We start from the raw sequence: 54,803 nt of genomic DNA, 5'->3' as shown, positions 1-54,803 counted from the left end.
CCTGCCGGTCGCGCAGGACGAGTACGCGAAGGAGGCGGAGCGGCTCGGCGTACGAGCGGTGTGGGTGCTCGTCGACGCCGACCGGTCCGGCATGGAGGCGATCGCGGAGCTGGTGGAGGCGGGGAAGCTGCGCCCCGCGATCGCCGGCACCTTCCCGCTGGCCGAGGCCGCCGAGGCACACAGGCTCGGCGACACCGGCCGGACCACGGGGAAGCTGGTTCTGACGGTGGACTGACCGGGATCAGAACGTCAGCACGGGCTTGATCGCCTTGCCCGCGCCCATGTCCCGCACCGCCTGGTCGATGTCCGCGAACGGATAGGTGCTGATCAGGCGGTCCAGCGGGAGCCGCCCCGCCTTCACCAGGTCGACCAGGGCCGGGATGAAGGACTGCGTCTCGGCGTCGCCGAGGGTGAGGCCGACGATCCGCTTGCCGCCGAGCAGCCCGTTCACGTCGAGGGCGACCTCGCTGCCGAACGGCGGGGCGCCGACGACGACCAGGGTGCCGCGGGCACCGAGCGCGTCGACGCCCTGCCGCAGCACGGTGACGTTGCCGGTGGTCTCCACGACGCCGTCCGCGCCCTGTCCTCCGGTGATCGCGGCGAGGGTCTCCACGAGGTCCGCCTCACCCGCGTTGATGGTGTGGGTGGCGCCCAACTCCCTTGCCAGGGAGAGGCGTTCGCTGACGCGGTCGACGGCGATGATCGTGGTGGCGGGTGTGAGGGCGGCGGCCATGACGGCGGACAGGCCGACCGCCCCGGCGCCGAGGACCACGATCGTGCTGCCCGTGACGGGCTTCAGCACGTTCCACACGGCGCCGACACCGGTCTGTACGCCGCAGCCCAGCGGGGCGATGGACTCCAGTGGCACGTCGGGGTCGACCTTGACGAGGCTGCGCTCGTCGACCAGGGCCCTCTCGGCGAAGGAGGACTGGCCGAAGAAGTGGCCGCCCAGCGCCTCGCCGTCCCGGCTGATGGTGCTGCTGCCGTCGGCCCGGCGGCCGCCGATGAGGTTCAGCGGCAGCCAGGTGGCGCAGTACGCCGGGTGGCCGCCGTTGCAGTTGCCGCACTCGCCGCAGGACGTGAACGACAGCACGACGTGGTCGCCGGGCTCGACGCCGGTGACGGCCGAGCCGACGGCCTCGACGACACCGGCGCCTTCATGGCCGAGGACGCCGGGCAGCGGGAAGGGCAGTCCGCCGCTCGCCACACCGAGGTCCGTGTGACACAGACCGGTGGCGACCATACGGACGACGGCCTCGTGCGGCCCTGGCTCGTCCAGCTGGACGTCGGCGAGGGTGAACGGTGCTCCGCCGGACTCGACGACGGCGGCGCGGGTGGTGATGGGCATCGCGGTAACTCCCTTTGATTTCAGGCGCGTTCAGTCGAGCGAGACGACGACGGACTTGGTCCTGGTGTAGGAGGCGAGGGCCTCGGGGCCGTACTCCCGCCCGAATCCGGAGTCCTTGACGCCGCCGAAGGGGACCGCGGGGTCGAGCATCGCCCAGTCGTTGACCCAGACGATGCCCGCCTGGAGCTTGTCGGCGATGCGGTGGGCGCGGGCGAGGTTGGACGTCTGGATGCCCGAAGCCAGGCCGTACGGCGTGGAGTTGGCGAGCCGGATCGCCTCCTCCTCGGAGTCGAAGGGCTGCACGGTGAGGACCGGGCCGAAGATCTCCTCCTGGATCACCCGGGAGTCGTTCGGCAGGTCGGCGATGACCGTGGGCCTGTAGTAGAAGCCGCCGTCCAGATCGAGGCGTTCGCCGCCGCAGACGATGCGGGCGCCCTCCTTGCGGGCCAGTTCGACGTACTCCTCGACCTTCTTGAGGTGCTTCTCCCCCGCCATCGGCCCGATGACGGTCTCCGGCTGCCGCGGGTCGCCGAGCGGGACGCCGGGCACGGCCTGTTCCAGGATGCCCAGCAGGGTGGCGTAGACCGAGCGGGCCACCAGCAGCCGCGGGCCGCCCATGCAGAACTGGCCGGAGTTGAAGACGAAGCCCTTGATGATCGCGCCGACGGCCTTCTCCAGCTCGGCGTCCTCGAAGACGATGTGGGCCGCGTTGCCGCCCAGCTCCATGGTGACCGGCTTGAGGGCCTCACCGGCGACGCTCGCGGCGTGCCGGCCGACCGCGGTGGAGCCGGTGAAGGCGATCTTGTCGACACCGCTGTGCCGCAGCAGCGCCTCGCCCGCGACCGGGCCCGCGCCGGTCACGACGTTGACCACACCGTCGGGGACACCCGCCCGCTGGAACAGCTTGGCCATGTAGAGGGCACTGAGCGGGGTCTCGTCGGCCGGCTTGTGCACGACCGTGTTGCCCGCCGCCAGCGCCGGGGCGATCTTCGAGCCGGCCAGGATCAGCGGGAAGTTGAAGGGGGTGATCGCGGCGACCACACCGAGCGGCTCGCGCCGGGTGTAGGCGAGCGCGTTCATGGGGGTGTCGCGGTTGGCCCCGTGCAGGGTGTGGGCGAGAGCGGCGAAGTGCTCGTAGTCGTTGGCCGCGTTCGTCACGTCGACGGCGTGCGCCAGTGTGATCGGCTTGCCGACGTCGAGACTCTCCAGGCGGGCGATCTCCTCGGCGTTCTCGCGGATCAGCTCCGCGACTCGGTGCAGGATGCGACCGCGCTCCCGACCGCTCAGACCGGACCAGGAACCCTCGTCGAAGGCCTCCCGTGCGGCGCGCACGGCCGCGTCCACGTCGGCGGCGCCCGCCTCCGCGACGGTGGTGACGACAGCGCCCCGGGACGGGTCGACCACCTCGGTGCGCGCTCCGTCGGCGGCCTCGCGCCACTGTCCCCCGATGAACAGCCGCCCGGGTTCGATCTCGAAGGTGGTCATCACCGCTCCTCAGCTCCATTGCCAAGATTTCAACAAACAGGTTTCCTGTTGGTCCGCAGTCTCATTACAGACAGGATTCCTGTCAATGCTCTAGGCTGAACTCATGCTCGACACCCAGGCGACCAAGGCAGCCCCGTCGCTGCTCTACATGGTCAAACAAGTGGAACTCGTCGTCCGTTCCCACCTGGACGAGCTGGTCAAGCCGTCCGGGATCACGGCGCTGCAGTACACCGCCCTGACGGTCCTGGAGCGGCACGACGGACTGTCGGCCGCACAGCTGGCCCGTGACTCGTTCGTCACCGCCCAGTCCATCGCCGATCTCGTACGGTCACTGGAGAACCGCGGACTGGTGCGCCGGGAGCGGAATCCGCGCAACCGCCGGGAGCTGCTGATCCTGCTGACCGACGCCGGCCGCGAGTTGCTCGCCCGGCACGAGGAGCCCGTGCGGGAACTGGAGGAGCGGATGGTCCGCGATCTCACCGCGCACCAGACCGAGCAGTTCCGTCAGTCACTCACCAGGGCCTGGCACGCCTTGTCGTAAGGCTCCGTCTCAATTCACAGACATATGTCAATCGAACATGCTCAAATTCACTCCATCGAGGGTAACTTGCAGTGCGGGGCAAGGATTTGCGCTCACTCGGGACCCAGGGACACGGCTGCGCTCGTGCGCTCGCTGCACGACGTCACCCCGGCCCCCGGTGACCTGCGAACCCGCCGCTTGAGGAGCTGGTTGGAGGCGATGTCGTCGTGCAGCAGGAACCTGCACCGCTGAGCCGGCATCTGCGTATCCACCAGGACCGCGGACACACGGTGCTGGAGTTCCGCGGCGAGATCGACATCGCGGCGGCGCTGGAGATCGTCCCGTACCTGGACCGGGTGACCGGGCGCGACGGCGCGCGGATCGTGATCGACCTCGGACAGGTCGAGTTCTTCGACTGCTCCGGGCTGCGCCTGCTGTACCGCGCCCGCACCCGCGTCCTCGACCACGACGGCCAGTTACACCTGGTCTGCGCCCATCCCCTCACCCTGCGCATCATGCGGGTTACCGGCCTGCACCGGCTGCTGCCCGCGCACCCGACGCTGGACGCGGCCCTGGGACAGTCCGAGGCCACGTCCGGCTCGCTGTGAAGGCGTCTACTTGAGGATCTTGGTGACCTGACCGGCGCCCACGGTCCGCCCGCCCTCACGGATGGCGAACTTCAGCCCCTCCTCCATGGCGATGGGCTGGATCAGCTGCACGAGCATCGTCGTGTTGTCGCCCGGCATGACCATCTCGGTGCCCTTGGGCAAGGTCACCACACCGGTGACGTCCGTGGTGCGGAAGTAGAACTGCGGGCGGTAGTTGTCGAAGAACGGTGTGTGCCGACCGCCCTCGTCCTTGGACAGGACGTACGCACGTGCCTCGAACTCCTTGTGCGGGGTGACCGTGCCCGGCTGGATCACGACCTGTCCGCGCTCTACGTCCTCCCGTTTGATGCCGCGCAGCAGCAGCCCCACGTTCTCCCCCGCCCGGCCCTCGTCGAGAAGCTTGCGGAACATCTCGATGCCGGTGACGGTGGTCCTCGTCTTCTCCTCGTGGATGCCGATGATCTCGACCTCCTTGTTGACGTGCAGAACCCCGCGCTCGATCCGGCCGGTGACGACCGTGCCGCGCCCGGTGATCGTGAAGACGTCCTCGATCGGCATCAGGAACGGCTTGTCCACGTCGCGCTGCGGCTCGGGGACCGCCGTGTCGACCGCGTCCAGCAGCTCGAGCACCGACCGGGCCCACCGCTCGTCGCCCTCCAGCGCCTTGAGCGCGGACACCTGGATCACAGGCACGTCGTCGCCGGGGAACTCGTACTCGGTGAGCAGCTCGCGCACCTCCAGCTCGACGAGCTCGAGAATCTCCTCGTCGTCCACCATGTCCGTCTTGTTGAGGGCCACGACGATGTACGGCACGCCGACCTGCCGGGCGAGCAGGACGTGCTCCTTGGTCTGCGGCATCGGCCCGTCGGTGGCCGCGACGACCAGGATCGCGCCGTCCATCTGGGCCGCGCCGGTGATCATGTTCTTGATGTAGTCGGCGTGGCCGGGGCAGTCGACGTGCGCGTAGTGCCGGTGCTCGGTCTGGTACTCGACATGGGCGATCGAGATGGTGATGCCGCGCTGCCGCTCCTCGGGCGCCTTGTCGATCTGGTCGAAGGGCGTGAACGGGTTCAGGTCGGGATACCTGTCGTGCAGCACCTTCGTGATGGCCGCGGTGAGCGTGGTCTTGCCGTGGTCGATGTGCCCGATGGTGCCGATGTTCACATGCGGCTTGGTCCGCTCGAACTTCGCCTTCGCCACTGGGGCCTCCAGGTCACCTGAGTGATGCCGGGCGTCACCCGGCTACCCCTCCATGTCTATTCGCTCGGCGGCGCGTCGAACAGGGCACTGACGGACTCGCCGTTGTGAATGCGCCGCACGGCCTCGGCGAGCGCGGGGGCGATGGACAGGATCCGCAGCTTCTCCGTGCGCTCCTCCTCGGGCACCGGCACGGTGTTGGTGCAGACGATCTCCAGGACGTCGGGCTGCTCGCCGATCCGCTTGAGCGCGCCCGCCGCGAACAGACCGTGCGTGCAGGCGACCCGGATCGAGCGCGGCTTCAACTCCCGCAGCCGGTCCAGGAGTTCCAGGACGGTGCTGCCCTTGGCGATCTCGTCGTCCAGCACGATGACGTCCCGGTCGGTGACCTCGCCGATGACGGAGTTGATGCTGACCCGGTCGTCCGCGAACCGCTGCTTGGCCCCGGCCGCCACCTGCGCGCCGATCAGCCGGGCGAACGCGGCCGCCTCCTTGACGTTGCCCAGGTCCGGGGAGACGACGGTGGTGCGGGAGAGGTCGTACCGGTGGAAGTGCGCGGCCAGTTCGCGCAGCGCGTGCAGATGGTCGACCGGGACCGAGAAGAACCCGTGCACCTGGGGCGAGTGCAGCGTCATGGCGAGGACACGGCTCGCGCCGGCCGACACCAGCAGGTCGGCGACGAGCCGCCCGCCCAGCGAGATACGGGGCTCGTCCTTCTTGTCGGAGCGGGCGTAGGAGTAGTGCGGCATGACGACGGTGATCCGGCGGGCCGAGGCCCCGCGGGCGGCGTCGCACATCAGCAGCAGCTCGACGAGGTTCTCCTGGACCGGCTTGACCAGCGGCTGGATGAGGAAGACGTCCCGCTCCCGGCAGTTGGCCTGGAGCTGCACCTCCAGACAGTCGTTGGCGAACCGGCTGACCCGGGTGGGGCTCAGGGGCACCCCCAGGTGTGCGCAGACCTCCGCCGCCAGCTCGGGGTGGGCACTACCGCTGAACACGGCGATGTCTCGCACGATCCACTCCTAGCATGATCATTCCAGGCTGCCGGAGCCATGCTACTGACCGGGAAATTCGGTTGCGGCCCCGCACCCGGCTCAGGCCATGATGGCGACGTCCGTGTTCCCTCACGTCAGGACCACCCGCATGCGCCGACTCCTCGGAATCCACCAGCCCTTCCACAGGCCCACGGTTCTCGAGGACGCGACCCCGTATGCACACCCTGAACATCGGAATTCTGGCCCACGTCGACGCCGGTAAGACCAGCCTCACCGAGCGGCTGCTGTTCGACCACGGCACGATCGACCGGCTCGGCAGCGTCGACACCGGTGACACCCGAACGGACGACGGCGCCATCGAGCGGCAGCGCGGTATCACCATCCGCTCCGCGGTCGCCGCGTTCACCGTCGGCGACACACAGATCAACCTCATCGACACCCCCGGGCACTCGGACTTCATCGCCGAGGTCGAGCGCGCCCTGGAGGTCCTGGACGGGGCGGTCCTGGTGCTGTCCGCCGTGGAGGGCGTCCAGGCGCAGACCCGCGTCCTGATGCGCACCCTGCGCCGGCTGCGGCTGCCCACGCTCGTCTTCGTCAACAAGGTCGACCGGGCGGGGGCTCGCGCGGAGGGCCTGATCGAGGACATCCGCCGCCGGCTGACACCGAACGTGGCGCCGCTCAGCTCGGTCCAGGAGATCGGCACGCCGGACGCCCGCGTCACACCCCTGCGGTACGGCGACGAACTGGCCGAATCCCTCGCGGACATCGACCCGGACCTCCTCGCGGCCGTCGTGGACGGCCCCACGCCCACACCGGACGACCTGCACAAGGCCCTCGCCGCCCACACGGCCGACGGCTCCTTCCACCCCGTCCTCTTCGGCTCCGCCCTCGGCGGCCAGGGTGTGTCCGACCTGGTCGAGAGCGTGGTCCGACTGATCCCGCCCGCCCCGACGACCGGGGTCACCGCCCCTCGCGGCACGGTGTTCGCCGTCCGGCCGGGACCCGGCGGCGAGCGCACGGCGTATCTCCGGCTACACGACGGTGAGGTGACGGAGCGTCAACGGCTGACGTTCCGGCGCCGAGACGCCGACGGCCGGACCCGTGAGGTGTCCGGCAGGGTGACGCACCTCGACGTGACCGGCGGCGGCAGCGGCCCGCTCACCGCCGGGAACATCGCGGCGCTCACGGGTCTCGCGGGCATCCGCGTCGGCGACCGTCTCGGCGAACTCACCGACCGCGCCCCGCAGTTCGCACCCCCGACCCTGCAGACCGAGGTCAGCGCCCGGCGCCCCGAACAGGCCGCCCGACTGCGCTCCGCGCTCCTCACCCTCGCCGACCAGGACCCGCTCATCCACGCCCGCCCGACGGACGCCGGCACCACCGCGCTCCTGCTGTACGGCGAGGTCCAGATGGAGGTCCTCGCCGCGACCCTCGCCCAGGACTTCGGTGTCGAGGCCGACTTCGCACCCGGGCGGGTCCGCTTCCTGGAGCGGCCGCGCGGGGTCGGCGAGGCCGGCGAGGAGCGGCCGTGGCACGACGGCACCCGCTACTGGGCGACGATCGGGCTTCGGGTGGAGCCGGGACCGCGTGGTTCCGGCGGGGTGTTCACGTACGAGACGGAACTGGGCGCACTCCCCCGGGCGTTCCACTCGGCCATCGAGGAGACGGTCCACACGAGCATGCGGACCGGGCTTCTCGGGGCAGCCGTGACGGACTACCGGGTGACCCTCGTCCGGTCCGGCTTCGTCGCGCCGCTGAGCACGGCCGCGGACTTCCGCGGACTCACCCCGTACGTGTTGCGCCAGGCCCTGGAGCGGGCGCGGACCCGGCTGTACGAGCCGTACCACGCCTTCGAGACGGAGGTCCCGCTGGACGCGCTCGCCCCGGTCACCGCCCATCTCGCCGCGCTCGGCGCCGAGTTCACCGGCACGACGGGCGGCAGCAGGACATGGGTGATCACAGGTGAGATCGCGACCCGGCGGATACGCGAGGCCGAGCTGCGGCTGCCGGGGCTGACGCACGGGGAGGGGGTGTGGTGGTCGCGCCCCTCCGGTGACCGCGAACTGCGGTCCCAGTAGGGCGCGTTGTCACCATGAGGCCTTCCCTGTCACCACGACACGGGCAGATGCAGCGGGCTGCGTGTCATCTGCCCCGCCCGCCATTCGATCGTCTCCGGAGTGAACTCGGCCCGTAGCCTCGGGAAACGCGCGGCCAGCTGGTGCAGGGCGAGTTCGAGTTCCAGACGGGCGAGCCAGGCGCCGAGGCAGTGGTGGGGGCCGGCGCCGAAGGTGATGCTCGGCGAGGTCAGGGGTGCGGAGAGATCGGGCGGGCCCGGCGGGAAGACGTCGGGGTCGCGGCTCGCGGTGTTGGTCTGGAGGGCGACCACACCGCCCGCGGGGATCAGCACCCCGCCGACCTCGACGTCCTCGACCGCGCGCCGGATCAGGCCCGGCAGCACCTTTCCCTCGCTGAGCGGGACGGTGCGCAGCAGCTGTTCGGCCGCGACCGCCGCGGACTCCTCGTCTCGGGCGAGCAGCGGCCAGCCGTCCCGTCCGTCGGTGAGGAGGTAGACGACGGCGTTGCCGAGCGAGGTCATGGTGGTCTCGTGTCCGGCCACGACCAGCCCGCAGACCAGGGTGATCAGCCGCCGTTCCTCGATGCCCAGCTCGTCGCCGGCCGCCACGAGACCGCTCACCAGGTCGTCGCCCGGTTCCTTGCGCCGCTCGGCGATGAGCCCGGCGGCGAACATGCCGAACTCCGTCATCGCCTCGACGACTTCACCCACCTGGTGCGCGCCGCCGGACAGGGCGTGGTCGGCCCAGTGCCGGATCCGCTCACCGTCCACGTGGTCCAGGCCCATCAGCCGGCAGATCACCGACACGGGCAGCGGCCGGGTGAATCCCTCGATGATGTCGGCCGGTTGTGGCTGTGCGGCGAACTCGTCGAGGAGCGAGGCGACCACCGAGCCCACCCAGGGCCGCCAGCGGGCGATGGCCCGCGGGGTGAACGCCCGCTGGACGGTGCCGCGGAGCAGCTGGTGGGCGGGGCCGTCCTGGTTGATCAGGCCGTTGGGGTCGTCCAGGAGGTTGGGGACGACGAGCAGGGGCGGGGCGTCCGGGGCGTGCAGGGAGCTCCGGTCGAACCGCGGGTCCATGAGCACCTGACGCACCTCGGCGTACCGGGTCACGAGCCACACGGGGGTGCCGGTCGCGAGGGTGCCGAGACGGGGTGGCCCGTGCTCGGGGAGGCTGATGCGGTGCATGGGGCAGAGCGGCCGGGTTGTGCTGTCTGGACTCATTCGGGTCTCCAGAAGCGCCGGTTCGGAAGGCTTCCCACGCTAGTGCGCCGTCCGTGCCTCCGTCAGCGGTGGCAATCGGCCAACGCTTCGGTCTGACAAGGGCTTTGGAGGGAATTCGAACAGTAGGAAGGAGGGCCGTCGCATGACGACTCCCATCAGGCGCATGTCCAAGCGCATGCCCGGCTGGGCGAAGTTGGTGAGCGCCGTCGTACTGGTGCTCGTCGTGTTCTTCGCCGGCATCCGGCTGAGCGTGCTCCCGGGCCTCAAGGACCTGTTCGGCACCGAGACGCATGACCGTTCGGGCCCCGCACTGCTGGAGTCCATCCAGGACCTCAGCCGCTACGACGCCGCCTCCGGCAACTTCCAGGTGGTCGTGGACCTGGAGAAGGACGCCAAGTACCTGCCCGACGCGATCCGCGGCACCCGCACCCTGTACGTCGGGGCGGGCACCGTCGACGCGTATGTCGACCTCGGCAAGGTGGCCAAGGACGACGTGACGGTCAACGAGGACCGCACGACGGCCACGCTGCACCTGCCGCACGCGCAGCTGGGCAAGCCCGCCCTGGACACCGACCGCTCCTACGCGGTGTCCAAGCAACGGGGTCTCCTGGACCGGCTGGGCGACCTGTTCTCGGACAACCCGAACGGCGAACAGGCCGTGCAGAAGCTGGCGACGAAGCACATCGGTGACGCGGCGAAGGACAGCGGGCTGACCAAACGCGCCGAGAGCAACACCACCGACATGCTCGAAGGCCTGCTGACCTCCCTCGGCTTCAAGGAGGTGCGTGTGTCGTTCGGGACCTGATCGTCTCCTTCGCGACCTGATCAGGAGGTCAGGACCCCCGGCAGGGCCAGGGCGCCGAGCAGCCCGGCGCCGACCAGCAACCAGGCCACGTAGTCCCCGATGTGCCCGGACTGCAGGCGCCGCAGCGACAGCGCCCAGCCCGGTGCGGCGAGCAGTTTCGGGCGGGTGACCGCCACGGCGGCGAGGCCCACGGCCAGCGCCGTCGAGACGAGTCCGAGCAGCACCCCGACCGGCGTCCAGTGCACGGAGGCGACGACGACACCCCCGGACCCGGCTTCGTTCACGGCGTGGGCCACCACGTCGGCGAAGCCGGGTGCCGCCCCGACGGCGAGCGCCCCGGCGAGCAGCACCGCCGGGACCGCCGTCATCGTGTCCGGTACCCGGCGCAGTCGCCGCCCGGTCTCGGGCCGCTCCCCGGTACCGGTCGTCTCGTACGCGCCGTCCTCGTCCGGTTTCGGGCCGAGTCCGAGGAACACGCGCGCGGCGACCCGCAGCACCGCGCCGGCCGTCACCGCGCTCGTGACGACGTACAGCACGGTCAGCGGCCCTCCCGCGGCCTCCTCGGTGACGGCCTTTCCGAGGGCCGTGCCGAAGGGCGGCAGCCCGGCGAGACCGAGCGCACCGATGGTGAACAGCACGGCGACGCCCCGCAGTCGGCGTGCCTTTCCGTGCAGCGCGTGCTCGTCGACGCTGCCGCAGCGGTCGAGGAGGATGCCGGCGCAGGCGAACAGGGCCGCCTTCACTCCGGCGTGGCCCAGCAGATACAGGGCGACCCCGTCGTCGGCCTCGGGTTTGAGGACGCCGATGCCGATGAGGAACAGCCCGGTGTGGGCGACGGTCGAGTAGGCGAGCAGCCGTTTGATGTGCCGTTGGTACCAGCACATGACCGCGCCGATCGCCGCCGTCAGCACGCCGAGCACGACGAGCAGCCGTGTCAGGTCGGCGGCCGGGACGCCGCCGGGTCCGGAGAAGACGGTGTTGTACGCCCGCCAGACGCCGTACGTGCCGAGTTCGACCATGACGCCCGACAGCAGCATGCACACGGGGGTCGGGGCGACGGCGTGTGCGTCCGGCAGCCAGAAGTGGAACGGTACGGCGGCGGCCTTCACCAGGAGCCCGGTCAGGACCAGGACGAAGGCGGCGAGGACGAGCGCGTCGGGCGGTCCGTGCGCGTCGAGTCCCCGGCCGATCTGTGTCATCGTCAACTGGCCGGTGCGCGCGTACAGCAGGGCGATGCCCATGAGCATGGCGTACGCGCCGAGGGAGGTGACGACGGCGAAGGTCAGGGCGCCCTGCACCGCCTTGGCCTCCTCGACGCGGGTGCCGGTCAGGGCGTACGCGACGACGCTCATCAGCTCGAACCACACGAACGCGTTGAACAGGTCGCCCGCGATCGCGAACCCGCACATGCCGCCCTGGAAGAGCAGCATCAGCCCGGGGAAGGAGCCGGCGTGGCGGCGCGGCGGTTCGTCGAAGTAGTGCCAGGAGTAGATCAGGGCCGCGAGTGTCAGCAGCGAGGCGAGGGCGGCCATGCCGAGTCCCGGGCCGTCCCCGATCAGGACGATGCCGACGCTCTCGCCGTTCACGGGGACCCAGCCGCCGGCCCACTCGACCATGGGCGGCGAGGAGTTGAGGAGCAGCACGACCGCCAGCCCGGCCGTGCCGGCGGAGACGACGCAGCCCGTGGACTCCGCGACGACCCGGGGCAGCCGGCGGCCCCCGGCGACCAGCAGGGCGGCCCCGAGCAGCGGAACGGCGACGAGGAGGGGCAGCAGGTCGTTCATCAGCCGCGCAGCTCCGAGAGTTCGTCGGGGTCGATCGTGCCGTGCCGTTTGGAGACCTGCACGACGAGCGCGAGGAGCAGGGCGGTGACGGTGGCGCCGACCACGACGTCGGTGAGGGCCAGCGCCTGGACGACGGGGTCGACGACGGGCCGGGAGCCGGGCTTCAGATCGGAGAAGACGGGTGCGGTGGCGTCGTCGCGGTAGCCGACGGCCAGCAGCAGGACGTAGGTGGCGGACTGGCACACGGACAGACAGCCGACGGCGTGGATCAGATTGCGACTGGTGGCGAGGCCGTAGCAGCCCACCAGGAAGATCCATACCGCGACCAGGTACGGAAGGACGTCCATCATTTCCCCTCCCCCTCCTCGATCTCGACGGCCTGGTCCAGGAAGCGCGCCAGGAGCACCACGACCGCGCAGGCGACCTCCATGCCGATGGCCGCGTTGAGCAGCGGGACGAAGCCTGCGGAGGACAGGGTGTTGAACGTGTCGTACGGCAGCAGGGTGTTGGCGAGGAACGCGCCCGCGCCGATCAGGCCCGCGATGCCGGTGACGAGGTAGGCGGAGACGGCGAGGGCGTCGCCGACCTCGTACAGACCGACCGGGCGGATGCGTTCCAGGGCGCGGTAGTCGGCGCCCAGGTAGAGCAGGTGCAGGGAGGTCGCGGCGACGACCCCGCCCTGGAAGCCGCCGCCGGGGCTGAGCTGGCCGTGGGCGATGACGTAGAGGCCGGTGAGCAGGGCGACGGGCAGGACGACGAGGGCGTACCGGCGCACGGGCAGGGCCACGGGCTCGGGTTCGGGGCGGCCGCGGTGTTCGTCGCGGGTCTGCCGCAGCAGGACGACACAGCCGAGGACGGCCGCGAACAGGATGCTCATCTCGCCGAGGGTGTCGAAGGCCCGCTGGTCGAAGTTGACGGAGGAGATCGTGTTGGCGGTGTGCCGGGCGAGCGAGACCTGTACGGCCCGGTCGCCGTAGGGGTGCCGGTCGCCGCCGAAGGCGGGCAGTTCGAAACAGGCGGCACCGAGCAGCGCGGCGAGCCCCGCGGTGCCGACGGCCACGAGCCCGAGCCGGGTGCGCCGGTTCACTCCTGGCGTCCCTTCCGCCGCGCGCGCCGCCTGACCTTGTGCACGGCGAGCAGAAGCAGCAGCGGGGTCAGCGCGGAGCCCGCCGCGAGTTGCGAGAGCCCGACGTCGGGTGCCTGGAGCACCGTGAACAGCACGGCCAGCACCACGCCGAGGACGGACAGGACGAGGGCCTGGCGCACGGGGTCGCGGACCGCGACCGCCGTGGTGGCGGTGGCGGCGACGAGCAGCAGGCCACAGGCCAGCACGGCATCGATGACGGCGTCAGCCACGGCGCACCCCGCGGAATCCGCCGGACAGCGCGCGGGAGGCCACGACGTTGCCGCCGATCAGCAGCGCGCCGGTGGCCAGGAGCTTCGCCATGGCGCGGCTCGGCCCTTCGGCCACGCAGAGCGCCAGGACGACCGCGGCGCCGAAGCTGGCCACCGCCCAGGTGAGGCCCCAGGCGCGCGGCGGGTCCTCGGCCAGTTCGTCGGCGAGCAGCCGGGCGAAGACGAGGGTGCCGACCGGGCCGAGCAGGGCGAGGACCAGGGCGAGATCGACGTAGGACGGACGGTCGTAGCCCTGCGCGAGCAGCAGGAGGGCCGGGCAGGCCAGGGCGGTGGACAGGTTCTGGGCCACGACCCGGCGGCGCAGCGGGCCGGTGGCGACGCCCCACACGGTCGCCCCGACGCCCGCGCCGAGGGCGACGATCGCGACGAAAGTCCAGCCGTTCACCGGGCGGTCACCACCCGCCGCGCGGCGGTCGCCGCGAGCGCCCCCACGGCCGCGGCGGCCGTGCCGACCACGAACTCCAGGGTGTCCACCGCGCTGATGAGGACCAGCCACAGCACGGTGAGCGCGACCCACCAGGCCAGGACCTCGGCCGCGGTGAGCAGTGTCGTACGCCGGTCCATGCGCCACCTCCTCGGGCCCTGCCTCCACCGAAATGACCCCTGGTGCGGCTTTCACGCCATCCAAACACCGTGGCGGGGGCGGGCGGTGGCGGCGCGCGCGGGTCCGGTCCCGGAGTGCCCCGCCCGCACGAAGGGAAACTGCGGGTGCTCCCGACCCGCCGGGGGCGCGGCCGCATTGTCGGCTCGATCGCGGGTAATCGCCTTACGACGCAGGGAAGTTGAAGACTGGAGGACCGCATGGCCCGTACAGCCTTACGATCGCGTTCCGCGTTCCGCCTGCGCACCGGCAAGACCGGGACCGCCAAGACCGGCACGGCCAAGACGGAGACCGCCAAGACCGGGACCGGCCCGAAGAAGAAGGCCCCGAAGGACCCGAAGAAGAAGGCCCCGAAAGAGAGGACCGCGCCGAAGGAGAAGCGCAGCCTCCTCGCCCTTGTCCGCCGCTTCGTGGCGATGGTGGCCGCGTTCGCGTTCATGGTGGCGTTCGCCGTCGTGCTGGCCCGGCTCACCCTGGAGCCCTCGCCCGCGTCGGAGTCGCTCACCCACACCAATCTGCACCCGGGCCGTTCCCTGCGGGCCTATCTCGATCAGCCGGAACTGCGGGACGCCGCCAAGCAGATCGGCGGCAACCTGTTGCTCGGCATCCCCTTCGGCGTCCTGGTCCCCGTGCTCGCCCCACGCACCCGTGGCGTCCTGCGCGTGCTCCTGCTGACGGCTGTCGTGATGCTGCTGGTGGAGTTCGCCCAGGGCGCCATGATCACCGGGCGGGCCTTCGACATCGACGACGTCATCCTCAACACCACCGGAGCGCTGATCGGCTACGTCCTGCTGGGGCGGCGGCTGAGCCGGGCGGTGCACCGCTGAGGTCAGCGGACGGACAACTGCACGATGGCCGCCGTACCCACCACCACGATCAGTCCGCGCAGGACCGCCGGGTGGAGACGGCGGCCCGCCGCCGCTCCGGCCTGTCCGCCCACGGCGGAGCCGACCGCGAGCAGGGCGACGGCCGTCCAGTCGAAGTCGGCGACGACGAGGAAGAAGAGCGCGGCGACGGTGTTGACGACGGCGACGAGGACGTTCTTGACGGCGTTGAGGCGCTGCAGGCCGTCATCGAGGCGCAGCCCCATCAGGGAGACGTAGATGATCCCCTGGGCCGCGGAGAAGTAGCCGCCGTAGACGCTGGCCAGCGTCAGTCCGACGATCAGCGGCGGGCCGCCGTCGGCGGGCGCCGTGCGGCCCTCGCGGGTACGGCGGTCGCGCAGGCGCCGGCCGATCAGCGGCTGGAGGACGACCAGCACCAGCGCGAGGCCCACCAGGACCGGCACGATCCGCTCGAACGCCGAGGCCGGCAGGGCGAGCAGCAGCGTGGCACCCGTCAGGCCGCCCACCAGGGCACCGGCGCTCCACTTGAGGATGCGTCGGCGCTGGCCCGCCAGTTCCCGCCGGTACCCGATGGCCGCGCTGATCGAACCGGGGATCAGGCCGAGCGCGTTGGAGACCACGGCCGTGACCGGCGACAGGCCGACCGCGAGCAGCACCGGAAAGCTGATCAACGTCCCGGACCCGACGGCCGCGTTGACGGCACCGGCACCGAGGCCCGCGGCGAGGACGGCGAGCAGCTCTCCGAGATCTTCCATGAGGGGAGCTTAGAAACCGAACGCTTCGGCGAATACCGAATTGTCCCGCACACTCCCGACGGGTCCTGGGTCCTAGTGCCGGGTCCAGGTGAACTTGTCTCCGCCCACCCAGCGCACCACGTCCGGGTCGTCGAGGTCGTGGACCGTGATGCCCCACGCGGCGGCGGCCTCCAGGACATCGGTGACGGCTTTCGCCTCACCGACCACCTCTCCGTCGATCTCCACGATCCGGAACGGCGGTGTACCGGGCTGCACCCCGAGCACCAGGATTCGCGGATTCGAGATGTACGGGCTCGCGATTTCGGTCATGCAATAGAGCGTAGAGCGCATTGCGCAAGAGGGACATGAGAGGGCAAAGGCATCACTGCGTCCGCCGTGCGAGCCCCGTACGGCTGGGGAACCCTGGAGGAGGAGGTGGCGATGGACCCCGTCGAGGCACTGGACCGGATCGCCTTCCTGCTGGAGCGGTCCCTGGCGCCGACGTACCGCGTACGCGCCTTCCGTACGGCTGCCCGGGTGCTGGCGGCACTGCCCGAGGCGGAGGTGCGCGAGCGGGCGGAGGCCGGGACGCTGGAGTCGCTCAAGGGGGTCGGGCCGAAGACGGCGAACGTGGCGCGTGAGGCACTGGCCGGAGAGGTGCCGGGCTATCTGGAGAAGCTGGAGGGTGAGGCACCTGCCGGGCCGGCCGTGCGGGGCGGGCAGCGGCTGCGGGCGCTGCTGCGGGGCGACTGCCATCTGCACTCCGACTGGTCGGACGGCGGCAGCCCCATCGAGGAGATGGGCCGGACGGCGGCGGAGCTCGGGCACGAGTGGGCGGTACTGACCGACCACTCCCCGCGACTGACCGTGGCCCGCGGCCTGTCCCCCGAGCGGCTGCGCGAGCAGCTGGACGTGGTGGCGGAACTGAACACCACCTGGGCGCCCTTCCGGCTGCTCACCGGCATCGAGTGCGACGTCCTCGACGACGGTTCGCTCGACCAGGAAGAGGAGCTTCTGCAACGGCTCGACGTCGTGGTCGTCTCCGTGCACTCCAAGCTGCGCATGGACGCCCGCTCGATGACCCGCCGCATGGTGGCCGCCGTACGCAGTCCGCACGCGGACGTCCTCGGTCACTGCACCGGACGGCTGGTCACCGGCAAAGGCCGGCCGGAGTCGGAGTTCGACGCCGACGAGGTGTTCACCGCGTGCGCCGAGTCGGGCACCGCCGTGGAGATCAACAGCCGGCCCGAGCGGCTCGACCCGCCCCGGCGGCTGCTGCGGCGGGCCGTGGCGGCGGGCGCGCTGTTCTCCGTCGACACCGACGCGCACGCGCCCGGCCAGCTCGACTGGCAGATCCTCGGCTGCGCCCGGGCCGGGGAGTGCGGGGTGCCCGACGAGCGGGTGGTCACCGCCTGGTCCCTTGAGGAGCTGTTGGCCTGGACCCGGGAACGCCGGCTGCCCGCCGGAGTGAGCGGCCCCTGACGTGGTACTCGTGCGCCGCGGTGTGCTGTGCGGTGCGAGGAGGACGGGCTATGGAACGCGCGGCGGTGTTCGACGTCGACGGAACCCTGGTCGACACCAACCATCTCCATGTGGCGACCTGGTGGGAGGCGTTCCGCCAAGCGGGTCACGACGTGCCCATGCACGCCATCCACCGGGCGGTGGGCCTCGGTTCCGAGGACCTCGTCGCCCGTCTGATCGGCGAGAACCGGGCCGAGCGGGAGGCGGACTCACTGAGCTCCGCCCACAAGGCCCTCTACGGCCAGTACTTCGACCGGCTGCCCGCGCTGCGCGACGCGGGGCGGCTGCTGCGGCGCCTCGAGCACGAGGGCTGGGCGGTGGTGCTGGCGACCTCGGCGGGCGGTGCGGAACTGTCCGCGCTGCGCCGCGCCATCGGCGCCGACGACGCCATCACCGCCACCGCGAGCGCCGACGACGTCACCGAGGGAAAGCCCGCGCCGGAGCCCGTCGAACACGCCCTGGAACTGGCGGGCGTGCCGCCCGAACGTGCGCTGTTCATCGGCGACACCGTGTGGGACATGAAGGCGGGCAGCCGGGCCGGGGTGTGCTGCGTGGGCGTACTGTGCGGCGGCATCCCGCGCGCGGACCTGGTGGAGGCGGGCGCGGAGGCGATCTACGACGACCCCGCCCAGCTGCTCGCGTCCCTCGCGGACAGTCCCTTCGCCCGGCTGCCGTCCGAGCGGTGACACAGATCACGCCATAACGCGACAGGCCGGGGAACACCTAATGGTGGTTGCCCGTTGAACCACACGTGGGTGCGGATGGGACAGTGTCCCCGGGCCTCACCTTTTGCCCACAGGGACGATCGTTCGGCTGAAGCCCTGTGGAGCCTTTCGCCGAGTGGCGACCGCCATCCGCGCCCACATCAGGACCGCCCCGACCGTGATCCCCCGTCCGGTCGGGGCTCTCTCTTGTCCTGGCCCTTCCTCGGCAGGTTCCGCTTGACTTCGAGAGCACTCCAATTCGTAGCGTTCCCGGCATGAGCACTGCACAGCACAAGATCGGATCGGGCTTCGACGCCCGCAGCACCGCCGACGACGTTCTCGCCGGCCTCGACCTCACCGGCAAGCTCGCGGTCGTCACCGGCGGCTACTCGGGACTCGGCCTGGAGACCACGCGTGCGCTCACCAAGGCGGGCGCCCGGGTCGTCGTACCGGCCCGCCGTCCCGCGGTCGCCCGGGAAGCCGTGGCGGGCATCGACGGCGTCGAGGTGGACGAGCTGGACCTCGGCGACCTGGACAGCGTGCGCGCCTTCGCCGAGCGGTTCCTCGCCTCGGACCGCCGTATCGACTTCATGATCGACAACGCCGGGATCATGGCCTGCCCGGAGACCCGGGTCGGCCCCGGCTGGGAGGCGCAGTTCGCCACCAACCACCTCGGTCACTTCGCGCTCGTCAACCGGCTGTGGCCGGCGGTCGCCCCCGGCGCCCGGGTCGTCTCCGTCTCGTCCCGAGCCCACCACTTCTCGGGCATGCGCTGGGACGACGTCCAGTGGACGCGGGACTACGACAAGTGGCAGGCCTACGGACAGGCCAAGACCGCGAACGTCCTGTTCGCCGTCCACCTGGACCGGCTCGGCCGTGAATCCGGTGTCCGCGCCTTCTCGCTGCACCCCGGCGGCATCTTCACCCCGCTGCAACGGCACATCCCCAAGGCCGAGATGGTCGAGCGCGGCTGGATCGACGAGGACGGCGCGTTCCTCAACCCCGAGGGCTTCAAGACCCCGGAGCAGGGCGCGGCCACCCAGGTGTGGGCGGCGACCTCACCTCAGCTCGACGGCCTCGGCGGCGTCTACCTGGAGGACTGCGACATCGCCGAGCCCGCTGTCGACGGCGACCAGAGCAGCGGGGTCAAGGCCTGGGCGATCGACGCGGAGCAGGCCGCCCGGCTGTGGGAGCTGTCGGCGGAGCTGACCGGCGTGAACGCGTTCCGCGCCTGACCCGAGCGCTACCCGACCCGGCAGTAGACGCCCTGGCGGCGAGAGCCGCCAGACCGCCCACGATCCCGTGGGCGGTCTCCGGGTCGAAGACCTCGCCGTCTCGCGCCCGCAGGTCCACCCACGAGACGGCGACATCACGGAGCCACGAAGAAGTCGATCACGGTGCTCACCGTCAGTCGTTCCCCTCCCCCGCTGCCGTGGGGTCGACGGCCTCGCCGACGGTGTACGTCTCCTTGACCTTCACGTCGGAGACCCCGCGGCCCTCCGGGAAGACCCGTCGCCAGTCGCCGATGACGTGCAACTCGTCGGTGCCCATGGCGCGGACGACCATGAGGCCCTCCTCGTGGGCCTTGTAGGCCTTCATCCAGAGGTTGGCGAAGGCCTGGGAGCGGATGAGGTGCATCCAGTCGGGGCGGTAGAGCTCCCGGTTGTAGTTCGACTCGCCCATGGTGGAGACGAACTTGGAGTACATCGCCTTCACGTACTCCAGCGTCACGTCGTCGTCCTCGGCGATCGCCCGGTCCCGGGCGTCCTTCAGCGCGACGCGGAACTTCTCCAGGAGGCTCTCGGTCGCGCCCGAGGTGAACGACTCGTGGATCTCCGGCGGTTCGCACAGCCCGTACTTCGGACCCGACAGGCGCAGCAGCAGGCGCAGGGTCGGTTCGGTGACCCAGAGCGGTCCTGGCTCGTCGCGGTTGCCGATCGGGTTGGGCAGGTGGGCGTCGTGGTCCCACTCGGAGGGGGTGATCAGATGGACGCCGGCACGCCGACGGTCGTGGTCGAAGCCGGTGGAGTGTTCCAACTGGCCGATCGGCAGATGGGTCTTGAGCGCCGACAGGTAGGCGCCGTTGATGTCGAGGGCGGTCACCTCGTGGGCGCCGGAGGGGAGTTCGGTCCGAGCCCACTTGGGTCGGGCCTCCCAGATCCGGTCCGCGCCGCGGGCGGACTGCTTGCGCAGGATCTCCGGGATCCAGGGGTGCGCCACGACGTCGTAGCGCCCGCCTTTGCGGGTCTCGTCCAGCAGCGCCATGGCGTCCGGGATGGCCCGCTTCACCAGGGCCGCGGTCGCCGCCTCCAGATCGCCGCTGTGCTTCTCCAGGGCGGCGGCCACCGCGGCACCGATCGGGTCGGGGTCCTGCGAGGCGGTCTGCATACGGCGTCCGACGGGGACGACACGGACCGGCTCGGCGGCGCGGTCGCTCCGCGCGGGGGCCGGCTTGCGGTCCTCGGCCGAGGCAGGCTCCTCGCGCCGGGGCGGAGCGACCGGGGACGCCACCGGATCCGGCTCCACGGGCGCCGGCGTACCGCAGTCGGCGGGGTCCAGATGCTGGGGGAAGCCCGCGACCTGGTGCCGGGCGGGCATACCGCACAGGACGCAGGGCCGCGGAGCCGACAGGGCCTCGACCTCGTCCGGCTCACCCGTCTCGCCGGTCCCGTCCGGGGCCTGGTCGCCGTCGTCGGCGTCGGTCCCCGGCTCTACGACGTGCTCGGCGCCCGGCGTCCCGGCCGCCTCCTCCGTCCGCGCCGCCAGTTTGGCCTGCGCCCCCTCCAGGAAGTACGCGTACTTCTCACGCACGGCCCCGCTCGGGTCCCGCCCCGCTTCCCAGCCACCGACGGTGGAGGGACTGACGCCGAGCGCCTGGGCCACCTGGGAACGGGAGAGGTTGAGGCTCTCCCGCAGCTCGCGCCGCACATCGGCCGGTGGCAGCGGCACCTCCTGGCGGGCGCCCGCCAGGAGTGCGTCGATCGCCTCGAAGTCCGTCATCCGGTCACCGCCGTCGGTCCCGCGGTCCGGCGCCGCCGCACGGGCAGCGTCTCGCAGGCCCGGGTCGGTCCGGCGAGCAGATCGAGCACGTCGATGCCGAAGTGCGCGGCGAGCGCGTCGCAGTCGGCCAGGCTCCAGGCGGCGCTGCCGGACTGCCGGCGGCTCACCTGCGCCTGGCTCACCCCGAGCGCGACGGCGACCTCCGCCTGCGACTCACCCGTCGCGTGCATCAGCGCGGCGACCGAAGACCTCACACGTTCTCCCAAGGACAGTCCCACCCCGCCAACCCTACCTGGCCTCATGCGTCAACCGTATGAACCATGCTGGATGCGCAAGACAGAGTTGCATCCTCGCCGCCCGGGTACTCGGTCCGCCCCACCATGGGGCATGCCCGAGAGGAGCCGAACGTGAGCAGGATCGTTGTCACGGGCGCCACCGGAAACGTCGGCACGAGTGTGGTGCGTCTGCTGTCGGAGGATCCGGAGGTCGGCTCCGTGCTGGGGCTGGCGCGCCGGATCCCTGACTGGTCGCCGCCGAAGACGGACTGGTCGGCGGTGGACCTGTCGTCGCAACAGGCGGATCTGGAGAAGGAGTTCGCGGGCGCGGACGCGGTGGTGCATCTGGCCTGGGCGTTCCAGCCGACGCACGATCCGGCGGCGACCTGGCGGACGAACGTGCTGGGCTCCATCCGGGTCTTCGAGGCGGTGGCCGCCGCCGGGGTGCCTGCGCTGGTGCACGCGTCGTCGGTCGGCGCGTACTCGCCGGGGCCGAAGGACGAGGCCGTGGACGAGTCGTGGCCCACGCACGGCTGGCCGGATGCCGCGTACTGCCGGGAGAAGGCGTATCTGGAGCGGGCCCTGGACACCTTCGAGCGTGATCACGCCGAGGTGCGGGTGGTGCGGATGCGGCCGGCGTTCCTGTTCAAGCGGGAGTCGGCGAGCGAGCAGCGCCGTATCTTCGGCGGCCGCTTCCTGCCGGGCCCGCTGGCCCGTCCGGAGCTCCTGCCGTTCCTGCCCGACATCCCCGGGCTGCGGGTCCAGGCCCTGCACACGGACGACGCGGCCAAGGCGTACCGCCTCGCGGTCCACTCCGATCTGCGCGGCGCCTTCAACCTGGCGGCCGAGCCGCCGGTCGACGCCGAGCTGCTCGGCGAGATGCTCGGCGTCGACCGGCGGGTCCGGCTGCCCCGCACCGCGGCCCGCTCGGCGCTCGCCGCCGCCTGGGGACTCCATCTCCTCCCGGCCTCCCCGCACCTCTTCGACGCGGTCCTGCGCCTCCCGCTGATGGACTGCACCCGCGCCCGTACGGAACTGCGCTGGAACCCCGAGCACACGGCGAACGAGGTGCTGGAGGAGTTCCTCAAGGGTTTCCAGCAGGGCGCGGGAGCGAGCACGGATCCGCTGCGGGGGCGGAAGGTGGGCTGACGCCGACGCCTGTGCCGTCCCAAGGACGGCACAGGCGTGTGTGCGGGCGGTGGAGGAGGCGGCGCACGGCCGGGGTCAGTCGGAGGGCTCCTCCGGTACCGGGTGCTCGGAGTGGACGCCGGCCTGGCGCGGTGCGCCCTGGCGGCCGGTGCCCGCCTCGTCGGTGTCGGGGACTTCGGCGTCGGGTTCTTCCGTGTCGGCCGCCTCGGGATCCGCGTCCCAGGGGTCCTCGCCCTCACCTGCCTGCTGGTCCGGCATGTCCCGCGGTACGGGTTCGTCGCCGGGGCCTTTGCCGTGGTGGTCGGCCATGGCGCCCTCCCTTCGCGTGGTCCGGGCGACTCGCGAGTACCTCCGCCCTCACCGGCGAAACCTCAGTGCGGAGTCCGCTCCTCCAGCGCGGTGCGCCAGGCCGGGTGGGGTCCCTCGGGCGCGGGCTCGGGGCGGCGGCCGCCGCGGGCGAAGAAGTCGGCCAGCGGCAGGATCGCGGCGCCGACGGTGACCGCGTCGGGGCCGAGCCGGCCGAGGTCGATGGTGACCTTCTCGGCCGGGTGGCGCAGGGCGTAGGAGGAGGCGTGGCGGCGTACGGCGGGCAGGAAGCGGGTGCCCAGCTGGAGGCCGGCCCAGCCGCCGATGAGGATGCGCTCGGGCTGGAAGAGGTTGATGAGGTCGGAGAGGCCGGCGCCCAGGTACTCGGCGGTCTCCTCCAGCACGGCCAGCGCCACCGGGTCGGGCGCACCGCCCTCGGCCGGGTACGCGGCGGCCAGCATCGCGGTCAGCGCGGTCTCCTCGTCGGCGCCCTCGGACGGCCGTCCGCCCTCCTCGCGCCAGCGGTCGAGCAGCGACTCGGCGCCCGCGTACGCCTCCAGGCAGCCCAGCGCACCGCACCGGCAGCGGCGCCCCCTGACCCGTACCGTCAGATGACCCCATTCGACCGCCCGCCCGTTCTCCACCTCGGGCGTGACGAGACACGCGCCGACGCCGGACCCGAAGAGGACGACGACCGCGTTGTGCGCACCGCGCCCACCGCCGAACCACATCTCGGCCTGGCCCAGCGTCTTGGCGCCGTTGTCGATGAAGTACCGGACGGTCTCGGGCAGTCGGGAGGTGGAGCGGAGCAGTTCCTCCAGCGGGACCGCGTCCCAGCCGATCGTCTGCCCGTGGACGACGGCGCCCCGGTCCGGGGAGTGCTCGACGATGCCGGGGACGCCGATGCCGACGCCGAGGAGGCGGTCGGGGGCGATGCCGGCGGTGTCGAGCACCTCGGCGACGCCGTCACGGATGTGGCCGACGATGACCTCGACGTCGTAGCCCTGGCGCGTCAACGGGCGTTCGGCGCGGGCGAGTTCGGTGAGGGTCAGGTCGAACAGCTCGATGCGCACCCGGGTCTCGCCGACGTCGACACCGATCATGTGGCCGCTGCCGGGCGCCACCCGCAGCAGGGTGCGGGGGCGGCCGCCGTCGGAGTCGACGCTGCCGGCCTCCTCCAGCAGGCCGTCGGCGACCAGGTCGGCGACGACGTTGCTCACCGAGCCGGAGCTCAGGCCCGTGGCCGGGCCGAGCTCGAAGCGGCTGAGAGGGCCGTCGAAGTAGAGCCTTTGCAGCACGGCCGTGCGGTTGGCCCGCCTCAGATCGCGTACCGTGCGCCCGTTCCGCCCCGCCATGTTTGTCCCCCTTCGAACCCTGTCCGACCTGCAACATACCTCTGCGGGAGCACTTTCCACGACCCCTTAATTCACGATGTGAACTATGAGAGCTCCGCGATCTCGGTCAATGCGGCGAGCAGTTCCGGTGCAACCGCTTCCTGTCGCCAGCGCCGATCCCCCTCGTCCATCTCCCTCGGAACCGTCTCGGCGAGCATGATCAGGTAGAGATAGGCACGGTAGAGGGCGTAACGGAGACGGGCCGCCACATCGAACCCGGCGCGGCCGCCTTCCTCCCGGTAGCCGGCCAGGAACGCCTCGTCGGTCCTGATGTCGCCGAGCAGCGCGAGCGAGACGAAGTCGGCGAGGGGGTCGCCCCAGAACATGCGCTCGCCGTCGATGAGCCCGCCGATCCGGGCGCCCCCGTCCGGGCGCTCCACCAGGATGTTGCCGGTCCACAGGTCGAAGTGGACGAGGCGCGGGACGGTCACCTCGTCCAGCGCGCCGTACGCGGGACGGAGCGCGTCCGTCACCTCGTCGACGGGGCGGGGCAGTTCGGCACCGTAGCGGCGGGCGTCTTCGAGGACCGCGTCGAGCATCCCCGTGAACGCGGTCCGCCAGTCGGGGGCGAGCGGGCCGAGGGCGCCCGACGGGTAGCCGAAGGCGGGGCCGGTCACACGGTGGAGGCGGGCCACCTGGCGGCCCAACTCCGTACGCAGGACTTTCTGTTCGGCGCCGGTGAGCTGCCCGTCCCAGGGATCGCCGGGGACGGCCGTCATCAGCAGATCCTCCCGCCCGAGGATCACGACCCGGGGCGCCGGCACGTCCACCTCGGCGGCCCCGCGGTAGAACTCGGCCTCCGCCACGAGGAGTCGACGCTCGTGGCTCAGTCCGGGGACGGTCTCGGCGGGCGGCACCTTCAGCACATAGCGGCTGCCGTCGGCGAGGACGAGTTCCTCGACCGTGTTGTAGGTGCCGCCGGTCAGCGGGCGCAGCTGGGCGAGGTGCCCGGGTGGCAGACCCGCCTCCTCCAGGATGCGCCGAGCCCGTGCCCAGGAGTCCACCACCGTGCGCCCACCTCTCCCCTTCGCGACGCTTCGGTCAGCCCGCCGTGTACACGTCCTCGACGTAGCGCCCGTCCGCGATCAGCCCGTCGAGCCATTCCCCGGCTGCCGCCGCGTCGGCGTCCGCCGTGTGCTTCCGGTACAGCGTACGGAACGCCTCCCGGACACCCGGCGCCATCCGTGAACCGTCGCCGCAGACGTACATCCGGGCTCCCACGGCGAGCAGGGCCCAGACCTCCTCGGCCTCGGCGGCGATGCGGTGCTGCACGAAGCTCACCTCGCCCTGCGGGGCGGCGCTGAAGGCGGGGCGCAGGGAGACGGCTCCGGCGGCCTCGACCGCGCGCAGTTCCTCGGCGTGCAGGAAGTCGGCGTCGGGGGCGTCGCAGCCGAAGTAGCAGAGGGCGGGGGTGAGTTGGGCGCCCGAGGCGAGCGCTGTCGTACGGTCGGCGATCGCACCGCGGAACGGGGCGAGCCCGGTGCCCGCGGCGATCATGACGACGGGGGCGGAGTCGTCGACACGGAAGGCTTCGCGGCAGGGCTGGACGCGGGCGTACACGGTGTCGCCGGGTTCGCCGGTGGCGAGGTACCCGGACCCGGTGCCCCGGTACCGGCCCCTGCCCGAGCGGGCGGGGGCCGCCGGCAGGGAGACCATCAGGTCCGCGTGCCGGGCGTCGGCGGCGGGCGAGAAGGAGACGGAGTAGTGGCGCGGGCGCAGCGGGGTGTGGATCTCCAGGAGCTGCGGCCGGTCCAGGGTGCCGCGCAGGGCGGGGTCGTCCTCGATCACCTCGACGAGGGTGCGCGGGTCGTCGGCCGCCGCCGTCGGCAGGGCGGCGCGCTCGGGCGGGCAGGGGTTGGCGGCGGCGAGCGCGGCCAGTTGGCCGGAGCTCGGGCGCTCCTGCAACCCGACGTGGTGCGTGAGGAGTTGACGTACCGTCACAGGCCGGTCCACGGCGATGCCGTCGCGGCGGGGGCGCGCGGCCCGGATGTCCAGGACGGTGTCCGGGTCGGCGCGGAGGGCCGCGGCGGCGCGGTCGACGAGGGCCGGGGCGTCGGCCGGCAGGACGGTGAGGTGGTCGGCCGTTGCGTCGCCCTTGCGCACCGGGGCTGGGAGGTGCTGTGGACTGGACGCGCCCCGAGACGGTGGTGTGGCGCAACCGTGCGCTGATGCTCTTCGACCGGGTCTCCGTGCCGGTCGCGGTGTGCGATGTGTACGGCGCGGTCCAGCTCGCCAATCCGGCGATGGCCACGGAGTGCGGTACGACGCCGGGGCGGCTGCGCGGCCGGGATGTGCTGGAGTTGTTCCGGCCGCAGGAGGCGATGCAGGTGGAGCGGATCGCCGAGGCGCTGCGGCTGCGCCACCGGTCGCGTTATCAGGTGTCGGTGTGCTGGCGGGCGCCCGGCGGTGTGGAGCGGTTCGGGGAGCTGACGGCGGACCCGGTGAGCGACAGCGTGCACGAGACACCCACGCTGCTGGTGATGCTGCGGATGCTGGGTGAGCGTGAGCGGCCCGCGGTGGACCCGGTGCGGGTGACGCCGGTGGAGGCCCGGATCCTGGCGCTGCTCGCGGGCGGCGCCACCACGGCCAGGGCGGCCCGGGAGACCGGGCTCACCTCGGACGGCGTCACCTATCACCTGCGGCGACTGTCCGCGCGCTGGGGCGCGGACAACCGTACGGAACTGGTCGCCCGCGCCTATGCGCTGGGGGTGCTGACGCCCGGGGTGTGGCCGCCGATGCCCGCGTAGGCCGTGCCCGCGCCCACCGGGGCTCCGAAGCGGGCGAGGGTGTGCCAGACCTTCTTCAGGCCCTGGAGTTCGTACCGTCCCGTGCGGGCGGCGTCCCCGATGATCCGCGGGTCGATCCGCCCGTCCTCGGCGATCCGGGCGCCCAGCTCGGCGTACTCCTCACCGCGGTAGTCCGCGTGCCGGCGCAGCCGCTCCACGGTGATCCGGTACCCGGGATGCCACTCGACGGGGCAGGGCAGCAGCCGCGCCGCCGCCTCGACGGGTGTGCCGCGGTAGCACGCGTCCAGGACGAGCGCGGCCACGTCCGTGGTGAGGGAGACGCCCCCGTGGACCTGTGCCTCGATGTAGTCGTTGAGGGCGTCCTGTTCGTCCGCCTCCGCCAGTGCGACCAGCGACATGCCGGCGGCGACGCCGAAGTGGGCCGGCTCGGCGGCGCTGTCGGGATAGCAGAAGGTGGCCCGGGACAGGGCCGCACCGGTCAGCCGGAAGTGCGAGGAACCGAAGCGCGGGGCGGCGCCGACCACCTGGCGCCGGAAGTCCAGCGCGCCGTACACGGGCCGGTCGTCCGCGGCCGCCTCGTCGTAGGCGCCGCCGAAGATCCGGCTCTCCCAGCGCCAGCGGTCGCCGCCGGGGTGCGCGGTGAGGCCGCCGTTGCTGGTGCCGGTCACGAACTGCGACCGGTAGACGCCGTCCCGCGCCAGCGCCTCCAGGATGCCCACCCCGCCGGTCGGCCGGTCGGGGTGGAAGTTGAGCGTGATGCGTACGTCCGGGGCGACGGGCGGCCCCGCCGACCGCTCCGCCACGTGCCGCAGCGCCGCCCTCGCCCCTGCTGAGCGGACGTTCTCGAAATTCACTGGTTCCTCCTCGCCGGGGCCGTCTATCCTGACTGAACCTAGGGGCACTAGTTTTTTTACCCTCAGGTTTCGGCAACAACATGACGCCCCCAGGAGGCTCCCCCATGAGATCACTGACCGAGCACGACATTCGCGACTCTTTTGTGAACTGTTCCAAGGGGGAGGCCAAACGCGTGGCCGTGCCGCGCGATCTCGACGAACGCCCCTGGGACGATCTCGACTTCCTCGGCTGGCGAGATCCCGGGGCGCCCGACCGCAGCTACCTGGTCACCGAGCGGGGCGGCCGGCTCGTCGGTCTGACGCTGCGCCTGACCTCCGCACACCGAGGCTTCCTGCACCGCAGCATGTGTTCGCTGTGCCTGACGACCCATCCGGGCGGCGGCGTCTCGCTCATGACCGCGCGCAAGGCGGGTACGGCCGGGCGGGAGGGCAATTCCGTCGGTCTGTACATGTGCACCGACCTGGCCTGTTCCCTCTACGTCCGCGGCAGGAAGGTCCCGCCGAGCACCCTGCGGATCGAGGAGAGTCTGACGCTGGAGGAGCAGATCGCCCGCACGACGGGCAATCTGTCCGCCTTCATCGACAAGCTCCACGCCTGACTCAGTCCACGGCGAGCACGATCTTGCCCCGGTTCCCGCGCCGCTCCAGCTGCTCGTGGGCGGCGCGCGCCCGCGCGAGGGGCAGCACGGTCTCGACCGGTACGCGATAGGCGCCCGCGGCGACCCGCTCGGCCAGTTCGCGCAGGTCGGCGCGGGGGTCCCAGCCGTGGCGCTGTCGGTTGGTGAGCTGGAAGCCGAGGATCGCCGCGTTCTTCGGGTAGAAGTCGCGGGTGTCGATGGTGCTGGGCGCCAGGGCGACGTTGGCGAGCGCCACGACCCGGCCGCCGTGTCCGACCTGGCGCAGGCTCCGCGCGAAGGCGGCGCCGCCGACGATGTCGAGGACGACGTCGGCTCCGCGCCCGTCGGTGAGCCGCAGCACCTCCTCGACCTCGGCCTCGTCGGGGTACGCGGAGGTGTCGAGGGTGGTGTGGGCGCCGAACTCCCCCGCCCAGGCAGCCTTCTGTGCCGATCCGGCGAGCGCGATGACGCGGGCCCCGGACTCGGCGGCGATCTGCACGGCCGCGGTGCCCACCCCGCTCGCGGCGGCCTTCACCACCACGGTGTCCTCCTTGGTGACCTTGGCGAGATGCCGTACGCAGTACCAGGCGGAGAGCCAGGCGATGGGCAGCGTCGCCGCCTCGGTCAGCTCCACTCCGTCCGGCAGGGCGACCACCTGGGTGACGGGCACGGCCGCCAACTCGGCGTAGAAGCCCGGTGACTTCACCCCGTCCAGCGCGACCACCCGCTGCCCGACCGCGAAGTCGCTCACCCCCTCCCCCACCGCGGCGACGACACCGGCCGCCTCGGCGCCCGGGATCAGCGGGAGCCGCCCGGCCCGGTGGTAGACACCGGCCCGCAGCAGGGCGTCCACACGGTTCACTCCGGCCGCGGCGACCCGTACGAGCACCTCCCCCGGCCCCGCCACCGGATCCGGCACCTCGGCCTCCACCAGCACCTCGGGTCCGCCGAACTCCTCGATCCGCACCGCGCGCATACCCCACCCGCTCTCGTCGCGACTGACACCTCTTGAACAGGTGTCACTCTGCGACACCGGTTCAAGAGGTGTCAAGAGCCTCGCGCGGCAGGTAAGCTCGCCCTCATGACCAGCACCGACCCCGAGCTCGCCTTTCCGTTCGTCGGCGGCCGCCCCTGTCTGGACTTCGTGGCCACGCTCGGCAAGCGGCACGCCACGCCCAAGGAGCGGCTGCCGGACCCCGCCGCGCTGGCCCGCTGGCTGACGGAGGCGGAACTGACCGTGGGCGAGGAGCCGGCGCACGCCACCGCGCGGGATCTCGCCGACGCGCGCGTGCTGCGAGAGGCCGTCAACCGTCTCGTACGCACCGCGATGGCCGGGCGGGAGCCGGAGGCCGCCGATGTCGAACTGGTCAACGACGCGGCGGCCAAGCCCGATCTGGCACCCCAGCTGGGAGAGGCACGCTGGACGGCCCGGCATCCGGCACGGGCCGCCCTGGCGACGGTGGCCCGGGACGCCGTACTGCTGGCGGGCGGGCCCCTGATCGAGCGGGTCAAGGAGTGCGGGAACCCGGCCTGTTCCCTGCTGTTCCTCGACGACTCCCAGGCCCGGCGCCGCCGTTGGTGCTCGATGGACCGCTGCGGCAACCTCGCGAAGGTCTCCGGTTACCGGTCCCGCAGCCGGGCCGCCACCACCCGGTGAAGGTGGACCAGGACGTCGTAACTGCGGGCGAGTGCGGTGTCGTCCGGGCCGTCCGGGTACGCCGTTCCGATGCTGCGTGTCGGCCGCGCCCCGAGCAGCCATGCGCGGGCGGGTGAACCCACGGACCTCATGTCGAGCACGTAGTCGCGGTGGCGCACCCGGTCCAGGGTCCGCTCGTTGCTGCCCGGCCCTGCCGGACCCAGCGTCCAGCGCCGGACCGTCTCGTCCTCCTGTCCGGTGGCGTTGAACGAACCGCTGTCGAAGGTCAGGCCGATGTTCACATACCGCGAGCCGAGGCTGTCGCGCAGGAAGGCGCCCTGCACCTTCGGGTAGTGGGCCGGGTCGTCCGGGACGTAGCCGATGTGGTTGTTGTGCGCCGACAGCAGCACCCTGGTGCCGGTGTGCCGTTGCCACCAGACGACGTTGTCGGCCATCGCCTCGTCGCGGTAGCGCATGGCCGCGGCGAGTTGCGCCGGGTCCTCGAAGTCGAAGGCGTACTGCCGGGCGGTCCGGTCGATCGCGATCGCGTTCCGCAGGCTCAGGTCATCGACTCCCGCCTTCTCGACCAACTCCAGTGCCTCGCCGGTGCGTCGGGCCATGTCCTTGCGTTCGGCGTACGGCTTCGCCAGGTACTGCTCGATGTACGTGCCGGTCTGGGTCATGGGCCGTAGTCCGCGATAGAGCTCGGCGAGGCGGGCGCTCGACTCCGGGTGGGCGGCGGCCACCGCGTCCCCGACGGAGTCGTACAACTCCGGTCCCGTCCAGGCGAGATCGTCGCCCAGGAAGCGGACGGGGTCGTCGGGGTGGCGGACGTTGTAGGCGCGCATCCACTCCAGGAGTCGCAGATAGTCGGTGTTGTTCCACCACAGGTAGTCGCGCTGGAACTCCTCCCGCATGATGCGCCGGACGTCGCCCTTGCCGTGCAGCACATAGTCGTTGAGGCGCAGACCGGTGCTCCAGGGCGCCTCCAGGGCGAAGGTGCGGAAGCCCTCCTCCTCGACGAGGTGGCGGAAGACGCGGTCCTTGAGGGCGAAGAAGTCGTGGGAGCTGTGGGTGGCCTCGCCCAGACCGACGACGCGGGCGTCGCCGATCATCGGGTCGAGGGCGCGCAGATCGCGGGTGTCGCCGCCCGGTTCGACCGTGCGCAGGGGGAGGGCCGCCCGGTCGAGGGTGTCGACGACCGTGGGGGTCGGTGTCGCGGCGGCCGGGGTGCCGGCCGCCAGCGCGATGAGCAGGGTCAGGAGTGTTCCGATCCTCTTCATCGTCCGAGGCTTTCCCACCGGGCGGGCGGCGGCCATCCGGCTGTCCTCCGTCACGAAGTGCGGAGAACCCCCGGTCGCCACTGGGGATCGCGGCCGAGGAAGGCGAGCAGCGCGTCAGCCCTGCCGGAGCCGTCCGGCACCTTCCGGGCGGGTGCGAACACCCGGTAGGAGTCCCGGAGATGATCCACGAGCCGTTCCGCGACCGGCCAGATCCCCTCGGCCAGTTCCTCCGTCAACGGCGCGTCCTGGCCGGTCGCGACCGCGATGTCCCAGGCGTGCACGGCCGCGTCCATCGCGGCCGCCGCGGCGGCCAGTGGCAGCGGCATCGGTCCGAGCGGGGTCGGCACCTCGTCCGCGTCGGCGGGCAGACCGGCGTACGCGTCCGCCACCAGGCGCAGCACCGCCTCCAGCTCCGCCGACGGGTCCGCGGCGAGTGCGTCGGCCGGGGCGAAGGGGTCGGAGTCCGGACGGCCACCGGTGATCGCGAGGCCATAGCCCTGCTGGTCGACACGGGCGTGGTTGAGAACCTGCCGGGCCGTCCACTCGGTGCACGGCGTCGGCGCTCCCCATGCCGATTCCGGCACCGCCACGACCACCGCACGCAGGTAGCCGTGCGCTCCCATGAGAACCTCAAGACCCCGGGTGTCCGTCATCACTGCTCTCCCCACTTGCCGTCGACGGGTTTGTACGAACAATCTAGGCGTCGTTGCGGACAGTTACGGTCCGCAATGTGTGAAGGCGCGCAACTGTGGAAGAGGGCAGCCTGAGGATGCGAGATGTACGTGAGTGGACGGCGTCCCTCGTGCGCTTCGTGAAGCAACGCAGGGATCCGGTGGTCGTACAGACGCTGCGGTCGGCGGCCGCGGCGACGATCGCCTACGTCATCGCGCTGCGCCTGAGTCCCGAGGCGGCCCCGCTCACCGCGCCCCTGACCGCGCTGCTGGTCGTCCAGGTCACCCTCTACGCGACGCTCACCAACGGCATCCGCCGGGTGAACGCCGTGGTGGCCGGCGTCCTCGTCGCCATCGCCTTCAGCCTGCTGGTGGGGCTCACCTGGTGGAGTCTGGCCCTGCTGATCCTGGCCTCGCTCGGGGTGGGGCATCTGGTCAAGGTCGACGAGTACGTGCCCGAGGTGGCGATCAGCGCGATGCTGGTCCTCGGGGTCACGACCGTCGGGGACACCGCGTGGGCGCGGGTGCTGGAGACGCTGATCGGCGCGGTCGTCGGGCTCGGCTTCAATCTGCTGCTCGCGCCGCCGGTGTGGGTGGACGAGGCGGGCGAGTCGATCGAGGGGCTCGCGCGCCGGGTACGGCAGTTGATGCTGCGCATGGGCGAGGAGGCCGCGGGCCGTACGCCGGTCGAGCACGCCACGGAGCGACTGCACGAGGCGCGGCGCCTGGACCACGACATCGTCGAGGTGGACGCGGCCCTCAAGCAGGCCGAGGACAGCCTGCGGCTCAATCCGCGTGTCCGCGAGGGCCTGCTGCACCGGGTGGTGCTGCGCACCGGTCTCGACACGCTGGAGATCTGCACGGTTGTCCTGCGGGTACTCGCGCGCACCCTCACCGACCTCGCCAAGGAACGCGAGTCCGAGCGGCTGTTCGCACGGCAGGCGGGCGCCGCCGTGGAGCAGCTGCTGTCGGAGATCGCCGACGCCGTGGTGAGCTTCGCGGTGCTGGTCACCGCCGATGTCTCCCGCAGCGCCGAGTCGGCGGAGGAGCGGCTCGCCTCCCAGCTCCGGCACGCCGCGGCCACCCGCGACAAGCTCGCCCAGCTGCTCCTGGAGGAGGTCCAGCGCGACGCCCGGCAGTGGCAGCTGCACGGCGCCGTGCTCACCGAGGTGAACCGCATCCTCGACGAGCTGGACACCGAGCACCGCTCGCACCGGCTCCTGGAGGAGCTGGACCGCACCTCCCGGGAGCAGCGCGAGCGGATGCCGCGGCTGACCCGGCTTCAGGAGCGGCTGCGCAGGAACCGTCCCGCCCTCGCCCGTCGTTCTAGGTGACGTAGTCACCAGGGCTGACCAAGGGGGCGAGCAGGATGACCGGCGTACGCATCGACGGGAACACGCTGAGGCTGCCCGGCGGGGTGGCGGTGCGGTTCATCCGCACCCTGCGCCTGCCGGAGACGGGCACGCATCCGCTGCCACCGGGACTCGGGGAGTTCCCGCTGCGCCGGGTCGCCGACCACGCGGACCGCGTGCCCGAGGCATGGCGGGCGCGCGGCGGGGTGATGCTGCCCGTGTATCTGCGCGAGGCGATGTGGCTGAGCTTCGGCGGCACCACCGAGCCGGCCGCGCTCCAGGTCGGGGTGGGCAAGGTGTGCGCGGTCTCGGGCAAGCCGTGGAGCGGCCGGCTCTCGCGCAAGCCGCAGAACTACGTCGTACTGCCCCGGCAGCCGTGGCTGGACGGCATCAACTCCGGGACGGGCACGGTCAAGCAGTTCGTGGCTGTGCCGCTCGGTCTGGGTGCGACCGTCGAGGGGCAGGTCACGGGCGAGGAGGTGTGGGGCGGCGTACAGCTGCAGTCGTTCCCGCTCAAGGACGAGCCGCTCGTGCGGTGGCGCGAGTCGCGGGAGCGGGAGCGGGAGCGCCGCGCCAGGGCGCCGATGCACGCCCCCTCCTTCGGGGCCGCCCCGCAGATGATGGCCGCCCCGGCCCCCGCCGCCCCGGCCGGTATGGGCCTCGGTGTCGGCGGTTCGATGCGCCAGGAGGTCTACAAGGACGACCGTCCCCTGTCCGACTGGGCCGAGCGGCCCGGCGGCCGGGTCTTCGTGCACCTGGTGACGCCTCCGCAGTGGCGTCGCATCACCGGCGAGGAGCCCCCGCCGTCGCCCGTGGACCGCTCGGCGTACACACAGGCGGGGCTGCCTTGGTACGACTACTACGACCAGGACGCGGAGGATCTCGCCCCCACGGACGCCCTGGAGGGTGTGAAGCCGGTCGGCGACTGGCTCGGCGACGATCACGAACCCTGGCAGGAGCCGTACCCGGCGCAGGTGCTGCCGCTCAAGGACGCGCCGGGCAAGCCGGTGGAGGACGGCGACTGGTAGAGCCGTTTGCACGTGAGGGGTGGTCCACGTCAAGGTGGTGACGGCTGAGGCAACCGACCATCCGAGGTGCGTGCATGGGCAGGGGCGGCTGGAGCAGGCGGCGATTCGTCGCCGCCCTCGCGGGGACGGGGGCCGCGGCGGCGGGCTGCGGCGAGTCGCCGGGCTCTGCGGCGTCGGCGCCCACGACGCCCGCCACGGCCTCGCCGCCTCCGACGCCCCGGGCTCCTGAGGCAACCGCCCCCAGTGCCTCACCGACGCCCACCGGCCCCCGCCCTCTCCACCTCGGCACCTACACCTCCGTCGAGGGCGGCGGCACCGGCATCGGCTTCGCCACCTACGACCCGGCGACGGGCGAGGTGACCGCCGGCAGGACTCTCACCGGTGTCGGCGACCCGTCGTATCTCGCCCCGCATCCCGACGGCCGCACGCTCTACGCGGTGAACGAGCGGGAGCAGGGGGCCGTGACCGCCGTACGGATGGCCGACCGCACGGTTCTGGGCAGCCGGAGCACGGGCGGGGGTGCGCCCTGTCATGTGTCGGTGCATCCGGACGGGCGCTGGCTGCTGAGCGCCAACTACGGCTCGGGCAGCGTGGCGGTGCATCCGATCGACGACACGGGGGCGATCGGTGAGCGCGCCGACCTCGTCACCCACTCCGCACCGGAGCCCGGGCCCGGCCAGGAGGGCCCGCATGCCCATCAGATCGTCACGACTCCCGACGGCGGCCATGTCCTCGCCGTCGACCTGGGCACGGACACCGTCTACACCTATCGGCTCGACGAGCGGACCGGGAAGCTCACCGAGGTCGCGCAGGCGCACACCCGGCCGGGCGCCGGACCGCGCCATCTGACCTTCCACCCCGACGGCCGGTACGCCTACCTGGCCAACGAGGTCGACAACACGGTCGCCGTCTGCGCCTACGACACGAAGACCGGCCGCCTCACCGTCGGCGAGGCACAGTCCACGGGGACGGGGCCGGGCACCAGTTACCCGGCACAGATCCTGGTGACGCCGAACGGCTCGTACGCCTATCTCGCCAACCGGGGCCACAACAGCCTCACGCGCTACGCGGTCGAGGCGGACGGCGCCCGGCTCAGGCTGCTGGACACCGTGCCGGTGGCCGGCAACTTCCCGCGGCAGATCGCCTTCTCGCCGGACGGGGCGCTGCTGTTCGCGGCGAACCAGCGCTCCAGCACGGTGAGCGTGTTCCGGGTGGACGCGGACAGTGGTGAACTGCGGCTCGCGGGAAAGCCGTTCGCGTCACCCGTCGCCGTCTGTGCGCTGCCGCTGTAGGGCGCGCGGGCAGGAGGCGGAGGCGGCCTGGGTGAGCAGGACGTGCATCCGCTCGGTGAGCTGCGCGACGTCGTCGGCGGGACGGTGAAACGGCAGGCGTACGTCGCCCTGGGCGCGGGTGCGCTCGATGCGCAGCGTCAGTCCGTGCCGGTCGACGGCGATCGGCTGGACCTTCACCGCGCCGTGCAGGCTGTCGGGCTCGACGAGCCGGGTGAGCCGCTCGACCGCGTCGGAGTGGCAGTCTGCGAGGTGGGTCAGCAGCCGGGCCTCGGCCGTGGCCAGCGGGTCGGGTGCGGCGGCGGCGAACTCGTCGAGGTCGACGACCACGGCACCGGACGGCTCGCGCAGTACCACCCGCGTCGCCTGGAACGCCAGGTCGCCGTCCTCGGGCACGAACCAGCCGGCGAGCCAGAGGCGGGCCCGGATACGGTTGCGCACGGGGACGGGCGAGACGTCGGCGAACTCCAGCACGGCGGACGGCTCGCCGCGAGGCGCGCAGATCGCGGCCGCGAGCAGGGCACTGTCCTCCGGCACCTGCAGCTGCACCCGGCCGTCCTCGGTCACGGTGTGCGCGCCGACGAACTCCTCACGGCCGCCGTCCGCGGTCACCGCGCAGGACCACGCGGTGGCGAGCACCGAGCGCGCCCGCTCCGCCGCGGCGGGCGCGGCCGCCCAGCTTTGTTCACCCATCCCAGCACCCATCCCAGAACCTCCTTAGGTAAGCCTTGCCTAACCTATCCGAGATCGGGGTGTACGCCAACCGGCGACCTGATCCTTTACGGGTCCTTTTCAGCGCACGCGGGCGCACTCAGGGGGCGACGACACCCAAAAGGGCACGGGCACACAGGTCGCGCACCTGCTCGCGCGAGAGGTCCGAACCCCTCAGCCACTCCAGACAGACGGCGGTGATGAAGGCCAGCCAGCCGCGCACGGCGAGCCTGGTGTCGGGCCGCGTCTCGAGGACCGCACCGAACTCCGGGTCCGCTGCCAGAGCGGCCAGGATCTGCCGCTCCTGTGCGGCGAGCGCTCGCTGGTACACCTTGCGCACGGCCTGGTCACCCGCCGCGTCGGCCCGGTGGAAGGCGCGGTAACCGTGCGCGTGGGCCTCGACGTACTCCAGGAACGTGTCGAGTCCGGCCGACAGTTGCTCGCGCACCGGGATACCGGGCACGGCCGCGGTCATCCGCAGCATCCGTACACTCTCCCGCTCGACGACGGCCGCGAAGAAGTCCCGTTTGGTCGGGAAGTAGTGGTACAGCAGCCCGCGCGAGACCCCGGCGATCTCGGCGACGCGCTCGATCCACACCTCGTCGTACGGACTCTCCGAGAACAGTCGCGCGCCGACGGCGAGGAGCTGCTCACGGCGCTCCTCGGTGCTGAGTCGACGGCGTGTGCGTGCGCCCTGCTCGGCGGCCATGGCAGCACTTTACTTGACGCCGGTTCAACAACGGGATCAGACTGATTCATGCTATTGAACTCACGTACAACACGCTCAATCCGCGGGTGCTGCAAGGGAGATGGCGTCATGGCGAGGACGACGACCGGGACCGCTCTGCCCAAGGGGTTCCGCAGCGCGGAGCACGGCTGGCCCGAGCTGCGCCGCATCCCGCACCCGCCGCGCCGGATCCCCCTCCTCGGCGATGTACTCGGCGCCAACCGGCGCACACCGCTGCAGGACTCCCTCAAGTACGCCCGCATGCTGGGGCCGATCTACCGGCGCAAGGCCTTCAACCGGGAGTTCGTGTTCGTGTGGGGCGCCGAACTCGCGGCCGACCTCGCCGACGAGACGCGCTTCGCCAAGCACGTGGGGCTCGGCATCGCCAATCTGCGGCCGGTCGCCGGGGACGGGCTGTTCACGGCGTACAACCACGAGCCGAACTGGCAGCTGGCACACGATGTGCTGGCACCGGGCTTCAGCCGTGAGGCGATGGCGGCCTACCACCCGATGATGCTGGCCGTGGCCGAACGGCTGACCGACCACTGGGACCGGGAGATCGCGGCGGACCGCGCGGTGGACGTTCCCGGGGACATGACCAAGCTGACGCTGGAGACGATCGCCCGGACCGGGTTCGGGCACGACTTCGGTTCCTTCGAGCGGGACCGGCCGCATCCGTTCATCACGGCGATGGTGGGCACGCTGACGTACGCGCAGCGACTCAACACGGTGCCCTGGCCGGGGTTGTTGCGGGAGGCGGCGCGGCGCAACGAGGCCGACATCGCCCATCTGAACCGGACGGTCGACGAACTGGTCCAGGAGCGTCGTACGGCGAGCGGAGGCGGGGACGGGGACCTGCTGGACCGGATGCTGGAGACGGCCCACCCGGAGACCGGAGAGCGGCTGTCCGCGGAGAACGTCCGGCGCCAGGTGATCACCTTCCTGGTGGCCGGCCACGAGACCACGTCGGGTGCGCTCTCCTTCGCCCTGCACTATCTCTCCCGGCACCCGGACGTCGCGGCACGCGCGCGTGCCGAGGTGGACCGGGTGTGGGGCGACACGGCCGTGCCCGGTTACGACCAGGTGGCCAAGCTGCGCTACGTGCGCCGAGTGCTGGACGAGTCGCTGCGGCTGTGGCCCACGGCGCCCGCCTTCGCCCGGGAGGCGCTCGAGGACACGGTGCTCGCCGGGCGGCACCCGATGCGGCGGGGTGCGTGGACGCTGGTCCTCACGCCGATGCTGCACCGCGATCCCGAGGTGTGGGGTGCGGACGCCGAGCGGTTCGACCCGGACCGGTTCGACCCGAAGGCCGTACGGACCCGGGCCCCGCACGCCTTCAAGCCGTGGGGCACGGGGGCCCGGGCGTGCATCGGCCGGCAGTTCGCGCTGCACGAGGCCACGCTGGTGCTGGGTCTGCTGCTGCGCCGGTACGAGCTGGGGGCCGACCCGGATTACCGGCTGCGGGTGACGGAGCGGCTGACGTTGATGCCGGAGGGGCTGCGGCTGCGACTGGAGCGGCGCAGCGTGTCGGCGCTGGCGGAGCGGGCGACCGTGGAGGAGGCGGAGACTGCGGTTTCAGAGCCTCGGTGTCCTGTGCATGGGGCCGGTGACTGAGCCGGGCCGACGCGGTCGGGTTCTCCGCACGGTTTCGCCGCGTGCGCAGGGAGAGCCCCTCGTCGTACCCGGTCGGCGGCCGAACCGAGCTGCCCTCAGGGGCGCGTCCAGTGCCCAGGGCGGGTAACGGATTCCGGCAACCTCGTGCCCGCGTTCCCCCTCGCCGCGTTCAGCTGCGGCTGGGTCAGGAAGAACGCGTCGGTCAGGTCGGCGTCCGTGAGGTCGGTGTCGCGCAGGTCGGCACCGATCAGGTCCGCGCCGCGCAGATCGGCGCCGGTGAGGTCGGCGGCGATGAGGTAGGCGCCGCGGAGGTCGGCACCGCGCAGGTCGGCGCCCTTGAGGCGGGCGCCCATCAGGTCGGCGCCCCGGCGGTCCTTCTTCTTGCCCCGGGTGCCCGCGCGGACCAGTTCGCTGGTCCTCAGCAGCAGCACGTTGACGTCCTGGCGGTGCGCGCCCACGTCCAACACGCCCAGTTCCTCGGGGGTTTGGCACGTGAGCTGCTCCGTCCGCTCCAGGACGCGACGCAGGTCGGCGTGGACCGGGCGGGCGGCGGGCAGGGTGAGGGCCTCGGTGAGGTACCAGAGCAGCTCGTGCAGCTGGCGGACGACCGGGAACACGTCGAACATGCGGCGGGCGTCCTCGCGCGGGCCCGTGCGCCAGTCCCGGCCGCCGAAGGTGACCTGCGAGACCTTCTGTCCGGCGCCGAAGCAGTCGTAGACCGTGCAGCCGGTGAAGCCCTTCTGCCGCAGCCGGGCGTGGATGCCGCAGCGGTGGTCGTCCTGGAGGTTCGAGCAGGCCTTGCCGGCCGGCTTGTCCACGGCGAAGTCCTTCGACGCCGTGAAGGGCAGGGCGACGCAGCACAGCCCGAAGCAGCTCGCGCAGTCACCGCGCAGGTCGGCGGGGCCGGCTATGTGATCTTGCATGTTTCCAGCATACGGAACAAACCTCACCGATGAATTTCTCGCCCTGTGGGGGTCTCTACATACAAGAGAAAACAAAGTCGGCTACCACTGAGAAGCAGGCCGACGGAACCAGGAGAACCACCCCGCCGAAGACCGTGGAGAGACGTCATGTGCAGCCACCAGCCCGCGTGCCCCACCGCCGACAGCACGGACCACCACGCCGCGATCATCGTGTCGTCCCACCCTGAACAGGGCTGGCACCTGCTGTGCAACGGCACGATCGTCTTCGACGACACCGGTGAACTCCTCCCGGACGGACGGGTGGTGAGCCCGCGGCGGGCGGTCGGGACGCTGGTCGTGGCCGCCTGAGTCAGACCGCGGAGACGTCTTACCGGGAGGCATGTACACGCCGCATACTTGGGCGCACTGCCGTTCTGCCCGGGGGAGCACGAGGTGCGTGTTCGGTTCCGCGTCACGTTGGGGGTTCGCCTCGTCGCGGTGCTGGGCGTGCTCGTCGTGCGCTACGGCGATCCCGACCTGTCCCGCGGTGAGGGCGCGAACTCGGGCTGGGACTACCGGTGTTCGAAGTCCACGTGCAAGTGGGCGCATTCCTACGACACGGAACCTTCGGCGCCGCGCTGCCAGAGGTGCGGCGCGCGCATGGAGCCGGCCCCGCTGTCCGACTCGGGAGGATGAGCCCTGTGCTGTCCGGGCTTTCGCAGGCTGCCGGCAAGGCCCTCGGCGGCGCCCGTTTCACCTTGGTGAGCGTGCTGCCGGTAACCGTGCTGACCGGGTATGTGACCGCGCTGATCATGTCCGGTGCCTACACGGGAGACAGCCCCCAGGTCGGCCGGCTCGCGCATGATGCCAAGGAGAATCCCGGCTGGTTGGCCTTCGCCGCCTTCGCGTGTCTCCTCGCCGGCCTGCTGCTGCGCCCCTTCCAGGTCACTCTGGTGCAGATACTCGAGGGGTATTGGCACAGCCGTGCGCTCCCGGCGACGGCTGCGGCGCTCGCCACCGAGCGGCACCGTCGCCGCCTGAGCACTGCGGGTGTGGTCAAGGAACTGGAGTTGGCCGACGAACCGGGAACCGACTTCGAGAAAGTGGTGATTCTCGCCCGCAGAAGACGACGTGCAGGCCGCCTCGCCGCCCAGGCCAGACGGCTGGCCCTGCGCTATCCCAGCGGTCCGCATCCAGTCCCCGGCCCACTGGGCGCGGGCCACGACCGGCTGATGCCGACCATGCTCGGAAACATCCTGAGAGAGGCCGAGGACGACAGCGGCAGGAGGTACGGACTGGATCTGCCCACAGTCTCTGCACGCCTGTATCCGCAGTTGTCCCCCAAGCTGGCGACCGCCATCAACCAGCAGCTGGACCTGCTCGACACCACCTGCGCGTTGAGTGTGTGCTTCGGGCTCGCCACCCTGGCCGGCTCACCTCTGCTCGGCCATCTCAATGCATGGAGTCTGGTACCCGTCGCCACCGCGCTACTGAGCGTCGGGGCCTATCGCGGAGCGATGCGGGTGGCCACAGGGCACCGGCAGCTGCTGGCCGCGGCCTTCGACCTGCACCGGTTCGACATGCTCTCGGCTCTCCATCTGAAGCTCCCCGACACACCCGCGGAGGAGCACAAGCAGAACACGACACTCACAAGGTTCTTCGCCCGCCGTGCGGCGCTCGCCAAGGACAGCCTTCCGGGCATCGCCTACAAACACCCGGAGCCCTCACCTGGATCTCCGGCGTCAGGATCCCCGGGTCAGGGAGACAACTCCGCCTAGCCCCTGGACGTTCACCACGACGGTCCTCTCCTCGTCCGGCGACGGCTGCGGGGACGCGAAGGCAGGCTCGGAGAGACGCCCGTGGAACCGGACCCCCGAGGTGAGTTCGACGCGGCCCGCCAGGACCGTCCAGTCGGCCGGCACCTTGAGGCGGACGCGGGCCCACAACATCGTGACATCCACTACCAGGCGCGCTTCGAAGGGAAACTCGCAGCGCGACAGGTCGATGTCGACCTCGCCGAACAAGAGGGCACGCAGAATGAGCTTTTTGGGGGCCCTGCCCTCCAGGGAAGCACGCACGCGTGGATACAGCAGTGAGGTGTAGCGCCTGACCCCGATGTCGAGACCCGATCCCGACCGTCCACGGAACAGCGCCACGAAGACTCCCCCCAGGATCAGCGCGGTCGGCGCCTGACCCGACAGTTCCGGCAGTTGCGGGACGTCGAAGCGCAGCACCAGCACACCGACACCGACACCGACGAGCATGAGGGGCCCGCCGAGCTGGCCGTCCGGCACGGCCGCCCGAAGCAGCAGCACCGCACCGGCCAGGACCAGCAACGCCGGTACCGCGACCAGGAGAACGCCTACGACATCCCGTAGTCCCGCCACACCGCCGACTGCCCACGCCGTCCCCATGGCCACCGCGCCGAGTCCCACCGCGACACGTATCCGACTCACTCCCGGTCCCTCGTCCTGCGCACGGGCGCCGTTCGCCCTGCTCATCGGCTCGAACGAGGATAGCGGCGACACCTGTTCGATCAACGGTGGGCGCGACCCTATCGACCGAACAGTTCGAACGCCACGGCCGGCTTCCCGCCGAACCGCTCCCCCGTCGCCGTGGCGTTCCCGCTCAGGAAGCCGCGGGCATACGTCTCCGGGTCCTCGCTCGTCAACGCCTCGATGTACGCGCGGTGTTCGAGCAGTGAGCGCACCGCGCGTTCCAGGCCGGTCGAGGCGTCCGCCGCGTGGGTGGGGGTCGACGAACCCGCGACGGCCACCCAGCGGACGCCGTTCCACGGGTCCAGGCCCTGGTCCAGCAGGTCCGGGAAGATCCAGCGGTTGCCGGCGTCGGCGGCCGCGTCCAGGGTCGCGCGGCCCACCGCGACATGGTCCGGGGTGTTCCAGGCGACGCCGCCCCAGGTGTCGCGGTGGTTGAGGGTGATCACCAGCTCCGGCCGGTGGCGGCGGATCGCGGCGGCGATGTCGCGGCGCAGGGCGAGGCCGTACTCGATCGTGCCGTCCTTGTGGTCGAGGAACTCCACCGTCGACACCCCGACGACCGCCGCGCCGGCCCGCTGCTCCTGCTCACGCAGCGGACCGCACTTGTCGGGCTCCAGGGTGTCGATGCCCGCCTCGCCGCGGGTCGCGAGGACGTAGGCGACCTCCCGGCCACCGTCGGTCCAGGCGGCGATCGCGGCCGAGCAGCCGTACTCCAGGTCGTCCGGGTGGGCCACGACCGCGAGGGCGCGCCGCCAGTCCTCGGGCATGGGCAGAAGCTGAGTGGTCGTCGGCTCTGTCATGCCCCGAGACTAAGCCGCGCCACCGACATCAGGCCTCGTCGCGTGCGAGCGCCAGCAGCCGGTCCAGGACGCGGGGGCCGCCGGCCCGGACGCCGTCGTGCTCGAACTCGTCGGTGACCCAGGTGCGCAGGCCGCGGATCGAGCGGGCGGTGTCCAGCGAGTGGGCGGTGTCGACGTACATGTCGTCGTGGTAGACGGCCGCGGCGACCGGGACCTCGTTGGCGGCGAGCCGGGCGCTGTCGTACAGCGGTGTCCAGTCGGTGCGGGCGGCGAGGAGTTCGGCGGTCTCGCGCAGCGGGCGCAGCGCCGGGTCGGTCTCGAACGTCCAGGGGTGGACGGACTCGCCGGTGAACAGCAGCGGTCCGTCGCCCGCGAGCGTCTTGGCGGCGTCGAACTGCGGGAACTCGGTGCGCACGCGCTCGGCCGACCAGTCCGTCGCCCGGGCGTCCTGGCCGTAGATCGCCTCGTGGACGAGGGCGTAGAGCGGGTGGCCCGCGTACGAGAGGAGGCCCTGGACCTCTTCCTGGAAGGCGTCGGAGAGCGCCGGGCCGTTCGGGGTGCGGACGAAGGCTTCTTCCAGGAGGAAGTGCAGACGGTGGCTGCCCTCGCCGCCGCCGAGAACGATGCCGAGGGACTGGAAGGCCTCGACGGTGAGGCGGTAGCCGTTCGGCAGGATCACCTCGTGGTGGAGGAGATGGTCGGCGATACGGCGGGCGCGCTCGACGTCCTGCGGGTAGCGGGCGTAGTGCGCGGCGACCTTGCGCTCGATGCGCGGGTAGGCGGCGCGGTAGACGTCGTCGGCGTGGGCGTCGAGGGAGGGCAGGCCACCGGTGATCACGGCGGCGCTGAGGCCCTCGGGGGCGCTGGAGAGGTAGTTCACCGCGCAGAAGCCGCCGAAGCTCTGGCCGAGGACGGTCCAGGGGGCGCCGCCGGTGAGCCGGGGGCGGATCGCCTCGCAGTCGCGGACGATCGAGTCGGAGCGGAAGTGCGTGAGGTAGTCGGCCTGCTGGGCGGGGCCGCCGCGCAGCGGGAGCGTCTGCCGGTTGGCGGGCGTGGAGTGGCCGGTGCCGCGCTGGTCCAGGAGCAGGACACGGAACTCCTTGAGGGCACGGCCCAGCCAGGCGGGCCTGCCGACGAAGCGGTTCGCGCCGAAGCCGGGTCCGCCCTGGAGGTAGACCAGCCACGGCAGGTTCTGCTGCGCCTTGTCTCCGGCGACCACCTCACGGGCGTAGAGCTCGATCGTCTCCCCCGTGGGGTCGTCGTGGTCGAGCGGCACGGTGAAGCGGCGGTCGGTGAGGACGACGCCGGGCTGGCGGTAGGTCGCGGTCAACAGGGCTCCCGGGACGGACGGACTACTTCAGGCGCGTCCCAGTTCAGCACATGTCCGTCCGATATCCGATCCCCGGGATCATGAAATCGTACTGACCGGTGGATCAGCGGGCGGAGAGACTCGAGCGCCGTACGACCAGTTCCGGCTGGAGCACCACCCGCCGGTGCTCGTGCCGGCGCGTCACGGTCTCCGCCTCCGTCTCCTCCAGCAGCAGTTCCGCGGCCAGGGCGCCCATGGTGACGGCGGGCTGGCGGACCGAGGTGAGGGGGACGGCCGCGGCGGCGGCGAACTCGATGTCGTCGTAGCCGACGATGGCGAGGTCGTCGGGGACGTTTATCCCGGCCGCGTACATCGCCTGGAGCACACCGAGGGCCAGGAGGTCGTTGGCGCAGAAGACCGCGGTGGGGCGGTCGGCGAGGCCGAGGAGGCGGGCGCCGGCGTCCCGTCCGGCCGCGACGTCGAGGCGTTCGGTGGGCAGTTCGCGCAGCACCTCGGGGGCGAGGCCGGCCTCGGCGAGCGCGTTGAGGGCGCCGGTGCGACGGTCGCGGACCTGGTTGAAGCCGGGCGGGCCGCTGACGTACGCGATGGAGCGGTGTCCGGCGTCGATGAGATGGCGTACGGCGAGGGCGCCGCCCGCGACGTCGTCGACGGAGACGGAGCACTCCGTGGTCCCCTCGGCGACGCGGTCGACGAGGACGAAGGGGATGCCGTGGCGCCGGAAGCTCTCGATGTTGCGGCCCGTCGCGTCGGCGGGGGTGAGCAGGACGCCCCGGACCCGCTGTTCGGCGAAGAGCGAGAGGTACTCGGCCTCCTCGCCGGGGCTCTGCGCGCTGTTGCAGACCATCACGCCGAGCCCGGCGTCCCGGGCGGCCCGCTCGGCGCCGCGCGCGACGTCCACGAAGAACGGGTTGCCCATGTCGAGGACGAGCAGTCCCATGATCCGGCTACGGCCCGCGCGCAGCTGGCGCGCGGACTCGCTGCGGACGTAACCGAGCCGGTCGATCGCGGACAGGACCCGGGCCCGGGTCTCGGTGGCGACGGAGTCCGGACGATTGATCACGTTCGACACCGTGCCCACCGAGACTCCGGCGGCACGGGCGACGTCCTTGATACCCACCGACTGGGCCATCGGGCAGGGACCTCCAGGTGAACAAGGAGCGGCGGGCAGGCCTTCACATTACCGGCACGCCGCCCCAGGACGACTTCGGTCAGGCGGGAAGCGCGAAGTCGACGACGTGCAGTGCCGAGGGCGTCGTACCGCTGGACTTCTCCTGGTACATGACGGACAGGACGTTGTCGGCCTTGATCCGCATCTCGTCGAACACGACCTCGCCGAACGCGTTGAGGCCGCTGCCGTCGAAGAGGATCTTCCAGTCGGTGTATCCGGAGGCCGCGGAGGCTCCGGCGATCCGGCCGAACGGGAAGATCGCGTAGGCGTTGTTGTACTTGTCCAGGACCAGTTTGGTGCGCTGGCTGGAGCCCAGTACCACCGGTATCTCGGTCTTCTGCCAGGTGCCCGACGCGTTCTTGCGGACGTGGAACGCCCGGCCGTTCGCGGTCCGGTCGGACACGTAGTTGGTGGTGCACTGACCGAAGCGACCGGGCACGTAACTGATGATCGCGTGCGGCCGGCCGGCGGAGTCGGTGGCCTGGCTCTCCTGGTTCATCAGGGAGTGGTCCGGGTTGAGCGCGTCGATGACGAGGCCGGAGTCGGTGACGGCGACCTTGTCGGAGCCGCCGGTGGTGCCGACGACGGTGCCGGCGTTGTTGCGCCAGGTGCGGCCGCGGTCGTCGGAGTAGACGTAGCCGGTGTCGTGGTTGGTGATGCCGCCGCTGGAGCACATCACGGCGCCGTTCTGCTCGCGCCAGGTGAAGAAGGAGTGCAGTCGGCCGTTGACGTCGTAGTCGATGCCGTGCAGGTACATGTTGCGGGCCGTCGAGGAGCCGTGCTCGCTGGTGTAGGTGCCGGTGGAGCTGGACCACTCGCCGAGGTTCGTCCAGGTCGAACCGTCGTACTCCGCAAGGGCGTTGCGGCCGTTGCCGGATATGGCGACGCGGTAGCTGAGCTGGAGCTTGCCGTCGGGGGTGGAGACGAACTGCGGGTAGGTGAACTGCGAGGTGAGGGCGAGGCCGTCGAGGGTGGACTGCGGCGCGCCGAACCGGCTCGTGGTCCAGCTCAGTCCGGACGGGTTGTCCATGAGCCCGGCCACCGACTTGACGTAGGTGAAGCCGTCGCTGTGCGAGTCCATGTTGAGGTGCAGGCGGCCGTCGACCTTGGAGACGCCCATGGAGATGACGTTGTGGGAGTCGCTGGCCTTGAGGGTGTGACCGACCTTGACCGTCGACCAGGTGCTGCCGCCCAGGACGCGGCGTCCGACGACGGCGTTCTTGTCGGCGGTGTACCAGACGGCGTACTGGTAGCCCTTGTAGGTCAACAGGCCGTTCTTCTGGAACGAGTTGTTGTTGACCAGGCCGTCGTAGGAGACGAAGAAGACGGCCTGGCTGTCGAGCGTGGTGCTGCCGGTCCGGGTGACCGAGGGGCCGGGGTCGGCGGCGCGGGCGGTGCCGGCGCCGAGGGCGGGGGTCATCACGGCACCGGCGAGGGCGGCGCCCAGCAGCGTTCGTCTCTTCATCTCGGGGGACTCCATTGTCGGCGAGCGGGAAGGGGGGTGGGATCAGGCGAGGTGGAACACTTCGGTGAGCGGTTTCATCGCCTCGTCGGGGCGGGTTCCGTCGAGGGATTCGAAGAACGGGGCCATCTCGGCCTGCCAGCGGGCGTTGACCTCGGCGGCCGCCATGCCATCGAGGGCGGCCTGGAAGTCCTCGGTCTCCAGGTAGCCGACCAGCAGGCCGTCTTCTCTGAGGAAGAGCGAGTAGTTGTGCCAGCCGGTGGCCGAGAGTGCTTCGAGCATCTCCGGCCACACGGCGGCGTGCCGTTCGCGGTACTCGGCGAGCTTGTCCTGACGGACCTTGAGCAGGAAACAGACGCGCTGCATGAAGTACCACTCCCGGCGGGAAAGAGGGGTCAGAAGTTGAACTGGTCGATGTTCTTGGCGTTGAACACGGTCGGCTTGCCGAGGTTGATCACGCCGTCCTTGCCGATGGTGTAGGTGGTGCCGCCGGCCTTGAAGGTCTCGCCTTCCTTACCGGTGATCTGGCCCGAGACCAGCGCCACGGCCGTCTGCGCGGCCAGCGCGCCGAGCTTCGAGGGGTCCCACAGCTCGAACGCCTCGACGGTGCCGTTCTTGACGTACTTGCGCATGTCGTTGGGGGTGCCGAGGCCGGTCAGCTTGACCTTGCCCTTGTACTTGGAGCCCGACAGGTACTGGGCGGCCGCCTTGATGCCGACGGTGGTCGGGGAGATGATCCCCTTCAGGTTCGGGTACTCCTGGAGCAGACCCTGGGTCTGCTGGAAGGACTGCTGGGCGTCGTCGTTGCCGTACGCGGTCTTGACGAGCTTGATGTCCTTGTACTTGGGGTCCTTCAGCTCGTCCTTCATGAAGTCGATCCAGGTGTTCTGGTTCGTCGCCGTCTGCGCGGCGGACAGGATCGCGATCTCGCCCTTGTAGTCGATCTGTTCGGCGAGCAGTTGCACCTCGGTGCGGCCGAGGTCCTCGGCGGAGGCCTGCGAGACGAAGGCGTTGCGGCAGTCGGCCTTGGTGTCGGAGTCGTAGGTGACGACCTTGATGTCGTTCTTCATGGCCTGCTTGGTCGCGGTGCACAGGGCGCCCGGGTCCTGCGCGGAGATGGCCATCGCGTCGACCTGCTGCTGGGTGAGCGTGTTGACGTAGCTCACCTGTCCGGCGGTGTCGGTGGCGTTGGACGGGCCGACCTCCTTGTAGCTGGAGCCCAGCTCCTTCAGGGCCGCCTCGCCGCCCTTGTCGGCGGAGGTGAAGTAGGGGTTGTTGACCTGCTTGGGCAGGAAGCCGACGGTCAGGCCCTTCTTGGTGGCCGCGTTCGGGTCTGCCTTGGCGGTGGAGGCGGCCGAGGCGCCCTCGTCCGCCACATCCTTCTTGGTGGTGCCGCCACAGGCGGTCAGGGCCAGGGCGAGGGAGGTTCCGGCGGCGAGGGCCGCACAGCTACGACGAAGAGACGACTTGCGCATGATGATGGTCCTTTACGAGGGTGAGCGGATTTACGAGGTCGGAGTCGAGGCGGCTCTGCGGCCCGCCCTCGCCACCGCGATCTGGCGTGCGACCCGGGGGCCCAGCACGGAGAGGACGAGAAGGATGCCGGTGACGACGATCTGGGACTGTGCGGAGACGTCCTGGAGGCTCATCACGTTCTGCAGGGCGCCGAGCAGGAACACTCCGGCGATGGCGCCGCCCAGCGTGCCCTTGCCGCCGTCGAAGTCGATGCCGCCGAGCAGCACCGCCGCGATGACGGACAGTTCGAGCCCGGTCGCGTTGTCATAGCGGGCGCTCGCATAGTGGAACGCCCAGAAGATGCCGGTGAGCGAGGCCATCAGGCCGGTCACCGTGAACAGGATCAGCTTCTGCCGCTTGACCCGGATGCCGGCGAACCGCGCGGCCTCCTCGCTCGCGCCGGTCGCGAACGTGGACCGTCCGAACGGGGTGGCGTGCAGGACGACCACGGCGATCGCGAACAGCACCAGGAAGGGCAGGAAGGCGTACGGGATGAAGGTGTCCCCGATGCGTCCGGACGCGAAGTCCAGGTACTGGGTGGGGAAGTCGGTCACCGCGTCGGAGCCGAGCACGATCTGTGCGATGCCCCGGTAGGCGGCGAGGGTGCCGATGGTGACGGCGAGGGAGGGCAGCCCGAGCCGGGTGACGAGCAGGCCGTTGATGAGGCCGCAGACCACGCCGAGCAGCAGGCAGATCGGGATGATCGTCTCGATCGTCATGCCCTGGTTCCACAGGGCGCCCATCACGGCGCCGGAGAGACCGGCGGTGGAGGCGACCGAGAGATCGATCTCGCCCGAGACGACCAGGAGGGTCATCGGCAGGGCGATCAGGGCGATCGGAAGGGTGCTGCCGATCAGGAACGACAGGTTGAAGGCGTTTCCGAAACCGTCGACCGTTCCGAAGGACAGCAGGAGCACGACGATCAGGACGGCGCCGACGATCGTGTCCCACCGGATCGCGCGGCTGAGGGACTCAGGCATGGCGGGCGTTCCTCTTCTTCAGGGCCGAGGCCACGCGCAGCGCGACGACCCGGTCGACCGCGATGGCGAGGATGAGCAGGATGCCGTTGATGGCGAGCACCCACACGGAGCTGACGCCGAGGGCGGGCAGCACGCTGTTGATGGAGGTCAGCAGCAGGGCGCCGAGGGCGGCGCCGTAGACGCTGCCGGAGCCGCCGGTGAAGACGACGCCGCCGACCACGACCGCGCTGACGACGGTGAGTTCGTAGCCGTTGCCGGTGCCGGAGTCGACGTTGCCGAACCGGGCCAGGTACATCGCGCCGGCGAGTCCGGCGAGGGCCCCGCAGAAGGTGTAGGCGGCGAGGATCCGCTTGCGGACGGGGATGCCGGCGAGCCGGGCGGCCTCGGGGTTGGAGCCGAGGGCGTACAGCTCACGGCCGCTGCCGAAGTGCTTGAGGTAGTACGCGGTGGCCACCAGCACCGCCAGCGCGATCAGCGCCAGGTACGGCACCGCCGAGATGCCGCCGGAGCCGAAGTCGATGAATCCGTCCGGGAGGCCCGCCGCCGTGATCTGACGGGAGCCGACCCAGATGGAGTCGATGCCGCGGATGATGTAGAGCGTGCCGAGGGTGACGACGAGCGCGGGGACCTGACCGAGGCTGACGAGCAGTCCGTTGACCAGTCCGCAGCCGATGCCGAGCAGGACCGCGAGCGCGATCGCCACGACGGAGTTGCCGCCGCCCTCCAGATACGTACCGGCGGCGAAGGCGCTGATGCCGAGGGTGGAGCCGACCGACAGGTCGACGTTGCGGGTGATGACGACGAGCGACTGGCCGGTGGCGACCAGCACCAGGATGGTCGCGTTGAGCAGGAGGTCCTTGATGCCCTGCTCGGACAGGAACTCGCTGTTGCCGGCCTGGGTGACGCCGATCATCACCAGGAAGACGACCAGGATGGCGAGTTCGCGCATCTTGAAGACACGGTCGACCAGTCGGGTGCCGCTGGACTTGGGCACCTCGGCGACGGGGGTCTTGTCGGTGGTGGTCACCGTCATGCGGCGGCCCTCCCCGTGGCTGCGGCCATCACGGTTTCCTCGGTGGCTTCGGAGCGCGGGATCTCGGCGGTGAGGCGGCCCTCGTGCATCACCAGCACGCGGTCGGCCATGCCGAGGATCTCGGGCAGGTCGGAGGAGATCATCAGGACGGCCACTCCGTCGGCGGCGAGTTCGCTGAGCAGCCGGTGCACCTCGGCCTTGGTGCCGACGTCGATGCCACGGGTGGGCTCGTCGACGATCAGCACCTTGGGGCCGGTGGCCAGCCACTTGGCGAGCACGACCTTCTGCTGGTTGCCGCCGGACAGGGTGTTGACCGTGTCGGCGATGCGGGCGTACTTCACCTGGAGCTTGACCGCCCAGTCGAGGGAGCGGCTGCGCTCGGCGCCGCGGTCCATCAGGCCGGCCTTCACGGTCGTACGGAGTCCGGTGAGGCCGATGTTGCGCTCGATGGACATGTCCATCACCAGGCCCTGGGCGCGCCGGTCCTCGGGGACGAGGGCGAGCCCGGAGGCCATGGCGGTGGAGGGGGCTCCGTTCGTCAGGGCCTTGCCGTCGACGTCGACCTCCCCCGCGTCCCAGCGGTCGATGCCGAAGACGGCCCGGGCGACCTCGGTGCGGCCGGCGCCGACCAGTCCGGCGAGGCCGACGATCTCACCGCGCCGTACGTCGAAGGAGACGTCGGTGAAGACGCCCTCCCGGGTCAGCCGGCGCACGCTGAGCGCCACCTCGCCCGCCTCGACGTCCTGCTTGGGGTAGAGCTCGTCGAGGTCGCGGCCGACCATCCGGCGGACGAGGTCGTCCTCGGTCATGCCCTCGATCGGCTCGCTGGCGATCCAGGCGCCGTCGCGGAGCGTGGTCACCCGCTGGCAGATCTGGAAGATCTCCTCCAGCCGGTGGGAGATGAACAGCACCGCGGCGCCCTGTTCGCGCAGCGTGCGTACGACTCCGAAGAGCCGGGCGACCTCGCTGCCGGTCAGGGCCGCGGTCGGTTCGTCCATGATCAGGACGCGGGCGTCGAAGGAGAGCGCCTTGGCGATCTCCACGATCTGCTGGTCCGCGATGGACAGGCCGCGCGCGGGGCGGTCGGGGTCGAGTTCGACGCCGAGCCGCTGCATCAGGGCGGCTGTCGCCGCGTGGGTGGCCTTGTGGTCGATGCGGCCGAGAGCGCGCCGGGGCTGGCGGCCCATGAAGATGTTCTCGGCGATCGAGAGGTCGGGGAAGAGGGTGGGCTCCTGGTAGATCACGGCGATGCCGGCGTCGCGGGCGTCGCCGGGGCCGTGGAAGACGACGGGCGCGCCGTCGAGCAGCACCTGGCCGGCGTCCGGCCGGTGCACCCCCGCGAGGGTCTTGATGAGGGTCGACTTGCCCGCGCCGTTCTCGCCGGCGAGTGCGTGCACTTCGCCGGGGAACAGCTCCAGGGACACGTCCCGCAGGGCGCGTACGGCGCCGAAGGACTTCGAGATGTCCTTGAGCGCCAGCACCGGGGCGGGACCCGCGTCGGACGGGTGGGTCATGAGGGGCTCCTCGACGACGCCCGGGCCCTGCCTCACGGCGTCGTGAAAGGTTTCAACTTGGTTGCCGGGACGTTAGGCATGCAGTGCATGTCACGTCAATGGGTTCGTGTCGAAAAACTTTCGATGCACATAGGTCACAGCCGGGTCACGAGCAACAGGCTTGGTCGCAGGGCTTGACACCTTCGCGGGCGGCTCATAACTTCCCCTCTTGAATCGTTTCATACAGAAGCTCTCTCGGAACGTTTCTTGGAACCTTTCAAGAACCCTCCGACCCGACGTCACAGGAGCCCCGAAGTGACCGAGCTCGCCGCGGTGAAGGCCGCGCTCAAGACACAGGCAGTCGAGACGCCGTCGTGGGCGTACGGGAACTCGGGAACCCGCTTCAAGGTGTTCGCGCAACAGGGTGTTCCGCGTACCCCGCAGGAGAAGCTGGACGACGCCTCCCAGGTACACGCCCTCACGGGCGTCGCACCGACCGTCGCCCTGCACATTCCGTGGGACAAGGTCGACGACTACGCGGCCCTGGCGAAGCACGCGGAGGACCGCGGGGTGAAGCTCGGCGCGATCAACTCCAACACCTTCCAGGACGACGACTACAAGCTCGGCAGCATCTGCCATCCCGAGGCCGCGGTGCGGCGCAAGGCGGTGGATCACCTGCTGGAGTGCGTCGACATCATGGACGCCACCGGCTCCGCCGACCTGAAGCTGTGGTTCGCCGACGGTACGAACTATCCCGGGCAGGACGACATCCGGGCCCGGCAGGACCGGCTGGCGGAGGGCCTCGCCGAGGTGTACGAGCGGCTCGGGGACGGGCAGCGGATGCTGCTGGAGTACAAGTTCTTCGAGCCGGCCTTCTACACCACCGACGTGCCGGACTGGGGGACGGCGTACGCCCACTGCCTGAAGCTGGGACCCCAGGCGCAGGTCGTGGTCGACACCGGGCATCACGCTCCCGGGACCAACATCGAGTTCATCGTCGCGACGCTGCTCAGGGAGGGGAAGCTCGGCGCGTTCGACTTCAATTCTCGGTTCTACGCGGATGACGACCTCATGGTGGGTGCGGCTGATCCGTTCCAGCTGTTCCGGATCATGTACGAGGTGATCCGTGGCGGCGGGTTCACGCCGGACGTGGCGTTCATGCTCGATCAGTGCCACAACATCGAGGCGAAGATTCCGGCGATCATCCGTTCGGTGATGAATGTGCAGGAAGCCACCGCGAAGGCGCTGCTCGTCGATGGGAACGCGTTGGCCTCGGCGCAGGCCGCGGGGGATGTCCTGGCGGCGAATGCCGTGATCATGGATGCATACAACACCGATGTGCGGCCGCTGCTGCGTGAGGTGCGTGAGGAGATGGGGTTGGATGCCGATCCCATCGCTGCGTATGCCCGGTCCGGGTGGGCCGAGAAGATCGTTGCTGAGCGTGTCGGTGGCGAGCAGGCCGGATGGGGTGCGTAGGCGTCTGCCGGGTTCTGTTGTCTCCGGACTGCGGGCCGTATGTGGCTGGTCGCGCCCACGCGGCGGAGCCGCAAATTGATACAGCCCCGCGCCCCTGAGGGCGTATCCCCCACCTCTTCCAGATAGGACTGAAAGTCATGGCCACCCATCCTGAAGCCGCTGCTCTTCTCGCCCGGTCTCATCGGCTCGGTGCTGATCCCCGTAACACCAACTACGCCGGTGGCAACGCGTCCGCGAAGGGCACCGACACCGATCCCGTCACCGGGGGTGATGTGGAGCTGATGTGGGTCAAGGGGTCCGGTGGGGACCTCGGGACGCTGACCGAGGGTGGGCTGGCCGTGCTGCGGCTGGACCGGATGCGGGCGCTGGTCGACGTGTACCCCGGCGTCGAGCGTGAGGACGAGATGGTCGCCGCCTTCGACTACTGCCTGCACGGCAAGGGTGGGGCGGCTCCGTCCATCGACACCGCCATGCACGGACTCGTGGAAGCCGCGCATGTCGATCATCTGCATCCCGACTCCGGGATCGCGCTCGCCTGTGCCGCCGACGGGGAGAAGCTGACCGCCGAGTGTTTCGGGGACACCGTGGTGTGGGTGCCGTGGCGCCGGCCCGGGTTCCAGCTCGGGCTGGACATCGCCGCGGTCAAGGAGGCCAATCCGCAGGCCGTCGGGTGCATTCTCGGTGGGCACGGGATCACCGCCTGGGGGGACACCTCCGAGGAGTGCGAGCGGAACTCGCTGCACATCATCCGGACCGCTGAGGCGTTCCTGGAGGAGCGTGGCAAGGCCGAGCCCTTCGGGCCGGTGATCGAGGGCTACGGTGCGCTGGAGGCCTTGGCGCGGCGCGAGCGGGCCGCCGCCCTGGCGCCGTATGTGCGTGCCCTCGCTTCCCAGGACAAGCCTCAGGTCGGCCACTTCACCGACTCCGACGTGGTGCTCGACTTCCTGGCCTCCGCCGAGCACCCCCAGCTCGCCGCGCTCGGGACCTCCTGCCCTGACCACTTCCTGCGGACCAAGGTGGCGCCGCTCGTTCTCGACCTGCCGCCGGCCGCGCCGCTGGACGAGGCCGTCGCCCGGCTGAAGGAGCTGCACGCCTCCTATCGCGAGGAGTACGCCGCCTACTACCGGCGGAACGCCCTGCCCGACTCCCCCGCGATGCGCGGTGCGGACCCGGCGATCGTGCTGATCCCGGGCGTGGGCATGTTCTCCTTCGGCAAGGACAAGCAGACCGCGCGGGTGGCCGGCGAGTTCTACGTCAACGCCATCAACGTGATGCGCGGCGCGGAGGCCGTCTCTACGTACGCGCCCATCGAGGAGTCCGAGAAGTTCCGTATCGAGTACTGGGCTCTCGAGGAGGCCAAGCTTCAGCGGATGCCGAAGCCCAAGCCGCTCGCGACGCGGGTCGCCCTGGTGACGGGTGCGGGCAGCGGGATCGGCAAGGCGATCGCGCATCGGCTCGTCTCCGAGGGCGCCTGCGTGGTGATCGCCGATCTCAACGGTGACAACGCCGCCGCGGTCGCCGAGGAGCTCGGTGGCCCCGACAAGGCCGTCGCCGTGACCGTGGACGTGACCTCCGAGGAACAGATCGCCGAGGCCTTCAAGGCCGCCGCGCTCGCCTTCGGCGGCGTGGATC

57 protein-coding genes and 1 pseudogene (2 of these 58 only partly in view) are annotated in these 54,803 nt (G+C 71.1%); 22 read left to right on the top strand and 36 right to left on the bottom strand.

Translation table 11 applies throughout. The annotated features are described in order from the left end of the window. On the top strand, positions 1-235 hold the 3' portion of the coding sequence (locus tag OHU89_RS42985; protein ID WP_405650724.1) for an NADP-dependent oxidoreductase. Its footprint begins 719 nt before the window's first position; only the last 235 of its 954 coding nucleotides appear in the window; its start codon lies beyond the left edge, outside the window; it ends in the stop codon at positions 233-235. Between the two features lie 6 nt (positions 236-241). Here OHU89_RS42985 and OHU89_RS42980 read toward each other — a convergent pair whose 3' ends face one another. Next, entirely contained in the window at positions 242-1,348 is a 1,107-nt protein-coding gene (locus OHU89_RS42980) for an NAD(P)-dependent alcohol dehydrogenase (RefSeq protein ID WP_405650722.1), read from the bottom strand. A 30-nt stretch (positions 1,349-1,378) separates the two neighbouring features. Continuing rightward, positions 1,379-2,833 (bottom strand): aldehyde dehydrogenase family protein, encoded by a 1,455-nt coding sequence (locus tag OHU89_RS42975; RefSeq protein WP_405650720.1) that lies wholly within the window; start codon positions 2,831-2,833, stop codon positions 1,379-1,381. Between the two features lie 103 nt (positions 2,834-2,936). On the opposite strand from OHU89_RS42975, the gene OHU89_RS42970 reads away from it, so the two are divergent. Then, positions 2,937-3,374 carry a MarR family winged helix-turn-helix transcriptional regulator gene (locus OHU89_RS42970; RefSeq protein WP_266884735.1) on the top strand — a complete coding sequence of 146 codons (438 nt, stop codon included), beginning with the start codon at positions 2,937-2,939 and terminating at the stop codon, positions 3,372-3,374. A 206-nt stretch (positions 3,375-3,580) separates the two neighbouring features. Next, the gene (locus tag OHU89_RS42965; RefSeq protein ID WP_267014124.1) at positions 3,581-3,961 is read left to right on the top strand and encodes an anti-sigma factor antagonist; all 381 of its coding nucleotides are present in this window, start codon (positions 3,581-3,583) and stop codon (positions 3,959-3,961) included. A gap of 6 nt (positions 3,962-3,967) precedes the next feature. On the opposite strand, the gene tuf is transcribed toward OHU89_RS42965, so the two are convergent. Beyond that, the gene (tuf, locus tag OHU89_RS42960; RefSeq protein ID WP_266884739.1) at positions 3,968-5,161 is read right to left on the bottom strand and encodes an elongation factor Tu; all 1,194 of its coding nucleotides are present in this window, start codon (positions 5,159-5,161) and stop codon (positions 3,968-3,970) included. Positions 5,162-5,217: 56 nt separating this feature from the next. Beyond that, complete coding sequence (locus OHU89_RS42955) at positions 5,218-6,171, bottom strand: ribose-phosphate diphosphokinase (RefSeq protein ID WP_405650716.1); 954 nt, start codon at positions 6,169-6,171, stop codon at positions 5,218-5,220. Positions 6,172-6,368: 197 nt separating this feature from the next. Between OHU89_RS42955 and otr(A) the strand changes: the two genes are divergently transcribed. Continuing rightward, the gene (gene otr(A) / locus OHU89_RS42950; RefSeq protein ID WP_405650714.1) at positions 6,369-8,231 is read left to right on the top strand and encodes a tetracycline resistance ribosomal protection protein Otr(A); all 1,863 of its coding nucleotides are present in this window, start codon (positions 6,369-6,371) and stop codon (positions 8,229-8,231) included. A 29-nt stretch (positions 8,232-8,260) separates the two neighbouring features. Here otr(A) and OHU89_RS42945 read toward each other — a convergent pair whose 3' ends face one another. Then, positions 8,261-9,451, bottom strand: a complete 1,191-nt coding sequence (locus OHU89_RS42945) for a cytochrome P450 (protein ID WP_405650712.1) — start codon at positions 9,449-9,451, stop codon at positions 8,261-8,263. Positions 9,452-9,593: 142 nt separating this feature from the next. Between OHU89_RS42945 and OHU89_RS42940 the strand changes: the two genes are divergently transcribed. Then, complete coding sequence (locus OHU89_RS42940; RefSeq protein ID WP_405650710.1) at positions 9,594-10,256, top strand: DUF4230 domain-containing protein; 663 nt, start codon at positions 9,594-9,596, stop codon at positions 10,254-10,256. Positions 10,257-10,276: 20 nt separating this feature from the next. Here OHU89_RS42940 and OHU89_RS42935 read toward each other — a convergent pair whose 3' ends face one another. The 6 genes from OHU89_RS42935 to OHU89_RS42910 are packed head-to-tail and all read right to left on the bottom strand — an operon-like array spanning position 10,277 to position 14,020. After that, entirely contained in the window at positions 10,277-12,040 is a 1,764-nt protein-coding gene (locus OHU89_RS42935; protein ID WP_405650708.1) for a complex I subunit 5 family protein, read from the bottom strand. Further along, positions 12,040-12,390 carry a sodium:proton antiporter gene (locus tag OHU89_RS42930; protein ID WP_046256893.1) on the bottom strand — a complete coding sequence of 117 codons (351 nt, stop codon included), beginning with the start codon at positions 12,388-12,390 and terminating at the stop codon, positions 12,040-12,042. The genes OHU89_RS42935 and OHU89_RS42930 overlap by 1 nt, the downstream gene beginning before the upstream one ends. Beyond that, entirely contained in the window at positions 12,387-13,127 is a 741-nt protein-coding gene (locus tag OHU89_RS42925; protein ID WP_405650706.1) for an MnhB domain-containing protein, read from the bottom strand. The genes OHU89_RS42930 and OHU89_RS42925 overlap by 4 nt, the downstream gene beginning before the upstream one ends. Continuing rightward, on the bottom strand, positions 13,124-13,396 hold the full coding sequence (locus OHU89_RS42920) for a hydrogenase subunit MbhD domain-containing protein (RefSeq protein ID WP_405650704.1): 273 nt from the start codon (positions 13,394-13,396) through the stop codon (positions 13,124-13,126). The genes OHU89_RS42925 and OHU89_RS42920 overlap by 4 nt, the downstream gene beginning before the upstream one ends. Then, positions 13,389-13,841, bottom strand: coding sequence for a monovalent cation/H+ antiporter complex subunit F (locus OHU89_RS42915; RefSeq protein WP_405650702.1), 453 nt, complete (start codon positions 13,839-13,841; stop codon positions 13,389-13,391). Before OHU89_RS42915 ends, OHU89_RS42920 begins: the two co-directional genes overlap by 8 nt. Then, positions 13,838-14,020, bottom strand: coding sequence for a hypothetical protein (locus OHU89_RS42910; RefSeq protein WP_405650699.1), 183 nt, complete (start codon positions 14,018-14,020; stop codon positions 13,838-13,840). The genes OHU89_RS42915 and OHU89_RS42910 overlap by 4 nt, the downstream gene beginning before the upstream one ends. A 237-nt stretch (positions 14,021-14,257) precedes the next feature. On the opposite strand from OHU89_RS42910, the gene OHU89_RS42905 reads away from it, so the two are divergent. After that, on the top strand, positions 14,258-14,884 hold the full coding sequence (locus OHU89_RS42905; protein ID WP_405650697.1) for a VanZ family protein: 627 nt from the start codon (positions 14,258-14,260) through the stop codon (positions 14,882-14,884). 2 nt (positions 14,885-14,886) lie between these two features. Here OHU89_RS42905 and OHU89_RS42900 read toward each other — a convergent pair whose 3' ends face one another. Continuing rightward, positions 14,887-15,657 carry a sulfite exporter TauE/SafE family protein gene (locus tag OHU89_RS42900; protein ID WP_266884763.1) on the bottom strand — a complete coding sequence of 257 codons (771 nt, stop codon included), beginning with the start codon at positions 15,655-15,657 and terminating at the stop codon, positions 14,887-14,889. Positions 15,658-15,729: 72 nt separating this feature from the next. Then, positions 15,730-15,966, bottom strand: a complete 237-nt coding sequence (locus OHU89_RS42895) for a hypothetical protein (RefSeq protein WP_046256887.1) — start codon at positions 15,964-15,966, stop codon at positions 15,730-15,732. Between the two features lie 111 nt (positions 15,967-16,077). On the opposite strand from OHU89_RS42895, the gene OHU89_RS42890 reads away from it, so the two are divergent. From OHU89_RS42890 to OHU89_RS42880, 3 genes are all read left to right on the top strand, one after another. Next, complete coding sequence (locus OHU89_RS42890; protein ID WP_405654895.1) at positions 16,078-17,118, top strand: PHP domain-containing protein; 1,041 nt, start codon at positions 16,078-16,080, stop codon at positions 17,116-17,118. A gap of 50 nt (positions 17,119-17,168) precedes the next feature. Beyond that, complete coding sequence (locus OHU89_RS42885) at positions 17,169-17,843, top strand: HAD family hydrolase (protein ID WP_405650693.1); 675 nt, start codon at positions 17,169-17,171, stop codon at positions 17,841-17,843. 293 nt (positions 17,844-18,136) lie between these two features. Beyond that, positions 18,137-19,096 carry an SDR family NAD(P)-dependent oxidoreductase gene (locus OHU89_RS42880; RefSeq protein WP_405650691.1) on the top strand — a complete coding sequence of 320 codons (960 nt, stop codon included), beginning with the start codon at positions 18,137-18,139 and terminating at the stop codon, positions 19,094-19,096. 172 nt (positions 19,097-19,268) lie between these two features. Here the strand turns inward: OHU89_RS42880 and OHU89_RS42875 are convergent, their stop codons facing one another. Together OHU89_RS42875 and OHU89_RS42870 are read right to left on the bottom strand one after the other, a co-directional pair. Then, positions 19,269-20,861: a helix-turn-helix domain-containing protein gene (locus OHU89_RS42875; protein ID WP_405650689.1), complete on the bottom strand. Its 1,593-nt coding sequence runs from the start codon at positions 20,859-20,861 to the stop codon at positions 19,269-19,271. Further along, positions 20,858-21,163, bottom strand: a complete 306-nt coding sequence (locus OHU89_RS42870; RefSeq protein ID WP_405650687.1) for a helix-turn-helix domain-containing protein — start codon at positions 21,161-21,163, stop codon at positions 20,858-20,860. Before OHU89_RS42870 ends, OHU89_RS42875 begins: the two co-directional genes overlap by 4 nt. Positions 21,164-21,268: 105 nt before the next feature. On the opposite strand from OHU89_RS42870, the gene OHU89_RS42865 reads away from it, so the two are divergent. Further along, positions 21,269-22,285 (top strand): SDR family oxidoreductase, encoded by a 1,017-nt coding sequence (locus OHU89_RS42865; protein ID WP_405650684.1) that lies wholly within the window; start codon positions 21,269-21,271, stop codon positions 22,283-22,285. Between the two features lie 75 nt (positions 22,286-22,360). Here the strand turns inward: OHU89_RS42865 and OHU89_RS42860 are convergent, their stop codons facing one another. The 4 genes and pseudogenes from OHU89_RS42860 to OHU89_RS42845 form a co-directional block, all read right to left on the bottom strand. Continuing rightward, positions 22,361-22,594, bottom strand: a complete 234-nt coding sequence (locus tag OHU89_RS42860; protein WP_405650682.1) for a hypothetical protein — start codon at positions 22,592-22,594, stop codon at positions 22,361-22,363. Between the two features lie 62 nt (positions 22,595-22,656). Next, entirely contained in the window at positions 22,657-23,946 is a 1,290-nt protein-coding gene (locus OHU89_RS42855; RefSeq protein ID WP_405650680.1) for an ROK family protein, read from the bottom strand. 83 nt (positions 23,947-24,029) lie between these two features. Further along, positions 24,030-24,992 (bottom strand): phosphotransferase family protein, encoded by a 963-nt coding sequence (locus OHU89_RS42850; protein ID WP_405650677.1) that lies wholly within the window; start codon positions 24,990-24,992, stop codon positions 24,030-24,032. 34 nt (positions 24,993-25,026) lie between these two features. Further along, a pseudogene (locus tag OHU89_RS42845) lies at positions 25,027-26,070 on the bottom strand (reductase); the annotation flags it as partial. An 83-nt stretch (positions 26,071-26,153) separates the two neighbouring features. On the opposite strand from OHU89_RS42845, the gene OHU89_RS42840 reads away from it, so the two are divergent. Further along, positions 26,154-26,732 (top strand): PAS domain-containing protein, encoded by a 579-nt coding sequence (locus OHU89_RS42840; RefSeq protein ID WP_405654892.1) that lies wholly within the window; start codon positions 26,154-26,156, stop codon positions 26,730-26,732. Here OHU89_RS42840 and OHU89_RS42835 read toward each other — a convergent pair. Then, positions 26,681-27,586 (bottom strand): DUF3626 domain-containing protein, encoded by a 906-nt coding sequence (locus OHU89_RS42835; protein ID WP_405650674.1) that lies wholly within the window; start codon positions 27,584-27,586, stop codon positions 26,681-26,683. The genes OHU89_RS42840 and OHU89_RS42835 overlap by 52 nt on opposite strands. A gap of 104 nt (positions 27,587-27,690) precedes the next feature. Here OHU89_RS42835 and OHU89_RS42830 point away from each other — a divergent pair, with 104 nt between their 5' ends. Next, complete coding sequence (locus tag OHU89_RS42830; RefSeq protein WP_266884786.1) at positions 27,691-28,185, top strand: FBP domain-containing protein; 495 nt, start codon at positions 27,691-27,693, stop codon at positions 28,183-28,185. A 1-nt stretch (position 28,186) separates the two neighbouring features. Here the strand turns inward: OHU89_RS42830 and OHU89_RS42825 are convergent, their stop codons facing one another. Then, a complete protein-coding gene (locus OHU89_RS42825; RefSeq protein WP_405650672.1) occupies positions 28,187-29,179 on the bottom strand; it encodes a zinc-binding alcohol dehydrogenase family protein in 993 nt (330 codons plus the stop codon). Between the two features lie 105 nt (positions 29,180-29,284). Here OHU89_RS42825 and OHU89_RS42820 point away from each other — a divergent pair, with 105 nt between their 5' ends. Then, positions 29,285-29,860, top strand: coding sequence for a CGNR zinc finger domain-containing protein (locus OHU89_RS42820; RefSeq protein WP_405650670.1), 576 nt, complete (start codon positions 29,285-29,287; stop codon positions 29,858-29,860). Here OHU89_RS42820 and OHU89_RS42815 read toward each other — a convergent pair. Together OHU89_RS42815 and OHU89_RS42810 are read right to left on the bottom strand one after the other, a co-directional pair. After that, positions 29,824-31,122 carry an erythromycin esterase family protein gene (locus OHU89_RS42815; protein WP_405650667.1) on the bottom strand — a complete coding sequence of 433 codons (1,299 nt, stop codon included), beginning with the start codon at positions 31,120-31,122 and terminating at the stop codon, positions 29,824-29,826. The genes OHU89_RS42820 and OHU89_RS42815 overlap by 37 nt on opposite strands. Before the next feature lie 50 nt (positions 31,123-31,172). Further along, on the bottom strand, positions 31,173-31,775 hold the full coding sequence (locus OHU89_RS42810) for a TIGR03086 family metal-binding protein (protein WP_405650664.1): 603 nt from the start codon (positions 31,773-31,775) through the stop codon (positions 31,173-31,175). A 116-nt stretch (positions 31,776-31,891) separates the two neighbouring features. Here OHU89_RS42810 and OHU89_RS42805 point away from each other — a divergent pair, with 116 nt between their 5' ends. The 3 genes from OHU89_RS42805 to OHU89_RS42795 all read left to right on the top strand — a co-directional run bounded on the left by OHU89_RS42805 (position 31,892) and on the right by OHU89_RS42795 (position 35,465). Next, complete coding sequence (locus OHU89_RS42805) at positions 31,892-33,127, top strand: aromatic acid exporter family protein (protein WP_405650662.1); 1,236 nt, start codon at positions 31,892-31,894, stop codon at positions 33,125-33,127. 35 nt (positions 33,128-33,162) lie between these two features. Further along, entirely contained in the window at positions 33,163-34,173 is a 1,011-nt protein-coding gene (locus OHU89_RS42800; RefSeq protein WP_405650659.1) for a hypothetical protein, read from the top strand. Positions 34,174-34,247: 74 nt separating this feature from the next. Further along, a complete protein-coding gene (locus tag OHU89_RS42795) occupies positions 34,248-35,465 on the top strand; it encodes a lactonase family protein (protein ID WP_405650656.1) in 1,218 nt (405 codons plus the stop codon). Here OHU89_RS42795 and OHU89_RS42790 read toward each other — a convergent pair. Beyond that, complete coding sequence (locus tag OHU89_RS42790; RefSeq protein ID WP_405650653.1) at positions 35,433-36,155, bottom strand: DUF2470 domain-containing protein; 723 nt, start codon at positions 36,153-36,155, stop codon at positions 35,433-35,435. The genes OHU89_RS42795 and OHU89_RS42790 overlap by 33 nt on opposite strands. A 118-nt stretch (positions 36,156-36,273) precedes the next feature. Continuing rightward, entirely contained in the window at positions 36,274-36,882 is a 609-nt protein-coding gene (locus tag OHU89_RS42785; RefSeq protein WP_405650651.1) for a TetR/AcrR family transcriptional regulator, read from the bottom strand. A 108-nt stretch (positions 36,883-36,990) separates the two neighbouring features. Between OHU89_RS42785 and OHU89_RS42780 the strand changes: the two genes are divergently transcribed. Further along, positions 36,991-38,514, top strand: coding sequence for a cytochrome P450 (locus OHU89_RS42780; protein WP_405650648.1), 1,524 nt, complete (start codon positions 36,991-36,993; stop codon positions 38,512-38,514). 95 nt (positions 38,515-38,609) lie between these two features. Here the strand turns inward: OHU89_RS42780 and OHU89_RS42775 are convergent, their stop codons facing one another. Beyond that, positions 38,610-39,437 carry a pentapeptide repeat-containing protein gene (locus tag OHU89_RS42775; protein ID WP_405650646.1) on the bottom strand — a complete coding sequence of 276 codons (828 nt, stop codon included), beginning with the start codon at positions 39,435-39,437 and terminating at the stop codon, positions 38,610-38,612. Between the two features lie 147 nt (positions 39,438-39,584). Here OHU89_RS42775 and OHU89_RS42770 point away from each other — a divergent pair, with 147 nt between their 5' ends. From OHU89_RS42770 to OHU89_RS42760, 3 genes are all read left to right on the top strand, one after another. Continuing rightward, the gene (locus OHU89_RS42770; RefSeq protein WP_046256864.1) at positions 39,585-39,785 is read left to right on the top strand and encodes a DUF5999 family protein; all 201 of its coding nucleotides are present in this window, start codon (positions 39,585-39,587) and stop codon (positions 39,783-39,785) included. 84 nt (positions 39,786-39,869) lie between these two features. Further along, on the top strand, positions 39,870-40,112 hold the full coding sequence (locus OHU89_RS42765; protein ID WP_405650643.1) for a hypothetical protein: 243 nt from the start codon (positions 39,870-39,872) through the stop codon (positions 40,110-40,112). After that, a complete protein-coding gene (locus OHU89_RS42760) occupies positions 40,109-41,194 on the top strand; it encodes a hypothetical protein (protein WP_405650641.1) in 1,086 nt (361 codons plus the stop codon). Before OHU89_RS42765 ends, OHU89_RS42760 begins: the two co-directional genes overlap by 4 nt. On the opposite strand, the gene OHU89_RS42755 is transcribed toward OHU89_RS42760, so the two are convergent. The 10 genes from OHU89_RS42755 to OHU89_RS42710 form a co-directional block, all read right to left on the bottom strand. Then, the gene (locus OHU89_RS42755; protein WP_405650638.1) at positions 41,159-41,872 is read right to left on the bottom strand and encodes a hypothetical protein; all 714 of its coding nucleotides are present in this window, start codon (positions 41,870-41,872) and stop codon (positions 41,159-41,161) included. The two genes, OHU89_RS42760 and OHU89_RS42755, sit on opposite strands and share 36 nt — an antisense overlap. 98 nt (positions 41,873-41,970) lie before the next feature. Next, entirely contained in the window at positions 41,971-42,714 is a 744-nt protein-coding gene (locus OHU89_RS42750; RefSeq protein ID WP_405650636.1) for a PIG-L deacetylase family protein, read from the bottom strand. Between the two features lie 28 nt (positions 42,715-42,742). Continuing rightward, positions 42,743-44,044, bottom strand: coding sequence for an alpha/beta fold hydrolase (locus OHU89_RS42745; RefSeq protein ID WP_405650633.1), 1,302 nt, complete (start codon positions 44,042-44,044; stop codon positions 42,743-42,745). Between the two features lie 103 nt (positions 44,045-44,147). Continuing rightward, complete coding sequence (locus OHU89_RS42740; protein WP_266884820.1) at positions 44,148-45,173, bottom strand: LacI family DNA-binding transcriptional regulator; 1,026 nt, start codon at positions 45,171-45,173, stop codon at positions 44,148-44,150. A 79-nt stretch (positions 45,174-45,252) separates the two neighbouring features. Beyond that, positions 45,253-46,677 (bottom strand): BNR repeat-containing protein, encoded by a 1,425-nt coding sequence (locus tag OHU89_RS42735; RefSeq protein WP_405650630.1) that lies wholly within the window; start codon positions 46,675-46,677, stop codon positions 45,253-45,255. Positions 46,678-46,719: 42 nt separating this feature from the next. Next, on the bottom strand, positions 46,720-47,040 hold the full coding sequence (locus tag OHU89_RS42730; protein ID WP_405650628.1) for an L-rhamnose mutarotase: 321 nt from the start codon (positions 47,038-47,040) through the stop codon (positions 46,720-46,722). 29 nt (positions 47,041-47,069) lie between these two features. Continuing rightward, positions 47,070-48,149 carry a rhamnose ABC transporter substrate-binding protein gene (rhaS, locus tag OHU89_RS42725; protein ID WP_046256858.1) on the bottom strand — a complete coding sequence of 360 codons (1,080 nt, stop codon included), beginning with the start codon at positions 48,147-48,149 and terminating at the stop codon, positions 47,070-47,072. Positions 48,150-48,179: 30 nt separating this feature from the next. Then, entirely contained in the window at positions 48,180-49,169 is a 990-nt protein-coding gene (locus tag OHU89_RS42720) for an ABC transporter permease (RefSeq protein ID WP_405650626.1), read from the bottom strand. Continuing rightward, a complete protein-coding gene (locus tag OHU89_RS42715) occupies positions 49,162-50,202 on the bottom strand; it encodes an ABC transporter permease (RefSeq protein WP_405650624.1) in 1,041 nt (346 codons plus the stop codon). The genes OHU89_RS42720 and OHU89_RS42715 overlap by 8 nt, the downstream gene beginning before the upstream one ends. Next, positions 50,199-51,716, bottom strand: a complete 1,518-nt coding sequence (locus OHU89_RS42710; RefSeq protein ID WP_405650622.1) for a sugar ABC transporter ATP-binding protein — start codon at positions 51,714-51,716, stop codon at positions 50,199-50,201. The genes OHU89_RS42715 and OHU89_RS42710 overlap by 4 nt, the downstream gene beginning before the upstream one ends. 294 nt (positions 51,717-52,010) lie before the next feature. Between OHU89_RS42710 and rhaI the strand changes: the two genes are divergently transcribed. Further along, positions 52,011-53,171, top strand: coding sequence for an L-rhamnose isomerase (gene rhaI, locus OHU89_RS42705; protein ID WP_405650620.1), 1,161 nt, complete (start codon positions 52,011-52,013; stop codon positions 53,169-53,171). 137 nt (positions 53,172-53,308) lie between these two features. Further along, positions 53,309-54,803 carry the 5' portion of a bifunctional aldolase/short-chain dehydrogenase gene (locus OHU89_RS42700; RefSeq protein WP_405650618.1) on the top strand. The gene runs 545 nt beyond the window's last position, so only the first 1,495 of its 2,040 coding nucleotides appear in the window; the start codon lies at positions 53,309-53,311; its stop codon lies off the right edge, out of view.

The organism is Streptomyces sp. NBC_00019, assembly GCF_045041015.1.
Classification (GTDB): Bacteria; Actinomycetota; Actinomycetes; order Streptomycetales; family Streptomycetaceae; genus Streptomyces.
Note: the sequence above shows the minus strand (reverse complement) of the source record. Positions and strands in the feature narration are given on the sequence as shown.

Coding starts and splice junctions, on each gene's coding strand:
- OHU89_RS42980 (WP_405650722.1), bottom strand. CDS start 1,348: ATGCCCATCACCACCCGCGCCGCCGTCGTCGAGTCCGGCGGAGCACCG.
- OHU89_RS42975 (WP_405650720.1), bottom strand. CDS start 2,833: ATGACCACCTTCGAGATCGAACCCGGGCGGCTGTTCATCGGGGGACAG.
- OHU89_RS42970 (WP_266884735.1), top strand. CDS start 2,937: ATGCTCGACACCCAGGCGACCAAGGCAGCCCCGTCGCTGCTCTACATG.
- OHU89_RS42945 (WP_405650712.1), bottom strand. CDS start 9,451: ATGAGTCCAGACAGCACAACCCGGCCGCTCTGCCCCATGCACCGCATC.
- OHU89_RS42940 (WP_405650710.1), top strand. CDS start 9,594: ATGACGACTCCCATCAGGCGCATGTCCAAGCGCATGCCCGGCTGGGCG.
- OHU89_RS42935 (WP_405650708.1), bottom strand. CDS start 12,040: ATGAACGACCTGCTGCCCCTCCTCGTCGCCGTTCCGCTGCTCGGGGCC.
- OHU89_RS42930 (WP_046256893.1), bottom strand. CDS start 12,390: ATGATGGACGTCCTTCCGTACCTGGTCGCGGTATGGATCTTCCTGGTG.
- OHU89_RS42910 (WP_405650699.1), bottom strand. CDS start 14,020: ATGGACCGGCGTACGACACTGCTCACCGCGGCCGAGGTCCTGGCCTGG.
- OHU89_RS42905 (WP_405650697.1), top strand. CDS start 14,258: ATGGCCCGTACAGCCTTACGATCGCGTTCCGCGTTCCGCCTGCGCACC.
- OHU89_RS42900 (WP_266884763.1), bottom strand. CDS start 15,657: ATGGAAGATCTCGGAGAGCTGCTCGCCGTCCTCGCCGCGGGCCTCGGT.
- OHU89_RS42895 (WP_046256887.1), bottom strand. CDS start 15,966: ATGACCGAAATCGCGAGCCCGTACATCTCGAATCCGCGAATCCTGGTG.
- OHU89_RS42890 (WP_405654895.1), top strand. CDS start 16,078: ATGGACCCCGTCGAGGCACTGGACCGGATCGCCTTCCTGCTGGAGCGG.
- OHU89_RS42885 (WP_405650693.1), top strand. CDS start 17,169: ATGGAACGCGCGGCGGTGTTCGACGTCGACGGAACCCTGGTCGACACC.
- OHU89_RS42880 (WP_405650691.1), top strand. CDS start 18,137: ATGAGCACTGCACAGCACAAGATCGGATCGGGCTTCGACGCCCGCAGC.
- OHU89_RS42875 (WP_405650689.1), bottom strand. CDS start 20,861: ATGACGGACTTCGAGGCGATCGACGCACTCCTGGCGGGCGCCCGCCAG.
- OHU89_RS42870 (WP_405650687.1), bottom strand. CDS start 21,163: ATGAGGCCAGGTAGGGTTGGCGGGGTGGGACTGTCCTTGGGAGAACGT.
- OHU89_RS42860 (WP_405650682.1), bottom strand. CDS start 22,594: ATGGCCGACCACCACGGCAAAGGCCCCGGCGACGAACCCGTACCGCGG.
- OHU89_RS42855 (WP_405650680.1), bottom strand. CDS start 23,946: ATGGCGGGGCGGAACGGGCGCACGGTACGCGATCTGAGGCGGGCCAAC.
- OHU89_RS42840 (WP_405654892.1), top strand. CDS start 26,154: ATGCTCTTCGACCGGGTCTCCGTGCCGGTCGCGGTGTGCGATGTGTAC.
- OHU89_RS42830 (WP_266884786.1), top strand. CDS start 27,691: ATGAGATCACTGACCGAGCACGACATTCGCGACTCTTTTGTGAACTGT.
- OHU89_RS42825 (WP_405650672.1), bottom strand. CDS start 29,179: ATGCGCGCGGTGCGGATCGAGGAGTTCGGCGGACCCGAGGTGCTGGTG.
- OHU89_RS42820 (WP_405650670.1), top strand. CDS start 29,285: ATGACCAGCACCGACCCCGAGCTCGCCTTTCCGTTCGTCGGCGGCCGC.
- OHU89_RS42815 (WP_405650667.1), bottom strand. CDS start 31,122: ATGAAGAGGATCGGAACACTCCTGACCCTGCTCATCGCGCTGGCGGCC.
- OHU89_RS42810 (WP_405650664.1), bottom strand. CDS start 31,775: ATGACGGACACCCGGGGTCTTGAGGTTCTCATGGGAGCGCACGGCTAC.
- OHU89_RS42805 (WP_405650662.1), top strand. CDS start 31,892: ATGCGAGATGTACGTGAGTGGACGGCGTCCCTCGTGCGCTTCGTGAAG.
- OHU89_RS42800 (WP_405650659.1), top strand. CDS start 33,163: ATGACCGGCGTACGCATCGACGGGAACACGCTGAGGCTGCCCGGCGGG.
- OHU89_RS42795 (WP_405650656.1), top strand. CDS start 34,248: ATGGGCAGGGGCGGCTGGAGCAGGCGGCGATTCGTCGCCGCCCTCGCG.
- OHU89_RS42790 (WP_405650653.1), bottom strand. CDS start 36,155: ATGGGTGAACAAAGCTGGGCGGCCGCGCCCGCCGCGGCGGAGCGGGCG.
- OHU89_RS42785 (WP_405650651.1), bottom strand. CDS start 36,882: ATGGCCGCCGAGCAGGGCGCACGCACACGCCGTCGACTCAGCACCGAG.
- OHU89_RS42780 (WP_405650648.1), top strand. CDS start 36,991: ATGGCGAGGACGACGACCGGGACCGCTCTGCCCAAGGGGTTCCGCAGC.
- OHU89_RS42775 (WP_405650646.1), bottom strand. CDS start 39,437: ATGCAAGATCACATAGCCGGCCCCGCCGACCTGCGCGGTGACTGCGCG.
- OHU89_RS42770 (WP_046256864.1), top strand. CDS start 39,585: ATGTGCAGCCACCAGCCCGCGTGCCCCACCGCCGACAGCACGGACCAC.
- OHU89_RS42760 (WP_405650641.1), top strand. CDS start 40,109: ATGAGCCCTGTGCTGTCCGGGCTTTCGCAGGCTGCCGGCAAGGCCCTC.
- OHU89_RS42750 (WP_405650636.1), bottom strand. CDS start 42,714: ATGACAGAGCCGACGACCACTCAGCTTCTGCCCATGCCCGAGGACTGG.
- OHU89_RS42740 (WP_266884820.1), bottom strand. CDS start 45,173: ATGGCCCAGTCGGTGGGTATCAAGGACGTCGCCCGTGCCGCCGGAGTC.
- OHU89_RS42735 (WP_405650630.1), bottom strand. CDS start 46,677: ATGAAGAGACGAACGCTGCTGGGCGCCGCCCTCGCCGGTGCCGTGATG.
- OHU89_RS42730 (WP_405650628.1), bottom strand. CDS start 47,040: ATGCAGCGCGTCTGTTTCCTGCTCAAGGTCCGTCAGGACAAGCTCGCC.
- rhaS (WP_046256858.1), bottom strand. CDS start 48,149: ATGCGCAAGTCGTCTCTTCGTCGTAGCTGTGCGGCCCTCGCCGCCGGA.
- OHU89_RS42720 (WP_405650626.1), bottom strand. CDS start 49,169: ATGCCTGAGTCCCTCAGCCGCGCGATCCGGTGGGACACGATCGTCGGC.
- OHU89_RS42715 (WP_405650624.1), bottom strand. CDS start 50,202: ATGACGGTGACCACCACCGACAAGACCCCCGTCGCCGAGGTGCCCAAG.
- OHU89_RS42710 (WP_405650622.1), bottom strand. CDS start 51,716: ATGACCCACCCGTCCGACGCGGGTCCCGCCCCGGTGCTGGCGCTCAAG.